The sequence below is a fragment of the Hydrogenophaga sp. genome, from assembly GCF_030158645.1.
Taxonomy (GTDB): Bacteria; Pseudomonadota; Gammaproteobacteria; order Burkholderiales; family Burkholderiaceae_C; genus Hydrogenophaga.
Genome location: NZ_JAOASO010000064.1, coordinates 1 through 52,651, shown reverse-complemented (window position 1 = coordinate 52,651; position 52,651 = coordinate 1). Strand labels below are relative to the sequence as shown.

The 52,651-nt window shown below is 64.8% G+C and carries 55 protein-coding genes and 2 tRNA genes; 23 read left to right on the top strand and 34 right to left on the bottom strand.

Annotated elements, in window-relative coordinates; genetic code table 11:
- The 19 genes from Q1W68_RS06785 to rpsB all read right to left on the bottom strand — a co-directional run.
- Positions 1–200, bottom strand: a 200-nt coding sequence (locus Q1W68_RS06785) for a hypothetical protein (RefSeq protein WP_300715939.1), incomplete at its 3' end; no start/stop codon positions are given.
- Positions 201–233: 33 nt separating this feature from the next.
- Positions 234–596 (bottom strand): hypothetical protein, encoded by a 363-nt coding sequence (locus Q1W68_RS06780; RefSeq protein ID WP_300715938.1) that lies wholly within the window; start codon positions 594–596, stop codon positions 234–236.
- A gap of 10 nt (positions 597–606) precedes the next feature.
- Positions 607–1,773: a glutamine-hydrolyzing carbamoyl-phosphate synthase small subunit gene (gene carA, locus Q1W68_RS06775; protein WP_300715937.1), complete on the bottom strand. Its 1,167-nt coding sequence runs from the start codon at positions 1,771–1,773 to the stop codon at positions 607–609.
- Between the two features lie 234 nt (positions 1,774–2,007).
- Entirely contained in the window at positions 2,008–2,778 is a 771-nt protein-coding gene (locus Q1W68_RS06770) for an RNA methyltransferase (RefSeq protein ID WP_300652163.1), read from the bottom strand.
- On the bottom strand, positions 2,775–3,422 hold the full coding sequence (rnhB, locus tag Q1W68_RS06765; RefSeq protein ID WP_300661232.1) for a ribonuclease HII: 648 nt from the start codon (positions 3,420–3,422) through the stop codon (positions 2,775–2,777). Before rnhB ends, Q1W68_RS06770 begins: the two co-directional genes overlap by 4 nt.
- Entirely contained in the window at positions 3,394–4,539 is a 1,146-nt protein-coding gene (gene lpxB, locus Q1W68_RS06760; RefSeq protein ID WP_300661229.1) for a lipid-A-disaccharide synthase, read from the bottom strand. Before lpxB ends, rnhB begins: the two co-directional genes overlap by 29 nt.
- 7 nt (positions 4,540–4,546) lie before the next feature.
- The gene (gene lpxA / locus Q1W68_RS06755; protein ID WP_300655549.1) at positions 4,547–5,341 is read right to left on the bottom strand and encodes an acyl-ACP--UDP-N-acetylglucosamine O-acyltransferase; all 795 of its coding nucleotides are present in this window, start codon (positions 5,339–5,341) and stop codon (positions 4,547–4,549) included.
- Positions 5,342–5,360: 19 nt separating this feature from the next.
- Entirely contained in the window at positions 5,361–5,801 is a 441-nt protein-coding gene (gene fabZ, locus Q1W68_RS06750; protein WP_300655551.1) for a 3-hydroxyacyl-ACP dehydratase FabZ, read from the bottom strand.
- Positions 5,798–6,850, bottom strand: a complete 1,053-nt coding sequence (lpxD, locus tag Q1W68_RS06745; protein ID WP_300655552.1) for a UDP-3-O-(3-hydroxymyristoyl)glucosamine N-acyltransferase — start codon at positions 6,848–6,850, stop codon at positions 5,798–5,800. Before lpxD ends, fabZ begins: the two co-directional genes overlap by 4 nt.
- A 16-nt stretch (positions 6,851–6,866) precedes the next feature.
- A complete protein-coding gene (locus Q1W68_RS06740; protein WP_300655554.1) occupies positions 6,867–7,385 on the bottom strand; it encodes an OmpH family outer membrane protein in 519 nt (172 codons plus the stop codon).
- Positions 7,385–9,706, bottom strand: coding sequence for an outer membrane protein assembly factor BamA (bamA, locus tag Q1W68_RS06735; RefSeq protein WP_300655556.1), 2,322 nt, complete (start codon positions 9,704–9,706; stop codon positions 7,385–7,387). The genes Q1W68_RS06740 and bamA overlap by 1 nt, the downstream gene beginning before the upstream one ends.
- A gap of 12 nt (positions 9,707–9,718) precedes the next feature.
- Positions 9,719–11,083 carry an RIP metalloprotease RseP gene (gene rseP, locus Q1W68_RS06730; RefSeq protein ID WP_300655557.1) on the bottom strand — a complete coding sequence of 455 codons (1,365 nt, stop codon included), beginning with the start codon at positions 11,081–11,083 and terminating at the stop codon, positions 9,719–9,721.
- Positions 11,084–11,139: 56 nt separating this feature from the next.
- Complete coding sequence (gene ispC, locus Q1W68_RS06725; RefSeq protein WP_300655559.1) at positions 11,140–12,324, bottom strand: 1-deoxy-D-xylulose-5-phosphate reductoisomerase; 1,185 nt, start codon at positions 12,322–12,324, stop codon at positions 11,140–11,142.
- Positions 12,325–12,329: 5 nt separating this feature from the next.
- Entirely contained in the window at positions 12,330–13,163 is an 834-nt protein-coding gene (locus Q1W68_RS06720) for a phosphatidate cytidylyltransferase (RefSeq protein ID WP_300655561.1), read from the bottom strand.
- Positions 13,156–13,926, bottom strand: a complete 771-nt coding sequence (gene uppS / locus Q1W68_RS06715; RefSeq protein ID WP_300655563.1) for a polyprenyl diphosphate synthase — start codon at positions 13,924–13,926, stop codon at positions 13,156–13,158. The genes Q1W68_RS06720 and uppS overlap by 8 nt, the downstream gene beginning before the upstream one ends.
- A 38-nt stretch (positions 13,927–13,964) precedes the next feature.
- The gene (gene frr, locus Q1W68_RS06710) at positions 13,965–14,525 is read right to left on the bottom strand and encodes a ribosome recycling factor (RefSeq protein ID WP_056277813.1); all 561 of its coding nucleotides are present in this window, start codon (positions 14,523–14,525) and stop codon (positions 13,965–13,967) included.
- Positions 14,526–14,566: 41 nt separating this feature from the next.
- Positions 14,567–15,277 carry a UMP kinase gene (gene pyrH, locus Q1W68_RS06705; protein WP_069046664.1) on the bottom strand — a complete coding sequence of 237 codons (711 nt, stop codon included), beginning with the start codon at positions 15,275–15,277 and terminating at the stop codon, positions 14,567–14,569.
- A 151-nt stretch (positions 15,278–15,428) separates the two neighbouring features.
- The gene (gene tsf / locus Q1W68_RS06700; protein ID WP_300655565.1) at positions 15,429–16,346 is read right to left on the bottom strand and encodes a translation elongation factor Ts; all 918 of its coding nucleotides are present in this window, start codon (positions 16,344–16,346) and stop codon (positions 15,429–15,431) included.
- A 114-nt stretch (positions 16,347–16,460) separates the two neighbouring features.
- A complete protein-coding gene (rpsB, locus tag Q1W68_RS06695) occupies positions 16,461–17,216 on the bottom strand; it encodes a 30S ribosomal protein S2 (RefSeq protein WP_300655567.1) in 756 nt (251 codons plus the stop codon).
- Between the two features lie 334 nt (positions 17,217–17,550).
- Here rpsB and Q1W68_RS06690 point away from each other — a divergent pair, with 334 nt between their 5' ends.
- Positions 17,551–18,840, top strand: a complete 1,290-nt coding sequence (locus Q1W68_RS06690; RefSeq protein WP_300655569.1) for an FAD-dependent oxidoreductase — start codon at positions 17,551–17,553, stop codon at positions 18,838–18,840.
- Between the two features lie 15 nt (positions 18,841–18,855).
- Positions 18,856–20,430 (top strand): NAD(P)H-hydrate dehydratase, encoded by a 1,575-nt coding sequence (locus Q1W68_RS06685; protein WP_300655571.1) that lies wholly within the window; start codon positions 18,856–18,858, stop codon positions 20,428–20,430.
- A gap of 13 nt (positions 20,431–20,443) precedes the next feature.
- On the opposite strand, the gene Q1W68_RS06680 is transcribed toward Q1W68_RS06685, so the two are convergent.
- The 3 genes from Q1W68_RS06680 to rnr are packed head-to-tail and all read right to left on the bottom strand — an operon-like array spanning position 20,444 to position 24,284.
- Positions 20,444–20,995: a YggT family protein gene (locus tag Q1W68_RS06680; protein ID WP_300655572.1), complete on the bottom strand. Its 552-nt coding sequence runs from the start codon at positions 20,993–20,995 to the stop codon at positions 20,444–20,446.
- 53 nt (positions 20,996–21,048) lie between these two features.
- Complete coding sequence (locus Q1W68_RS06675) at positions 21,049–21,987, bottom strand: type 1 glutamine amidotransferase (RefSeq protein ID WP_300655574.1); 939 nt, start codon at positions 21,985–21,987, stop codon at positions 21,049–21,051.
- On the bottom strand, positions 21,984–24,284 hold the full coding sequence (rnr, locus tag Q1W68_RS06670) for a ribonuclease R (protein WP_300655576.1): 2,301 nt from the start codon (positions 24,282–24,284) through the stop codon (positions 21,984–21,986). The genes Q1W68_RS06675 and rnr overlap by 4 nt, the downstream gene beginning before the upstream one ends.
- 34 nt (positions 24,285–24,318) lie before the next feature.
- On the opposite strand from rnr, the gene Q1W68_RS06665 reads away from it, so the two are divergent.
- Positions 24,319–24,403, top strand: a tRNA-Leu gene (locus tag Q1W68_RS06665).
- A 169-nt stretch (positions 24,404–24,572) separates the two neighbouring features.
- Here Q1W68_RS06665 and rimO read toward each other — a convergent pair.
- The 5 genes from rimO to Q1W68_RS06640 form a co-directional block, all read right to left on the bottom strand.
- Positions 24,573–25,958: a 30S ribosomal protein S12 methylthiotransferase RimO gene (rimO, locus tag Q1W68_RS06660; protein ID WP_300655578.1), complete on the bottom strand. Its 1,386-nt coding sequence runs from the start codon at positions 25,956–25,958 to the stop codon at positions 24,573–24,575.
- 44 nt (positions 25,959–26,002) lie between these two features.
- A complete protein-coding gene (phaR, locus tag Q1W68_RS06655) occupies positions 26,003–26,539 on the bottom strand; it encodes a polyhydroxyalkanoate synthesis repressor PhaR (RefSeq protein WP_300655580.1) in 537 nt (178 codons plus the stop codon).
- A 215-nt stretch (positions 26,540–26,754) separates the two neighbouring features.
- A tRNA-Val gene (locus Q1W68_RS06650) sits at positions 26,755–26,831 on the bottom strand.
- 48 nt (positions 26,832–26,879) lie between these two features.
- Positions 26,880–29,165 (bottom strand): bifunctional (p)ppGpp synthetase/guanosine-3',5'-bis(diphosphate) 3'-pyrophosphohydrolase, encoded by a 2,286-nt coding sequence (locus Q1W68_RS06645; RefSeq protein WP_300655582.1) that lies wholly within the window; start codon positions 29,163–29,165, stop codon positions 26,880–26,882.
- A gap of 13 nt (positions 29,166–29,178) precedes the next feature.
- Complete coding sequence (locus tag Q1W68_RS06640) at positions 29,179–30,099, bottom strand: alpha/beta hydrolase (protein ID WP_300655584.1); 921 nt, start codon at positions 30,097–30,099, stop codon at positions 29,179–29,181.
- An 86-nt stretch (positions 30,100–30,185) separates the two neighbouring features.
- Between Q1W68_RS06640 and Q1W68_RS06635 the strand changes: the two genes are divergently transcribed.
- The gene (locus Q1W68_RS06635) at positions 30,186–30,956 is read left to right on the top strand and encodes a 3-hydroxybutyrate dehydrogenase (protein ID WP_300655586.1); all 771 of its coding nucleotides are present in this window, start codon (positions 30,186–30,188) and stop codon (positions 30,954–30,956) included.
- A gap of 92 nt (positions 30,957–31,048) precedes the next feature.
- On the opposite strand, the gene Q1W68_RS06630 is transcribed toward Q1W68_RS06635, so the two are convergent.
- Both Q1W68_RS06630 and Q1W68_RS06625 read right to left on the bottom strand, forming a co-directional pair.
- Complete coding sequence (locus Q1W68_RS06630; RefSeq protein WP_300655588.1) at positions 31,049–31,786, bottom strand: SIMPL domain-containing protein; 738 nt, start codon at positions 31,784–31,786, stop codon at positions 31,049–31,051.
- A complete protein-coding gene (locus Q1W68_RS06625) occupies positions 31,783–32,079 on the bottom strand; it encodes a hypothetical protein (RefSeq protein ID WP_300655590.1) in 297 nt (98 codons plus the stop codon). The genes Q1W68_RS06630 and Q1W68_RS06625 overlap by 4 nt, the downstream gene beginning before the upstream one ends.
- Positions 32,080–32,247: 168 nt before the next feature.
- On the opposite strand from Q1W68_RS06625, the gene ompR reads away from it, so the two are divergent.
- Together ompR and Q1W68_RS06615 are read left to right on the top strand one after the other, a co-directional pair.
- The gene (ompR, locus tag Q1W68_RS06620) at positions 32,248–32,979 is read left to right on the top strand and encodes a two-component system response regulator OmpR (RefSeq protein ID WP_300655592.1); all 732 of its coding nucleotides are present in this window, start codon (positions 32,248–32,250) and stop codon (positions 32,977–32,979) included.
- Complete coding sequence (locus Q1W68_RS06615) at positions 32,979–34,382, top strand: ATP-binding protein (RefSeq protein WP_300655594.1); 1,404 nt, start codon at positions 32,979–32,981, stop codon at positions 34,380–34,382. The genes ompR and Q1W68_RS06615 overlap by 1 nt, the downstream gene beginning before the upstream one ends.
- Positions 34,383–34,391: 9 nt before the next feature.
- Here the strand turns inward: Q1W68_RS06615 and ispF are convergent, their stop codons facing one another.
- Complete coding sequence (gene ispF, locus Q1W68_RS06610; RefSeq protein WP_300655596.1) at positions 34,392–34,886, bottom strand: 2-C-methyl-D-erythritol 2,4-cyclodiphosphate synthase; 495 nt, start codon at positions 34,884–34,886, stop codon at positions 34,392–34,394.
- On the bottom strand, positions 34,883–35,617 hold the full coding sequence (gene ispD / locus Q1W68_RS06605) for a 2-C-methyl-D-erythritol 4-phosphate cytidylyltransferase (protein WP_300655598.1): 735 nt from the start codon (positions 35,615–35,617) through the stop codon (positions 34,883–34,885). The genes ispF and ispD overlap by 4 nt, the downstream gene beginning before the upstream one ends.
- Positions 35,618–35,700: 83 nt before the next feature.
- Here ispD and mfd point away from each other — a divergent pair, with 83 nt between their 5' ends.
- The gene (mfd, locus tag Q1W68_RS06600) at positions 35,701–39,183 is read left to right on the top strand and encodes a transcription-repair coupling factor (protein WP_300715928.1); all 3,483 of its coding nucleotides are present in this window, start codon (positions 35,701–35,703) and stop codon (positions 39,181–39,183) included.
- Positions 39,184–39,193: 10 nt separating this feature from the next.
- Entirely contained in the window at positions 39,194–39,919 is a 726-nt protein-coding gene (gene serB / locus Q1W68_RS06595) for a phosphoserine phosphatase SerB (RefSeq protein ID WP_300653392.1), read from the top strand.
- A gap of 21 nt (positions 39,920–39,940) precedes the next feature.
- Here serB and Q1W68_RS06590 read toward each other — a convergent pair whose 3' ends face one another.
- Positions 39,941–40,303 (bottom strand): hypothetical protein, encoded by a 363-nt coding sequence (locus tag Q1W68_RS06590; RefSeq protein WP_300653395.1) that lies wholly within the window; start codon positions 40,301–40,303, stop codon positions 39,941–39,943.
- Between the two features lie 202 nt (positions 40,304–40,505).
- Between Q1W68_RS06590 and Q1W68_RS06585 the strand changes: the two genes are divergently transcribed.
- The 9 genes from Q1W68_RS06585 to Q1W68_RS06545 all read left to right on the top strand — a co-directional run bounded on the left by Q1W68_RS06585 (position 40,506) and on the right by Q1W68_RS06545 (position 44,027).
- The gene (locus tag Q1W68_RS06585) at positions 40,506–40,958 is read left to right on the top strand and encodes a DUF3106 domain-containing protein (protein WP_300653397.1); all 453 of its coding nucleotides are present in this window, start codon (positions 40,506–40,508) and stop codon (positions 40,956–40,958) included.
- A 6-nt stretch (positions 40,959–40,964) separates the two neighbouring features.
- Positions 40,965–41,603: an RNA polymerase sigma factor gene (locus Q1W68_RS06580; protein ID WP_300653399.1), complete on the top strand. Its 639-nt coding sequence runs from the start codon at positions 40,965–40,967 to the stop codon at positions 41,601–41,603.
- Complete coding sequence (locus Q1W68_RS06575) at positions 41,600–41,926, top strand: hypothetical protein (RefSeq protein ID WP_300653400.1); 327 nt, start codon at positions 41,600–41,602, stop codon at positions 41,924–41,926. Before Q1W68_RS06580 ends, Q1W68_RS06575 begins: the two co-directional genes overlap by 4 nt.
- Before the next feature lie 154 nt (positions 41,927–42,080).
- Complete coding sequence (locus Q1W68_RS06570; RefSeq protein WP_300653401.1) at positions 42,081–42,398, top strand: BON domain-containing protein; 318 nt, start codon at positions 42,081–42,083, stop codon at positions 42,396–42,398.
- 45 nt (positions 42,399–42,443) lie between these two features.
- Positions 42,444–42,662, top strand: coding sequence for a glycine zipper 2TM domain-containing protein (locus tag Q1W68_RS06565; protein WP_300653403.1), 219 nt, complete (start codon positions 42,444–42,446; stop codon positions 42,660–42,662).
- A gap of 55 nt (positions 42,663–42,717) precedes the next feature.
- On the top strand, positions 42,718–43,095 hold the full coding sequence (locus Q1W68_RS06560; protein ID WP_300653406.1) for a hypothetical protein: 378 nt from the start codon (positions 42,718–42,720) through the stop codon (positions 43,093–43,095).
- Between the two features lie 16 nt (positions 43,096–43,111).
- The gene (locus Q1W68_RS06555; protein ID WP_300653408.1) at positions 43,112–43,495 is read left to right on the top strand and encodes a hypothetical protein; all 384 of its coding nucleotides are present in this window, start codon (positions 43,112–43,114) and stop codon (positions 43,493–43,495) included.
- Positions 43,492–43,869, top strand: a complete 378-nt coding sequence (locus Q1W68_RS06550; protein WP_300653411.1) for a hypothetical protein — start codon at positions 43,492–43,494, stop codon at positions 43,867–43,869. Before Q1W68_RS06555 ends, Q1W68_RS06550 begins: the two co-directional genes overlap by 4 nt.
- An 8-nt stretch (positions 43,870–43,877) precedes the next feature.
- A complete protein-coding gene (locus tag Q1W68_RS06545) occupies positions 43,878–44,027 on the top strand; it encodes a lmo0937 family membrane protein (protein WP_156406473.1) in 150 nt (49 codons plus the stop codon).
- Positions 44,028–44,040: 13 nt separating this feature from the next.
- Here Q1W68_RS06545 and Q1W68_RS06540 read toward each other — a convergent pair whose 3' ends face one another.
- Entirely contained in the window at positions 44,041–44,403 is a 363-nt protein-coding gene (locus Q1W68_RS06540) for a translation initiation factor Sui1 (protein WP_300653414.1), read from the bottom strand.
- Between the two features lie 73 nt (positions 44,404–44,476).
- On the opposite strand from Q1W68_RS06540, the gene Q1W68_RS06535 reads away from it, so the two are divergent.
- Positions 44,477–45,727 carry a DEAD/DEAH box helicase gene (locus Q1W68_RS06535; RefSeq protein WP_300653416.1) on the top strand — a complete coding sequence of 417 codons (1,251 nt, stop codon included), beginning with the start codon at positions 44,477–44,479 and terminating at the stop codon, positions 45,725–45,727.
- A gap of 24 nt (positions 45,728–45,751) precedes the next feature.
- Here Q1W68_RS06535 and Q1W68_RS06530 read toward each other — a convergent pair whose 3' ends face one another.
- On the bottom strand, positions 45,752–46,726 hold the full coding sequence (locus Q1W68_RS06530) for a helix-turn-helix domain-containing protein (RefSeq protein WP_300653418.1): 975 nt from the start codon (positions 46,724–46,726) through the stop codon (positions 45,752–45,754).
- 168 nt (positions 46,727–46,894) lie between these two features.
- Here Q1W68_RS06530 and Q1W68_RS06525 point away from each other — a divergent pair, with 168 nt between their 5' ends.
- The 5 genes from Q1W68_RS06525 (at position 46,895) to Q1W68_RS06505 (ending at position 52,621) form a co-directional block, all read left to right on the top strand.
- Positions 46,895–49,618: an aminotransferase class III-fold pyridoxal phosphate-dependent enzyme gene (locus Q1W68_RS06525; RefSeq protein ID WP_300653420.1), complete on the top strand. Its 2,724-nt coding sequence runs from the start codon at positions 46,895–46,897 to the stop codon at positions 49,616–49,618.
- A 7-nt stretch (positions 49,619–49,625) separates the two neighbouring features.
- The gene (locus tag Q1W68_RS06520; RefSeq protein WP_300653422.1) at positions 49,626–49,976 is read left to right on the top strand and encodes a hypothetical protein; all 351 of its coding nucleotides are present in this window, start codon (positions 49,626–49,628) and stop codon (positions 49,974–49,976) included.
- A gap of 2 nt (positions 49,977–49,978) precedes the next feature.
- Positions 49,979–51,292, top strand: coding sequence for an amino acid permease (locus Q1W68_RS06515; protein WP_300653425.1), 1,314 nt, complete (start codon positions 49,979–49,981; stop codon positions 51,290–51,292).
- 65 nt (positions 51,293–51,357) lie between these two features.
- The gene (locus tag Q1W68_RS06510; RefSeq protein ID WP_300715924.1) at positions 51,358–52,248 is read left to right on the top strand and encodes a ferritin-like domain-containing protein; all 891 of its coding nucleotides are present in this window, start codon (positions 51,358–51,360) and stop codon (positions 52,246–52,248) included.
- A 13-nt stretch (positions 52,249–52,261) separates the two neighbouring features.
- Positions 52,262–52,621 carry a hypothetical protein gene (locus Q1W68_RS06505; protein ID WP_300653429.1) on the top strand — a complete coding sequence of 120 codons (360 nt, stop codon included), beginning with the start codon at positions 52,262–52,264 and terminating at the stop codon, positions 52,619–52,621.
- Positions 52,622–52,651 lie beyond the last annotated feature (30 nt).

The following is a 52,651-nucleotide window of genomic DNA, read 5'->3' as shown; positions in this document are numbered from 1 at the left end:
TCGATGTAGGTGACGTCGGCCGTGGCCGGGTCGGTCATGATGGTCGCGGGGTTGCTGTTGATCAGCACGACCTTGTAGCCCTCTTCGCGCAAGGCCTTGCAGGCCTGCACGCCGGAGTAGTCGAACTCACAGGCCTGGCCAATGATGATCGGGCCGGCGCCGATGATGAGGACGGTTTGTATGTCGGTTCTTTTGGGCATGGGGTTCGCGTGGTGTTGCGCCGGCTCTGGCTCTCAGGCCTGGCGCTGGGTGTTCAGTGTGTTCAGCAAGGCTTGCAGTCGCTCGGCCGGCACGTTTTTCTGCATCAGCTGCAGCAGGCCGTCGCCTTCGATCAGGGGACGCAGCACCTCGACTTCAGCGTCGTAAAAGCGTGCGTCCCAGGCCGCCAGTTCGGTGTTGAAGGTCTCGTCGTCCCAGGTCTTGCCCTTGGCCAGCAGCGTCACCAGCGGCATGGCCTTGTTTTCCAGGAACGCCTTGCGGTAGGGCTTCTGCGCCCAGCGCTGGGCAAACCAGTCCTTGTGCGGCGCCTCCAGCGTCAACATGCGCTTGCCGATGGCTTTTTCGATGGCGAACACGGGGAAACTGAAGAGCTTCATGGCGGCGGCCTCAGGCGGTGGTGCTCACGCGGGCCTGCATGAGATCGATGAATCGGTCGAACAGGTACCCGATGTCGTGCGGGCCGGGCGAGGCTTCCGGGTGACCCTGGAAGCAGAAGGCCGGCTTGTCGGTGCGGGCCAGGCCCTGCAGCGTGCCGTCGAACAAGCTGACATGGGTGGCGCGCAGCGTGGCGGGCAGGTTCTTCTCGTCCACCGCAAAACCATGGTTCTGGCTGGTGATGGAGACGCGGCCGTTGTCCAGGTCTTTCACCGGGTGGTTGGCACCGTGGTGGCCGAACTTCATCTTGAAGGTCTTGGCACCGCTGGCCAGTGCCAGGATCTGGTGGCCCAGGCAGATACCGAAGGTGGGCACGCCGGCGTCGATGATCTCGCGCGTGGCCGCAATGGCGTAGTCGCAAGGCTCCGGGTCGCCCGGGCCGTTGGACAAGAACAGGCCACTGGGCTTGAGCTTGAACACGTCGGCAGCGGGCGTTTGCGCCGGCACCACCGTGATCTTGCAGCCGCGCTGCGCCAACATGCGCAGGATGTTGTTCTTCACGCCGAAGTCGTAGGCCACCACGTGGAAACGTGGCGCGATCTGTTCGCCGTAGCCAAAGCCGAGTTGCCACTCGGTCTGCGTCCACGAATAGGGCTCGGTGGCTGAAACCACCTTGGCCAGGTCTTGACCGGCCATGTTGGGTGCGGATTTCGCGGCGGCCACAGCGGCGGCCCGGTGCGCCTCGGTGATCGCTTCGCCCGCAGGCAGTGCGACGATGCAGCCGTTCTGCGCGCCGTGGGTGCGCAGGCGGCGTGTGAGCGCGCGGGTGTCGAGGTCGGCGATGGCCACGGTGCCCTCGCGCTGCAGGTAGTGCGAGAGGGTTTCGGTGCTGCGGAAGTTGGAGGCCAGCAGGGGCAGGTCTTTGATGATCAGGCCAGCAGCGTGGATGCGGCTGGCTTCGACGTCTTCGGCGTTGATGCCGGTGTTGCCGATGTGCGGATACGTGAGTGTCACGATCTGCTGGCAGTAACTCGGATCGGTGAGGATTTCCTGGTAGCCGGTGAGTGAGGTGTTGAACACCACCTCACCCGTGGTCTGACCGGTGGCGCCGATGGAGACGCCTGTAAAGACCGTGCCGTCGGCGAGCGCGAGAAGGGCTTTCGGGTGGACGGGAAGCACGGATGGGACTCCAGAAGTGGGGCGAAACGCTGGCCACCGGCGGTTGGTGCCGCGCAGGCTTCGCACCCGCCCTGCTCCTCATCGTGTGAGGGGCTGGAACGGAAAAAACCTGGGGTGAGGAACCGGGGTGAGCGCGCGTGTCGCTGATTGCGGGTAAACCCCGGAATTATATGCTGCCCCCGAGGGGGCTGGGCCTGCCTTGGGGCGGCCCGGCGGCTGGCACGCTGGCCCTTGCTACCGGGGTGACACCGCGCTCGCGTGAAGACAGATGGCCGCGGCAGCGGCCACGTTGAGCGACTCTTCACCGCCCGGCTGCGCGATGCGCACCGACTGCGTGGCCATGGCCTCCAGTGCCGAACTCACGCCCTGCCCCTCATGTCCCAGCACCCAGGCACAAGGCCAGGGCAAGGCAGCTTGGTGCAGCAGATCGCCCTGGTGCGAGCTGGTCACCAGCAAAGGCACGTCCAACGCGCCCAAATCGGCGACCGACAAGCCTTCAACGAGGCGCAAGGCAAAGTGCGCGCCCATGCCGGCGCGCAGCACCTTGGGCGACCACAGGGCGGCCGTGCCCTTGAGAGCCAGCACCTGGCCGAAGCCGAAGGCCGCAGCACTGCGCAGGATCGAACCCACGTTGCCGGCGTCCTGGAGACAGTCCAGCACCACGGCGGCTTGGCCAAGGTCCAGCCCGGCGGCCTTGGGCAGGTCCCACACGAAGCCCACACCAGCCGGCGACTCGAGCCCGCTGATGGAGGCCATGAGCGCGCGCGGAACGGTCACGTTGTGATCGGACGCATCGCGCAGATCGTGCGGCGCCTGCACCCAAAAATCATCGGTGAACACGGCCATGGCAGGGCGGTGACCTCGTGCCAGCAACGCGCGGCAGAGGTGATCGCCCTCCAGCCACACCTGGCCCTGCTTGCGGTAGGCGGTGTTGTCCTGCGCCAGCACCCGCAGGCGTTTGAGCAGCGGGTTGTCGCGCGAGGTGATGACGTTGGGTTCGCTCATGCGGGTGCGTTCTGTTCCTGGTTGGCGAGGGCCAGCGCCCGGGCGACGGGTGCAAACGAGCGCCGGTGCGCGGGCAAGGCCCCATGCGCCTGCAGCGCGCGCAAATGTTCCGCCGTGCCGTAACCCTTGTGACGGTCAAAGCCGTACTCGGGATGAAGTTGATGCAATTCGCACAGCATGCGGTCGCGCGTGACCTTGGCCAGGATGGAGGCGGCGGAAATGGACGGCACCAGTGCATCGCCCGAGACAATGGCCTCGGCCAGCACATCCAGCGCCGGCAGGCGGTTGCCGTCCACCAGCACCTTGGTCGGCTTCAGGCGCAGGCCCAGCACCGCGCGGCGCATGGCCAGCATGGTGGCCTGCAGGATGTTGAGCTGGTCGATCTCCTCCACCGAAGCCTGCGCGATGCTGCAGCACAGCGCCTTGGCGCGGATCTCGTCGTACAGGCGCTCGCGGCGCAGCGCGGTGAGCTGCTTCGAATCGGCCAGGCCTTTGATGGGCTTGAGATCGTCCAGGATCACGGCCGCGGCCACCACCGGCCCGGCCAGCGGACCACGCCCGGCTTCGTCCACGCCAGCCACCAGCCCGGGCACGTCCCAGATCAGTTGGGCCTGCTCAGCCTTCAAGAACTTTTTCGATCGCATCGGTGGCCAGTTGGGCAGTGTCGCGCCGCAAGGTGTGGTGCAGCACCGAAAAGCGCTGCTGCAAGGCCTCGATTCTCTCAGGCGCGTCCAGCCAGTCCAGCACGCTTTGAGCCAGTGCCTCGGAAGACGCGGCCTCTTGCAGGAACTCGGGCACCACGAACTCGCCGCACAGGATGTTGGGCAGGCCCACCCAGGGCTGCAACTGCTTGCGCCGCATGATCTGCCACGACAACCAGTTCATGTTGTAGGCGATCACCATCGGACGCTTGAACAGTGCAGCCTCCAGCGTGGCGGTGCCGCTCGCGATCAGGGTCACGTCGCAAGCGGCCAGCGCGGTGTGCGACTGGCCTGCGATCACCTGCAGCTCGGCACCCAGGCCCGCGCTGCGGGCGGCCGCCTCGATGCGCTCGCGCAGCGCCGGCACCGCCGGCACCACAAAGCGGATGCCAGGGCGCGCACTGCGCAAACGAACAGCGGCTTCAAAGAACACCTGCGCCAGGTACTGCACTTCGGAAGCACGGCTGCCGGGAAGGATGGCGATCACCGTGTCCTCTTCGCGCAGACCCAATGCGAGCCGGGCTGCGGTGCGATCCGGCGCCAGCGGAATCACGTTGGCCAGCGGATGGCCCACATAAGTGGCGGGAATGCCGTGCCGGGCGAGCAGCTCGGGCTCGAACGGGAAGATGCACAACACATGGTCGGCACTGCGCCGGATCTTCTCCACACGCTCAGCGCGCCAGGCCCAGATGGAGGGGCACACAAAATGCACCGTCCGCACCCCGCCCGCCTTCAGGTTGGCTTCCAGATCCAGGTTGAAATCGGGTGCGTCGACGCCGATGAACACGTCGGGTCGGTCGGTGGACAACAGGCGCTGCTGCAGTTGCGCGCGGATACCGACGATCTCGCGGTAGTGGCGCAGCACCTCCACGTAGCCGCGCACCGCCAGCTTCTCGCTGGGCCACCAGGCCTTGAAGCCTTGAGCGGCCATCTGTGGGCCACCGATGCCGAACGACTGCAGATCGGGCCAGCGCTGACGCACACCACCCAGCAACAAGCCCGCCAGCAGATCGCCCGACGTTTCGCCCGCCACCAGGGCAAAACGTTTTGAAGCGCTCATGTCGGGATCAACGCACGATGCCGCGCTGGGGCGACACTTGCCCGAGGAAGTCCAGCATCATGGCCACGTCGGGTGCAGCTTCAGGCGTCTTCTCGGTCAATGCGCGAATGCGCTCCACCGATTGCTCGAGCTTGAGGTCTTCGCGGTACAGCGCCTTGTGCATGCTCTTCACGGCCGCGATGCGCTCGGGCGAAAAGCCGCGCCGGCGCAGCCCTTCAAAGTTCATCGAACGCGCCTGGGCCGGCTGGCCTTGGCACATCACGAACGGCGGCAGATCAGCGAACAGGAGGGAACACATGGCGGTCATGGCGTGAGCGCCGACGCGCACAAACTGGTGCACAACAGTGAAGCCACCGAGGATCACCCAGTCGTCGACCACCACATGACCCGCCAGCTGCGAGTTGTTGGCAAAGATGGTGTGGTTGCCCACCACGCAGTCGTGCGCGAGGTGCACGTAAGCCATGATCCAGTTGTCGTCGCCGACCTGTGTCACGGCGCGGTCACCGGGTGAGCCGATGTTGAAGGTGCAGAACTCGCGCACGGTGTTGCGGTCACCAATCACCAACTCACACGGTTCGCCCGCGTACTTCTTGTCCTGCGGCACCGCGCCGAGCGAGTTGAACTGGAAAATGCGGTTGTCGCGACCGATCGTGGTGTGGCCTTCGATCACGCAGTGCGCACCGATGGTGGTGCCCGCACCGACCTTCACGTTCGGGCCGATCACGGTGTAGGGGCCGACCGAGACCGAGCTGTCGAGTTCGGCGGCCGGGTCCACCAGCGCGGTGGGGTGGATCAGAGACACAGAGCGCCCTTCCCCACCGTCAGGCGATGGTGCGCATGGTGCACATCAGCTCGGCTTCACACGCCACCTGCTCGCCCACGCGTGTGACGCCCTTGAACTTGAAGATACCGGCCTTCATGCGGTCCAGCGTCACGTCCATCACCAACTGATCACCCGGCTCCACAGGGCGCTTGAAACGCGCACCGTCGATGCCGGCGAAGTAATACACCGTCTTGTCGTCGGGCGTCACGCCCAGCGTGTCGAACGCCAGGAGGGCAGCAACCTGCGCCATGGCCTCCAACATGAGCACGCCCGGCATCACCGGGCGGTGCGGGAAATGGCCCACAAAAAACGGCTCGTTGATGGTCACGTTTTTCAGGGCCTTGATGCGCTTGCCTTTTTCGACCTCGAGCACGCGGTCCACCAGCAGGAACGGGTAGCGGTGGGGCAGCTGCTTGAGAATCTGGTGAATGTCCATCATGGCTTTGTGTTGTTCTGGAGGGCTTGTTCGATCGCATTTTCGGCGGCCTTGAGGCGTTCGCGGATGCGGTTGAGCTGCTTGAGGGAAGCGGCGTTTTTTTCCCAGGTCGCATTGTCGTCGATGGGAAACATGCCGGTGTAGTGGCCGGGCTTGAGCAGGGAGCGCGTGACCACCGAGGCCGCCGACACGTGCACGCCATCGGCGAGCTTCAAGTGCCCCAGCACCACGGCGCCACCGCCGATGGTGCAACCCGCGCCGATGGTGGCACTGCCCGCCACACCCACGCACCCGGCCATGGCCGTGTGGGCACCGACATGCACGTTGTGACCGATCTGGATCAGGTTGTCCAGCTTCACGCCGTCTTCGATCACGGTGTCGTCCAGCGCACCGCGGTCGATGCAGGTGTTGGCGCCGATGTCGACGTCGTTGCCGATGCGCACGGCACCCAGCTGTTCGATCTTGATCCAGGCCCCTTGGTGCGGTGCAAAGCCAAAACCGTCAGCACCAACGACCACACCGGAATGGAGCACACACCGTTCACCCACGGAGCAACGCTCTCCCACGGTCACACGGGGGTGCAACACGGTTTGCGTCCCCACCTGCACATGGTCCCCGAGCACGCAGTGCGCACCCACGCGCGCACCGGCACCGATGCGAACACCGGCACCGATCACCACGAATGCACCGATGTCGACATCTTGAGCCAGTTCAGCGGTGGGGTGCACCACCGCGGTCGGGTGTATGTCCTCTGGTGGCTCGGCGGTGTGTTCGCGCTTCCACCATTGGGTGAGACGGGCGAAATACAGGTAAGGATCGCTGGTGACAATGCACGCACCGCGCTCACTGGCCGCACCGCGCAACGAGGGCGGAACGATCAGACAGGCAGCGCGTGTGGTGGCGATCTGGGCCGCGTAACGAGGACTGGCGACGAAGGCCAGGGAGTCGAGCTCCGCGGTGGCCAGCGGGGCCAACCGTTGGATGGCGGTGTCGGGTGCGCCGACAAGCTCGCCACCGAGGGCTTCGACAATGGAGCCCAGCGGCCGCGACACACCCGGACCCTGCGGCTTACTTGCTGCCGTTCAAGCCGCTGAGCACCTTGTCGGTGATGTCGTGCTTGGGGTTGATGTAAACGGCCTCCTGGATGACCAGGTCGAACTTCTCGGCCTCGGCCACCTGGCGGATCACGCGGTTGGCGCGCTCCAGCACGCTTTGCAGCTCTTCGTTTTTGCGCATGTTCAGGTCTTCCTGAAACTCACGCTGCTTGCGCTGAAAGTCACGGTCCTGCTCGACGAGTTGGCGCTGGCGCGTGGTGCGCTGGCCTTCGGGCAAGGTCGGGGCCTCGCGCTCGAACTTCTCGGAAGCGGATTTCAGCTGGGCGGCGAGGCCCTGCACTTCTTTTTCGCGCCGGGAGAACTCCTGCTCCAGCTTGGTCTGGGCGGCCTTGGCCGAGTTGGAGTCGCGCAGGATGCGCTCCAGATTCACAAAACCGATGCGCAGGTCTTGCGCGGCGACGCCGAGCGTTGCGAGCCCCAAGGCCACGACAACGAGCGTCTTGCGGTTGAACAGGCTGGATAGTGTCTTCATCAAAAGGAGGTTCCGATCTGAAACTGGAATTTCTGGATTTTATCGCCGGTGAATTTCCGGATGGGATTGGCGATGGCGAATCTGAGCGGGCCAATGGGCGAGATCCAGCTCAAGCCCAAACCGACCGAAGCGCGCAGATCGGTGGCGTTCACACGCGTGTCGTTCTCACCGAAGACGTTGCCGATGTCCACGAAACCGAACATGCGCAAGCTGCGGTCGTTACCGGCACCGGGGAAAGGCGTGATGAACTCGGCGTTCAAGGCGATGCTGCGGTTGCCGCCGATGTTGACGGATTCCGGGGAACCGGTGACGGGCGACACCGGTCCGAGCGTTCCTTGCTCGAAACCACGCACCGAGCCGAGGCCGCCGCCGAAGAAGTTCTTGAACACAGGATATGGACGACCGCCCAACCCTTTGCCGAAGCCCAGTTCGCTGTTCAAGGCCAATGTGTACTGCTTGCTCAGCGGGAAATACTGCTGGAATTGGTAATTCGCTTTGACGTAGCGGGCATCGCCGGCCACACCCAGCTCGGTGTTGAAGCGTTGCAGGCGACCTCGCGTGGGCACAAGCGCGCTGTCGCGTGTGTCGCGAGCCCAACCCACCGTCAAGGGCACGGTGTTGCTGGTTTCGCCAAACTGATTTCTGTAGTCCTGGTAGGCGACCGGCAAGAAAATCCCCGGTTCGATCGTCGTCTGCTCGATACCCACGCCGAAGAACACCGTGTCGGCTTCGGTGAAAGGCACGCCAAAACGGATCGATGTGCCTTTCGTGATCAGGCGGTAGTCACCGGTTTCGGACTGGGTGTCGTAAGGGCGCGTCGTGCGGTAGTAGGCGTCGATGCTGCGCGAGATGCCGTCGGGCGTGAAGTACGGGTCGACGGTGCTGAGCACCAACTGGCGGTTGAACTTGCTGGTGTTGATGTCGATGCCGAGGTAGTTGCCAGAGCCGAAGACGTTTTCCTGGCGAATGCCCGCGATGATGGACAGCTGTTCAGCCTGCGAGTAGCCTGCACCCAGTGAAAGGTTGCCCGTGGGCTTCTCCGCCACCGAAATCGTCAGGTCGACCTGGTCGGGCGAGCCCGGCACCTGTTGGGTATCGACACCGACTTCGGTGAAAAAGCCCAAGCGGTCAACGCGATCGCGCGACAGGCGGATGCGATCGCTGTCGTACCACGCCGATTCGAGCTGGCGGAATTCGCGGCGCACAACTTCGTCGCGCGTGCGGTTGTTGCCTTCCACGTTGATGCGGCGCACGTAAACCCGACGGGCCGGCTGGCCGCGCACGATGAACGACACCCGTTTGTTGACACGATCAATCTCGGGCGTGGCTTCCACCTGAGCGAAGGCGTATCCAAAGGCGCCGAAATAGTCGGTGAAGGCCTTCACCGTGCTCGTGACGTCTTCGGCGTTGTAGGCCTCACCGGCACGCAAGGTGATGAGCGACTTGAACTCTTCTTCCTTGCCCAGGTACTCACCTTCCAGCGCCACCGACGACACCACGTAACGGTTGCCCTCGGTGATGTTCAGGGTGATGGACATGTCCTGCTTGTCGGGTGAAATCGCGACTTGCGTGGAATCGATGCGGAATTCAAGGTAGCCGCGTGTCAGGTAGTACGAACGCAGGGTTTCGATGTCGGCGTTGAGTTTGGCGCGCGAGTAGCGGTCCGACTTGGTGTACCAGCTCAGCCAGCCGCCGGTGTCCAGATCGAACAGATTGCGCAGCGTGGACTCGGAGAAGGCCTGGTTGCCCACGATCCGGATGTCCTTGATCTTTGCAATGTCGCCCTCGACCACGCTGAAGTTGAGGTTGACGCGGTTGCGCTCGCCAGGCGTGACGGTGGTCACCACCTGGGCGGCGTACATGCTCCTGCTGATGTACTGGCGCTTGAGCTCCTGCTCGGCTCGGTCGGCCAGTGCTTTGTCAAACGGCCGGCCTTCGGTCAGGCCGATGTCGCGCAGCGCCTTGGTGAGCACCTCGTTGTCGAATTCTTTAATGCCGGAAAAGCTCACGTCGGCCACCGTGGGGCGCTCTTCGACGATGACCACCAGCACGTCGCCGTTGATCTGCAGGCGGATGTCGCTGAACAAGCCCAGGCCAAAAAGCGAGCGGATCGCTGTCGAGCCTTTGTCGTCGCTGTACTGATCGCCGATCCGGAACGGCAACGATGCAAACACGGTGCCGGGCTCGACCCGTTGCAAGCCCTCGACCCGGATGTCGCGCAACGTGAAAGGGTCGACCGCCCAGGCGGGCAACGCGCTCAGCAAGGCGGCCGCGAGCGCTGAAAGGGTCAGGCCACGCAGACCGTTTTTGTTTTTTGTCATGAGGAAAAGTGTTCAGCCAGCCAAGCGGGCCACATCATTGAACAAGGCAACGGACATGAGCGCCATGAGGACCACGACACCACCGCGCTGCAGGCGCTCCATCCAGACGTCAGATACGCTGCGACCGGTGACACCCTCCCAAAGATAATACATCAGGTGCCCTCCGTCCAAGACCGGCAGCGGGAGCAGGTTCAGCACGCCCAGACTCACGCTGATGAGGGCCAGAAACAGGATGTAAGAGGTGATGCCCAGGCTGGCGGATTTGCCCGCGTAATCGGCAATCGTGAGCGGACCGCTCAGATTCTTGATGGAGGCTTCTCCAATCACCATGCGCCCCATCATCTTGAGCGTGAGCCACGAGACCTCCCAGGTGCGGACCACGCCCTTGAGCAGGCCGTCAACCGGACCATGGCGCACCGTCATCATGTCCGGCGCGGCACCGATGTAGGCGCCCACGCGGCCCACCCACGCGTCGCCTTGCCTCTCGGGAACAGGCTTCAGCGTCAGGGTGATTCGCTGACCGTTGCGGTCAACAGTCCATTGCTGCTCACGGGCTTCACCCGCGGGTCCGGTCGAAGCCCGGATGAGCGAACGCAGCCGCTGACCGTCAGGGACGGCAGCACCGTCGACACTGCGCACGGTGTCCCCGGCGCGCAGGCCGGCGGCCGCTGCAGCGCCGCCCTCCATCACCTCACCGACCACCGGTTGGGTCCATGGGCCGGTGATGCCGATCTTCTGAAACAGCGATGCATCGGCTTCGCGCACATCCAGGCCGGCCAGCGGCAAAACGATCGAGCGCGGTGCGCCGCCTTCTTCGTTGCTCACGCGCAGCGTCATGTCTTCGTTGGACAGCGCCGCCTGCGTCAGGCGCCAACGAAGATCTTCGAACGAGCCGACATCCGCCAGGTTTTCCTCGTCGGGCCCGGCCTGCGACACCCATTCACCGCCGCGCAGGCCCGCTGCGTCGGCCAGTGACCCGATGGCAGGACTGGCCAGCACGGGCTTGGGCTCTTCGACACCGCTCCAGTTGACCACGGCGTACAGCGCAACCGCCAGCAACAGATTGGCCGCCGGACCGGCCGCCACGATGGCGGCGCGCGAGCGCAAGGGCTGCGTATTGAAGGCCAGATGGCGCTCGGCCGCTTCAACCGGCGCCTCGCGTTCGTCGAGCATGCGCACATAGCCCCCGAGCGGCAGGGCGCACAACACAAACTCGGTGGGGCTGCCTTTCTTGCGCCAGGTCAGCAGCGGCTTGCCAAACCCGACAGAAAACCGCAACACCTTGACGCCGCATGCCACAGCCACGCGGTAGTGGCCGTATTCGTGCACAGCGATCAGAAGGCCAAGGGCGACCACAAAGGCAACTAAAGTGAGCATGGTGGGCGGGTCGTGAAGTGGGTGAACGTCGCTTCATCGCCTGCGGGCCGGGCGATTCAGAGGGAAAGCCGCTCGACCTGGGCTTGAGCCAGGCGACGGGCCTGCTGATCAATGGCCAACAAGTCGGACAAGTCGTTGGGCTTGGAGGGAATCAGGGCCTGCAAAGTTGCATCGTTGATGGCGTGGATCTGGTCAAAGCGCAGACGCTGATCGAGAAACGCCGCCACAGCCACCTCGTTCGCCGCATTGAGCACAGCGGTGGTGCCGATGGGGCCCACCAAGGCATCCCAGGCCAGCTGCAACCCGGGAAAACGCGCTCCGTCGGGCTTCTCAAACGTCAAGGCCCCCAGGGTGCCGAAGTCCAGCGGGGCAGCGCCGGAGGCGATGCGCTCGGGCCAGGCCAGTCCGTAGGCGATCGGCACGCGCATGTCGGGCGTGCCCAGCTGGGCCACCACCGAACCGTCGGTGTACTGCACCATCGAATGGATCACGCTTTGCGGGTGGATCACCACCTCGATCTGCGCCGGGGGCAGACCAAACAGATAACAGGCCTCGATCACTTCGAGCGCCTTGTTCATCATGGTGGCCGAGTCCACCGAAATCTTGCGCCCCATCACCCAGTTCGGGTGCGCGCAGGCTTCGTTGGGCGTGACCTGCGCCAGCGTTTGTGGATCGCGCGTGCGAAAAGGTCCACCCGACGCGGTCAACACGATTTTCTCGACCCGGCGCGACCACGACGCAGGGTCCTCCGGCAAGGACTGGAACACGGCCGAATGTTCGCTGTCGATGGGCAGCAAGGTGGCGCCCCCGTCGCGCACCGCCTGCATGAACAGGGCACCCCCGACCACCAAGGCTTCCTTGTTGGCCAGCAACAGTTTCTTGCCGGCCTGCGCAGCGGCGAGGCTGGGTGCGAGGCCCGCTGCCCCCACGATGGCGGCCATCACCGCATCCACCTCGGGGTCGGTGCACACATCGCACAACGCTTGTTCACCCGACAGCACCTGCACCGTCAGACCCAGCTCGCGCGCGCGCTCGGACAGCTGCTTCGCGTGCACCGGACTCACCATCACCGCATAGCGGGGGGCAAACTGGCGGCACTGCTCCAGCATCAGATCGACCTGTGTGGATGCCGTGAGCGCAAACACCCCGTAGCGATCGGGATGGCGCGCGAGCACGTCCAGCGTGCTTTTGCCGATGGAGCCGGTGGAGCCGAGGATGGTGATGGACTGCGTGGCGTTCATGGAAATCAAAAAGTGGTGAGCATCATCGCCAGAGGCAGGACGGGCAGCAGGGCGTCAACACGGTCAAGCACCCCACCATGACCAGGCAGCAGGCCGCTGGAGTCTTTCACGCCGGCGCTTCGCTTCACCAGCGACTCGACCAGATCGCCGACCACGCTCATGCACACCATGAAGGCCAGCGAGACGACGGCCAGCAGCGGGCCGAAACTCCAGAGCCGGGCGTACAGGCTGGTCGCATGGCCGACGCCTTGCGCGTCGGCCCACAGCCAGATGGCCGCCAGCACGAACACACCCATGAAACCACTCACGGCACCTTCCCACGATTTGCCTGGGCTGATCGAGGGCGCCAGTTTGCGCCGCCCGAACGTCTTGCCGCCGGCGTAGGCCGCAATGTCCGCCACCCACACCAGCAGCAGCACCGACAGCAGAAATTCCAGCCCGACGAGTCGGGCCTGCACCATGGCCAGCCACGCGCATCCGATCAGTCCCAGACCCAGCCACAGGCGCAGACCTGAAGGCCATGCACCCCAGCCCGACACACCGCGCGCGAGCATGACCACGGACAGCAACACCCACAACATCCCCACCACCATCCACAAACCGCGCCAGGAGTGTGTCAACCCACCCAACAACCAGATGGCGGCCATCAACGCACCCAGGCCCATGCCCAGCGCAAGCGACAGGCGCGCGCCCGCCCCATTGAGTCGGGCCCACTCCCAGCCGGCGGCCACGATGAGCAACAGCGTGAAGGCGGCAAAGGGTGCGATGGAGGGATAAAACAAGGCGGGCAACAACACCGCCAACAGCAGCACGGCGGTGATGACGCGTTGCCTAAGCATGTCGGTCGCCGCCCGCTGCGAGCATGGGCTCGACCTGACCGAGCTGCTCGGACGTCTGACCAAAGCGCCGCTCTCGGTTGGCGTACTCGAGCAGTGCACGGTCCAGCTCGGCGGCATCGAAGTCAGGCCACAGGCATTCGGTGAACACCAGTTCCGTGTAGGCGGCCTGCCACAGCAGAAAATTGCTGATGCGCAGCTCGCCCCCGGTTCGGATCAGGAGGTCGGGATCGGGGACATGGGCCAATGACAACGCCCCGTTGAGACTTTCTTCGGTGATCTCTCGCCCCTGCGCGACCAATCGCTGAGCCGCCTGGGCCATGTCCCAACGACCGCCGTAGTTGAAACAGACGTTGAGTACCAGCTTGTGGTTCTGGGCGGTCTCTCGCTCTGCCGCCACCAGGCCTTGCACCACGCGACTGGACAATCCGCGCCTGTCGCCCGGGAAATGCAGGCGCACGCCGTTTCCACTCAGCGAAGGCACCTCCCGCGACAGCGCCAGCACCAGCAAATCCATGAGGCTGGACACTTCCTCCACCGGCCGGTTCCAGTTCTCCGAAGAAAACGCAAACACAGTCAACACGGAAACGCCCCGCTCCAGGCACGCCTTGACGACGCGGCGCAGGGCCTCGACGCCTTGCTTGTGCCCTGCCACGCGCGGCAACCAGCGTTTCTGCGCCCAGCGACCATTGCCATCCATCACGATGGCCACGTGCCGGGGCAACGAGGCGGGCGCTGGGCTGGATGTGGAACTGGGCGGGGCCATGTATTGGGGTGTGGGGAATGTCGGAAACAGAGGGACGGTCACACCGCCATGATGTCCTGCTCCTTGCCGGCCACGAGACGGTCCACCTCGTTGATCACCCGGTCGGTGAGCTTCTGGATGTCTTCCTGCGAACGGCGGTCGTCGTCCTCCGACGCCAGCTTTTCCTTGACCAGCTTCTTGACCTGCTCGTTGGCGTCGCGGCGGAGGTTGCGAATCGCGATCTTGGCGGCTTCGCCATCGCCACGCACAACCTTGGTGAGTTCCTTGCGGCGCTCTTCGGTCATGGGTGGCATCGGCACGCGGATCAGATCGCCCTGACTCGAGGGGTTCAGGCCCAGGTCGGATTCCCGGATGGCCTTCTCGATCTTGGCGCCCATGCCCTTCTCCCAGGGCGCAACGCCGATCGTGCGCGAATCGAGCAGGGTGAGGTTGGCAACCTGCGACAGCGGCAACATGGAGCCATAGTAGTCCACGTGCACCGTGTCCAGCAGCGCCGGGTTCGGACGTCCGGTGCGGATTTTGGTCAGGCCGTTCTTGAATGCCTCCACCGACTGCATCATCTTGTGCTCGGCGGTTTTTCGAATGTCATCAACGCTCATGAAAACTCCTCAAATCAGCAAGTGGTGTGGGCCTCCGGCCATCACACGTGAACCAGCGTGCCTTCGTCCTTGCCCATCACCACGTCGCGCAGCGCACCGGGCTTGAAGATCGAAAACACCTTGACCGGCAGCTTCTGATCGCGGCACAGGGCGAATGCCGTGGCGTCCATCACCTGCAGGTTCTTCTGCATCGCCTCGTCAAACGTGATCGAGGCGTACCGCGTGGCGGTGGGATCCTTGTTCGGATCGGCGCTGTACACACCGTCCACCTTGGTCGCCTTGAGCACGATTTCGGCGCCGATTTCCGCGCCTCTCAACGCGGCAGCGGTGTCGGTGGTGAAGAAGGGATTGCCCGTACCGGCGGCAAACACCACGACCTTGCCTTCCTCGAGGTACTGCAAGGCCTTGGGGCGCACATAAGGCTCGACCACCTGCTCGATGGCGATGGCCGACATCACGCGGGCCACCAGGCCGGCTTTGTCCATGGTGTCGGCCAGCGCGAGCGAATTCATCACCGTGGCCAGCATGCCCATGTAATCGGCGGTGGCACGGTCCATGCCCACCGAGCCGCCCGCCACGCCGCGAAAAATGTTGCCACCCCCGATGACGATGGCCACTTGAACACCCAATCGGGTGACATCTGCAATTTCTTCCACCATGCGCACGATGGTGGCCCGGTTGATGCCGAAGGCGTCGTCGCCCATGAGGGCTTCACCCGACAACTTCAACAGAATCCGTTTGTAGGCAGGCATGTGACAACTTTCAGGTAGCAAAAACACAAGATCCAGCCGGCAAGTGTACCGAGGAGCGACGCTCGTTCGGTGCCGGCGACACACAAGACAACGGGCCTTGCGGCCCGTCGTCTTTTTTGAAGCAGCAGCCAAAGCCGCTGCGGCAGAACGTTCAGGCGCCTTTTGCGGCGGCGACCTGCGCGGCCACCTCGGCGGCGAAGTCGTCCACCTTCTTCTCGATGCCCTCGCCCACCACGTACAAGGTGAAACCCTTGACGGTGGTGCCTGCCGCCTTGAGCATGGCTTCGACGGTCTGCTTGTCGTTCTTCACAAAGGGCTGGTTGAACAGCGACACTTCCTTGAGGTACTTCTGCACAGCACCGTCGATGCGCTTGGCAACGATCTCGGCGCTCTGCGCCGGCTTGCCAGCGGCTTCGAGTTCCTTGTTGGCTTCATCGGCCTTGGCCGTGGCCACCGAGCGCTCACGCTCGATGAATTCGGCCGGCACATCGCTGCTGGTGAGGGCCACGGGCTTCATGGCCGCCACGTGCATGGCGACGTCCTTGGCTGCGACTTCTTCACCGTCGAACTCCACGACCACGCCGATGCGGGTGCCGTGCAGGTAGCCCGCCAGTTTGCTGGCGCCGCTGTAAGCCTTGAAGCGGCGGAACGACATGTTCTCGCCGATCTTGCCGATCAGGCCCTTGCGCACGTCTTCGAGCGTGGGGCCAAATCCGTCCTGGCTGTAAGACAGCGCACCCAAAGCGGCCACGTCGGCCGGCTGGTGCTTGGCCACGAGTTCGGCTGCGGCCTTGGCGAGTGCCAGGAAGCTGTCGTTCTTGGTGACAAAGTCGGTTTCGCAATTCACCTCGATCAGACCGCCGGTGGTGCCGTCGATGAAACTGGCGACCACGCCTTCGGCGGTCACGCGGCTGGCGGCCTTGCCGGCTTTGGTGCCGAGCTTCACGCGCAGCAGCTCTTCGGCCTTGGCCATGTCGCCCTCGGCTTCGGTCAGGGCTTTCTTGCACTCCATCATGGGAGCGTCGGTCTTGGCGCGCAGTTCGGCGACCATGCTTGCGGTAATTGCCATCTGTTTTCTCCTTGGCGCCGCTTCGCCCCTCGGGCTGAAGTCGGCCATGTTCAACAATCGGATTTCGGTGCGAAAAAGGGGCCCGCGAGCCCCTCTTTCATGGGAGCAGCGCCTTCAAGCAGCGGTGTTTTCCTTGACTTCGACGAACTCGTCGGCGCCCTCGGCGGCAACGGCTTTCACGACGTCGTTGACGGCGTTGCTGCGGCCTTCCAGGATCGCATCGGCGATGCCGCGTGCGTAGAGCGCCACGGCGCGAGCCGAGTCGTCGTTGCCGGGGATCACGTAGTCAATGCCCACGGGCGAGTGGTTGGTGTCCACCACGCCGACCAGCGGGATGCCCAGCTTCTGCGCTTCGAGGACGGCGATCTTGTGGAAGCCCACGTCGATCACGAAGATGGCATCGGGCAAGGAGGTCATGTCCTGAATGCCGCCGATGTCCTTTTCCAGCTTCTCCATTTCGCGGGAGAACGTCAGCTGCTCCTTCTTGGTCATGCTGTCCAGGCCGGCTTCTTTTTGAGCCTGCATGTCCTTCAGACGCTTGATCGAGGTCTTGACGGTCTTGAAGTTGGTCAGCATGCCGCCGAGCCAGCGCTGGTCGACGAAAGGCACGCCGGCACGGCGGGCTTCCTGGGCCACGATGTCGCGCGACTGGCGCTTGGTGCCCACCATCAGGATGGTGCCGCGGTTGGCGGAGAGTTGGCGCACGAACTTGGCAGCGTCTTCAAAAAGAGGCAGCGTCTTTTCGAGGTTGACGATGTGGATTTTGTTGCGGTGACCGAAGATGTACGGCGCCATCTTGGGGTTCCAGAAGCGGGTTTGGTGACCGAAATGGACACCGGCTTCCAGCATTTCGCGCATGGAGATTGACATGAGTTAACTTTCCAGAGGTTGAGTCTAAAATCCAGCCCCGATCCTCTGTTGGAGACCCCGTCTGTTCTGATGGAGTCGCCGCAGACGACACCCGGTTGGGCTGGTTTGCGATTGTCTTTGCAGGTTTGATGAAGACGGTTGTCTTGTTTGTCACCTGCAAAGCCTGTCGATTATAGCAGCCACCTCCCGTACACACCCTCCCTCGGGGCTTGCCTTCACCGCGGCTCCCGCTCTTTTTGCGTGCCCTCTCCATGTTCGACTCCGTTCCCCGCTTTGTGAGCGCCGCGCCGCGCGTGCCCAGGACCGACCACGCGCCGCTTTTCGGGAGCCGGATTTGAGAATCGCCATCGCCGGTGCGGGAGTCGTGGGCATCACCTGCGCGCATGAGCTGACGCGGGATGGCCACGAGGTCACGGTTTTCGAGCGGCGAAGCACGGTGGCCGAGGAGGCCAGTTTCGCCAACGGGGCACTCATCGCACCCGGCTGGACAGCGGCTTGGGCGCTCGATCATGGGCGCCTGGGTTGGCCCTGGTCCTCCGTTGGCGCCGGACTGAAACTGTCGCGACTGCCCAGGGTCGGCGAGTGGGGTTGGCTGCGGCAATGGCGCCGGTCTGGCCAGGGCGCGCAAGCCTTGTCGAAACACGCACAGCTTCACCAATGGGTGCGTTACAGCCAGGAGTGCCAACAGGCGATCACCACCCAATATCAGTTGGAGCACGACCGCAGCCACGGCATGTTGGTGCTGCTGCGCACCGAGCAAGAAGCCAGTGCTGCCAGCACACCCTTGCGGCAGATGCAGGACCTCGGCATACCGGCCAAGATGCTTTCGGGCGATGAGGCTCGCGCCTTGGAACCTGCTCTCAATGCCGAAACGCCGCTGCACGGCGCCGTGGAGCTGGGCGGCGATGCGGTGGCGAATTGCCGCGAATTCGCGGTGTTGATGCGCGCACAGGCCCAGCGACTGGGCTGCCGCTTCGAGTTCAACACGATCGTCAGTCGCATCGAGCCATTGAACGGTTCGGGGGTGAATCTGACGCTCACACACACCGCGTCCCACCCCGACGGCGCGTCCAGAGACTTCAGCGAGCGCTTCGATGCGGTGGTCGTCTGCGCCGGGATGGCGGCGGTCGGCACGCTGGCACCGCTCGGACTCAAACTGCCGTTGCAGGCCGTGGTCGGGCATTCACTGAGTGCGGCGGTTCGCGAGCCCATGGACGCACCGCAATCGGCGGTGCTCGATGCGCGGCACGGCGTCTCGATCGCCCGACTGGGCCAGCGCGTGCGCGTGGCCGGCGGCGCCGAGTGGGGACGCGAATCCGGTCCACCGTCCAAAGCCGCATTGCAACGCTTGTACGGCGCGCTCGCGGATTGGTTCCCGGGCGCCGTGCGCCTGGGCGGGCCGGCCGGGAGCGTGCAGGAATGGCGAGGCGTCCAGGCCACCGTGGCCGATGGCATGCCGCTGATCGGAGAGAGCCGGTTTCCGGGCCTCTGGCTCAACCTGGGTCATGGGCACGCGGGCTGGTCCGTGGCGTGTGGGGCAGCCCGGGCGCTGGCTGACCGGATGGGCGGTCACTCGCCCGACCTCGATCTGAGCGCCTGCTCACCCCAACGGTTCGGACTTTGAGCCAGACTGAGGCCCATGCGAATCATCCACAACGATCGACCTGAGCCTCTGTTTGACACAGCGGCCACGCGCGCCATCGAGCAAGCCGCCCAGGCCGCCCTCCCCCACCATGCCCTGATGGCGAGAGCGGGTCTGGCCGTGGCCCGACTGGCGCGAGCGCTGGCGCCGCACGCACGATGCATCTGGGTGGCTTGTGGCCCGGGCAACAACGGAGGCGACGGCCTGGTGGCGGCCACACACCTCCACGCCTGGGCCCAACGGTCGGGCAACGGTCTGCGGGTGGTGGTGACACACACGGCAGATGACCAGGCGTCCGTTGCAAAGCTGCCGCCCGACGCGCGCCAGGCACTGGCAGCGGCGCAGTCCGCGGGTGTCGTGTTTCAGACCACGCCGCCACCGGAGGCCGACTTCGCCATCGACGCGCTGCTGGGCATCGGTGCGCTTCGGCCACCCACGGGCGTGCTGGCTTCCTGGCTGGCAAGCCTGCGCTCCACCGCGGCGCCGGTGCTGTGTGTGGACCTGCCCAGTGGGTTGCACGCCGATACCGGTGCGATGGCGGCGGTCGCACCGGAGCGCGGCGACCCCGCCGCCAGCCCACAGCCGGGACCACGCCACACACTGTCCTTGCTGACCCTGAAGCCGGGGCTGTTCACCGGACACGGGCGCGATGCAGCGGGTCGGGTCTGGTTGGACGATCTGGGCGCCTCGGTCGTCGATGTGCCCGCCACAGCCTGGTTGGCGGGCCAGGCGACGCATGCGCAGGCCCGAAACACCCTGGCGCACGCCAGCCACAAAGGCAGTTTTGGCGACGTGGTGGTGATCGGTGGGCAGGGCGTGGACAAGACAGGTGCGGGCATGACGGGCGCGGCCGTGCTGGCGGGACGGGCGGCACTGCACGCGGGCGCAGGACGGGTGTTTGTGGGCCTGCTGGAAACCGGTTCAAGCCATCCGACCACTTGGGACCCGGTGTGCCCCGAGCTCATGTTCCGCCGGCCCGACACCCTGTTCGACGCACCCCTGCTGCAGCAGGCCAGCTTTGTCTGCGGCTGCGGTGGCGGTGCATCGGTGGCGGCGATCCTGCCCCAGCTGCTGGCAGAAGCCTGCACACTGGTGCTGGACGCCGATGCCCTCAACGCCATCGCTCGCGACGACGAACTGCAAGCAGGGCTGAGCCACCGCCGCACACGCGGCTGGACCACGGTGCTGACACCGCACCCACTGGAGGCAGCGCGGCTGCTCAACACCGGGACGACGCAGGTGATGGCCCATCGGGTGCAGGCAGCGCAAAGCATCGCCGAGCGTTTCGGCGCCATGTGTGTGCTCAAGGGCTCGGGCACGGTGATCGCCGCGCCGCATGAAATGGCGCGCATCAACCCCACCGGGAACGCCGCGCTGGCCACGGCGGGCACGGGGGATGTGCTGGCGGGCATGATCGGCAGCGCCCTGGCGAGGGGCGTCTCATCACCCGAGGAGGCCCTGGGTCGGGTCGGCAGCGCGGTTTTTCAGCACGGCCAACTCGCCGATCGATGGGACCCGAATGAGGCGCTGGTGGCGGGTCGCCTCGCACTGAACGCCCGACCCATCGCCTGACAGCGCAGAGGGGTCAGCCCAGGACCATCAAGCCGACCTGCAACAGGATGATGAGCACCAGCACCGACAGGTCGACCCCGCCCACGAGCGGAATCACGCGTCGAATGGGGCGCAGCAAAGGCGCCACGAGCCGGTCGAGCGTACCCATCACCGGAGACTGCGGCTGCACCCAGGACAGGATGGCATAGCCGATCAAGAGAATCATCAATCCTTGCAGCAGTGTGCGAACCAGGATGCGCAATGCCATGGTCAGGATGGTGAGCAACCAGGCCGCCGGGGAAGCGGAGAGCTCCGAGACGCCCGACGCCAGCATCAGCCAGATGCCGCCATACGCCAGGGACAGCAGGATGGCTGCGAGGATGCTGCCCCAATCGATGCGGCTCTGGGCCAGCGCACGCGGCAGGATGCGGCGCATGGGCTGCACCAGCCAGTCGGTCACCGCCATGGCGAACCGCCCGGGCTGGGCCGACATGTGCACACGGAGGTGGTTCATCCAGGCGCGCAACAGGGCCATCGCCATCAAAAAGAAGAACAGTGTTTCGAGCAGGAAAAAAACGATTCGCATGCGGTGCTGCCGGTGGGTTGGATTCTGATGGTGAGACGACGGGACGTCGAAACTCAGTCGCCCGACAACCTCAGGGGCGGACGGGGCACACGCGGATCGGGTTCGCGACCCGCACCGAGGCGCTCCATGGCCGCGGCCCTGGAAGCCTCGAGAAAGTCCAGCATGATCGGTGAGCTGTCGGCCAGCGCGTGGCGGCCATGGTGGAACTCCGGGTGCCACTGCACGCCGCGCGCGTACGCGTCGCCCGTCCAGCGAATCGCCTCCACCATGCCGTCCAGCGTGGACACCGCCTCCACCACCATGCCCTTGCCCAGCTCGGCCACCGCCTGGTGGTGGATGCTGGTCACGCGCAACTGCGAAGCGTGGGGGTAGAGCTTGGTCAGGGCTGTGCCCTGCAGGAAGGTCACGTCGTGTTCCAGCTGGTCGTACAGATCGGTGTCCACGTGAGCATGAGCCGCCGGACACTGGGTGGAAATGTCCTGGTACAGCGTGCCGCCAAAGGCCACGTTAAGCAGCTGCGCACCGCGGCACACGCCCAGCACCGGCTTTTTCTGCGCGAGAAACGTCCTGAGCAAGGCCAACTCGTACTTGTCACGGACCACATCGCCCTGCCAGCGCGGGTCGATCGGCGTCTGGCCGTACGTTTGTGGAGCCACATCGGCACCGCCCTGCAACACCAAGGCATCCAGCTCCTGCACCACGTGCTCGACCTGCAGGTGGCGCGCCGCGTGCTTGCTGTCGTGCGCCACAGCGGGCACCATGAAGGCGATGGCGCCATGCTCCATGATCCAGTGCGCCAACGACTGCTCGATGTACTGCAGGTTCTTGTTGCGAAAGCCCAGCTCCGATGGGACCTGGTACAGCAAGCGGGCCGACACCCCGATCCGAAGCGGGCGCTCGGTGGGCAAATGCGCTACTTTGCCAACCCGCTTTTTTGCTGGCGCCGAGGCCAGCTTTTTCAAGGTGGCGCTCACGAGGTGGCTGCCACTCAACGCCGGCTCTTGCGCGGCTGGTTGGCGGTGCTGCGGGCAGCGCCACGATCCGGCTTCTTGCTCGCGGCCTTTTTCCCGGCCGGCTTGGCGTCCATCACAGGGGCACGGGGGGCACGCTCCTGCCGACCTGCAGCGGCGCTGTCGGAGCCTCGCCCTCGTTGGGTTTTGCCCCCACGCGGTGCCCCCGCCGCGCCTTCCGGTGTGCCCGCCTGACCCGTCTTGTCGCGCATCGCGCGCAGCACCAGATCGTCGTCGCCACTGACCAGACGGAAGTCGATGCGCCGACCATCCAGATCCACACGGCTGACCTGCACCTGCACCCGGCTGCCCAGTGCGTAACGGATGCCGGTGCGCTCGCCGCGCAGTTCCTGGCGCGCTTCGTCAAACCGGAAGTACTCGCCGCCGAGTTCGGTGATGTGCACCAGGCCTTCCACGTACATGGCGTCCAGCGTGACGAACAAACCAAAGCTGGTGACCGAACTCACGACACCACTGAACTCCTCGCCCAGGTGCTCCCGCATGTACTTGCATTTGAGCCAGGCTTCCACATCGCGGCTGGCCTCATCCGCGCGGCGTTCGTTGGCACTGCAATGCAGGCCCGCCGCCTGCCATGCCAAGGTATCCAGAGAGGGCTTCTTCGCGACCTCGCCGACCGCCAGCGGTTTGGCTCGGCTGGCCAGGCGCTTGCTCAGCTTCGCATGGGCTTCGCCCGGCGTGGGCAAGGCCGGCAATTCGTAGCGTTTGCGCGCCAGGATCGCCTTGATGACGCGGTGGACCAGCAGGTCGGGATAGCGGCGGATCGGGCTGGTGAAGTGCGTGTAGGCCTCGAACGCCAGACCGAAGTGGCCGCTGTTGACCGGCGTGTAAATGGCTTGCTGCATGGAACGCAGCAGCATGGTGTGGATCTGTTGCGACTCGGGCCGGTCCTTGGTCGCCGCCGCGATTTTCTGAAAGTCGGCGGGCTTGGGGTTGTCCCCGATGGTCTGCGACACGCCCATGGCCTTGAGGTAATTGCGCAGGATTTCCTGCTTCTCAGGCGTGGGGCCTTCGTGCACGCGGAACAGGCCGGTGTGTTTCCCCTCGCTGATGAAATCGGCCGAACAGACATTGGCCGCCAGCATCGCCTCTTCAATCACCTTGTGAGCGTCGTTGCGCGTGCGCGGAATGATCTTCTCGATGCGGCCCGAGTCATCGCAGACGATCTGCGTTTCGGTGGTCTCGAAATCCACCGCACCGCGCTCGCCACGCGCCGCCAGCAGCGCTCGGTAAACATCGTGCAGGTTGAGCAGGTAAGGCACGAGCGCCTTGCGCTGGCTGGCTTCGGGACCGCGCGTGTTTTGCAGGATGGCAGCGACTTCGGTGTAGGTGAAGCGTGCGTGGCTGAACATCACCGCCGGGTAGAACTGGTACGCATGCACCTCGCCTTTGGCGTTGACCAGCATGTCGCACACCATGCACAGGCGCTCCACACCCGGGTTGAGCGAGCACAGACCATTGGAGAGCTTTTCCGGCAGCATGGGAATCACGCGGCGCGGGAAATACACGGACGTGGCGCGGTCGTAGGCGTCGATGTCGATCGCCGAGCCGGTCTGCACATAGTTGCTCACATCCGCAATCGCCACCAGCAAGCGCCAGCCCTTGCCTTTGCCCACCTTGGCTGGCTCGCAATACACGGCGTCGTCGAAGTCGCGCGCGTCTTCGCCATCGATGGTGACCAGGGGCACATCACGCAGGTCGACGCGTCCCTTGTGATCGGCGGCGCGCACATGGTCGGGCAGTGCGCGGGCCTGGGCCATCGCTGCGTCAGAAAACTCGTGTGGCACGCCGTACTTGCGCACGGCAATCTCGATCTCCATGCCGGGGTCGTCGATCTCGCCCAGCACTTCCTTCACACGTCCCACCGGCTGCCCATACAGCGCAGGCGGTTCGGTGAGTTGCACCACCACCACCTGTCCCGGCTTGGCCGAACCGGTGGCCCCCTTGGGAATCAGCACGTCCTGCCCATAGCGCTTGTCTTCCGGCGCCACCAGCCACACACCACTCTCTTGCAACAGGCGACCGATGATGGGGGAGTCGGAGCGTTCGACGATTTCTGTCACGCGTCCCTCGGGTCGGCCTTTGCGGTCCAGTCGCACGATGCGGGCCTTCACCCGGTCCTTGTGCAGCACCGCCCGCATCTCGTTGGAGGGCAGATAGATATCGGCCTGACCATCGTCGCGGATCACAAAACCATGGCCGTCCCGATGACCGGAGACGACACCTTCATATTCGGCCAACAGGCTGTTTTTTTCGTTCACTTTTTCTCTGCTATAATTGCGTTTTTCCTGAAATGCCCAGGTGGCGGAATTGGTAGACGCACTAGTTTCAGGTACTAGCGCTGAGAGGCGTGGAGGTTCGAGTCCTCTCCTGGGCACCAATCATAAGGGCTTGCAAACGTGATGTTTGCAAGCCCTTTTCTTTTGTCTCAGCGCAAACGAGCGGATGACCGCTTGATGACGCGCTGATCACATGCTGCGAAATTTGCAGCATGTGCGGCTGGGCGTTTGCCACGCTGCCTGGGGTCACCAAGAGGTGGACCTCCGACATCAAATCGGGACCGCCAGCAAATCGTGTCCCTGCGCTGCGACGATGCGCGCCTTGGTGAATTCACCGACCTTCAAGGTTTTGCTGATCTTCTCGGGCGGGAGCAAACGCACCACACCATCGATCTCGGGCGCATCTGCGTAACTGCGACCGATACCGCCCTTTTTCCCCAGGCCGGGTGCGGAATCCACCAGCACCTGCATGGTTGCGCCCACACGCTGCTGCAGCTTGTCGGCCGACACAGCTTCGGCCACCGCCATGAAACGGGCTCGTCGCTCTTCGCGCACGGCGTCGGGTACCGCGTCGGGCAAGTCGTTGGCCACAGCACCCGCCACGGGCGAGTAGGCAAAACAACCCGCGCGGTCGATACGCGCTTCGCGCAGGAATTCGAGCAGGTGATCGAACTCGGCTTCGGTCTCGCCAGGGAAACCGGCGATGAAGGTGCTGCGCACCACGATCTCCGGGCACAGCTCGCGCCAGCGCGCGATGCGCTCCAGATTCTTTTCGCCACTGGCCGGCCGCTTCATGCGACGCAGCACATCGGGATGGCTGTGCTGCAGCGGCACATCCAGGTACGGCAGACACAAACCTTCGGCCATGAGCGGAATGATCTCGTCCAAGTGCGGATATGGGTACACGTAATGCAAACGCACCCACGCGCCATAGCCCTTGGCCAGTTCACCCAGCGAGCGAACCAGATCCAGCATGCGGGTCTTGACCGGCTTGCCATCCCAGAAGCCGGTGCGGTACTTCACATCCACACCGTAGGCGGAGGTGTCCTGGCTGACCACGAGCAGCTCCTTGACGCCGGCTTCGAACAACTTGCGCGCTTCGGTCAGCACATCACCGATCGGTCGACTGACCAGATCGCCACGCATCGACGGAATGATGCAGAAGGTGCAGCGGTGGTTGCAACCCTCGCTGATTTTCAGATAAGCATAGTGACGGGGCGTGAGCTTGATGCCTTGCGGCGGCACAAGGTCCACGAACGGATCGTGCGGCTTGGGCAGGTGCAGGTGCACCGCGGTCATCACCTCGTGCGTGGCGTGTGGACCGGTCACGGCAAGCACACTGGGGTGCATCTGGCGCACCAGGTTGCCGCCGCCCTCGCCTTCGCGCGCACCCAGACAACCCGTGACGATGACCTTGCCGTTCTCGGCCAGGGCTTCGCCGATGGTGTCCAGGCTTTCGCGCACGGCATCGTCGATGAAGCCGCAGGTGTTGACGATTACCAGATCGGCACCGGCGAAGGTCTTGGAGGTTTGGTAGCCCTCAGCGCTGAGCTGCGTGAGGATGAGTTCGGAGTCGGTCAGCGCCTTGGGGCAACCCAGGCTGACAAATCCGACTTTGGGGGCCGCGTTGGCGACCGGGGCAAGCGTTTCAGACATCCCCCGATTGTCTCAGACCTGCTGCAAGGCCGCAGATCCCGGATTCAGCGCTTGAGCCCCAGCGCAGCGAGCATCTGCTCGCTGTTTTTCTGCATCTGCTCCTGCATCTGCGTGAACGCACTGCGCGATTGCTCCAGGTAGGTCCCCATCATCCCCTGCATCATGGGCGACTGCACGTTCATGAACTGCTTCCAGGCTTCAGGATTCGCGCCGCTGGACTGCTCGGTCATCTTGTGCTGCAGGTCCATGAAGATCTGCACGTTCTTCTCAAGATAGGCCCCCATGAAGTCCTGCATGGCGTGGCCATAAAAGCGAATGATGTTGGCCAGCACCTGCTCCGTGAAGATGGGCACACCGGCGGTCTCTTCTTCCAGAATGATCTGCAACAGGATGCTGCGCGTGAGGTCGTCATTGGTCTTGGCATCGCGCACCACGAAGCGCTCGTTGTCCATCACCAGCGTCTTGACCTCGGCGAGCGTGATGTACGACGAAGTGTCGGTGTCGTACAGACGCCGGTTCGGGTACTTCTTGATGACGCGCACCGCGGGCTGACTGCCACTCTCGGCCTTGTTTTTTTGCACTGATGGATCTTTCGGCGAAGGAGAAAACGAAACCCCGACGAAGGCCGGGATTTCATGAAGCATTCTAGAAACGCTTGAACCACCCCGCAGCATGGGTTTTCCCTGTGCATGCTAACGATCTGACGACATTTGACGAGGCTGTTTAAAAACGGCCACAAAAAAGCCCGACTCAGGGTCGGGCTTGATTGCGGGATGCCTGGCATCCGGAGAAAGTTTGGTAGGCGCGATTGGACTCGAACCAACGACCCCCACCATGTCAAGGTGGTGCTCTAACCAGCTGAGCTACGCGCCTACAAACGATTCGAAGCTGCAAAGTATAGCAGCACTGCGAGCCCGTTTTTCAGCGCCGACGAACTTCACGCACACCGGAGACGTCGCCCACCACCGCCATGGCCCTGGCGACCTGCCTCGCGTCGGCCACTTCGATGGTGAAGGTCATCCAGGCCACGCCTTTCACCGACTGTGTTTGCACCCCGATCACATTCATTTTTTCTCGCGCGAACACATCGGAGATATCGCGCAGCAGACCCTGGCGGTCTTGCGCCTCGATACCCACATCCACCGGATACACGGCAGCCTGTCCATCGCGCCCTGCCCCACCCTGACCACTCCACTGCACGTCGATCACGCGATCCGGGCTCTTGCGTTGGAGATGCGCGAAGTCGGTGCAATCCGCACGGTGGATGCTCACGCCCTTGCCGCGCGTCACGAAACCACCGATCTCGTCGGGTGGCGCCGGCTTGCAGCACTTGGCCAGCTGCGTCATGAGTGAATCGACGCCCACCACCAGCACGCCACCGGCCGAAGCGCCGGCATTCTTGCGCGGCTTCTTGAGCCAACCGGGCATCTCGTCCGGTGCAGCGACCTCGGGAGGGCGCAGGTGCGATTCGATCGCGCGCAGCGACAACTCGTCCTTGCCAACCTGCTCGAACAGCTCCTGCGCGGAGGTCATGCCCATGGCGACCGCGAGGTCGTCAAATTTCAGCGCGGTCTTGCCTTCACGCTGCAGCAGTTTCTCCACAGCCTCGCGCCCACGCGCCATGGTCTCTTCCATGGCTTGCGCGTTGAACCACGCCCGGACCTTGCTCTTGGCGCGGTGACTGACCAGGTAGCCCAACTCGCCATTGAGCCAGTCGCGGGATGGTCCACCTTCCTTGGCGGCCGTGATCTCCACGGTCTGACCGTTCTGCAGCGGCGTGTTGAGCGTGACCATGGCGCCGTCCACCCGTGCACCACGGCACCGATGACCCAGGCTGGTGTGGACGGTGTAGGCAAAATCCACCGCCGTGGCGCCTTGCGGCAGTTCAACAATCGCAGCGTCCGGCGTGAGCACATAAATGCGGTCATCAAACAGGCCTTGTGCGGCCCCGCTGAGGTCGCGCTCCCAGGCCAGCAGCTGTCGCAAAACGGCAATCTTCGCGTCGTAGTCGGAACTGGCCGACACACCGGCATAGCCTTTGGCCCCCGCCTCTTTGTAAGCCCAGTGTGCGGCCACGCCGTGCTCGGCGTGGTCGTGCATGGCCTGGGTGCGAATCTGGATTTCAAACGCCCTGCCTTGGTCGTCGCGCACCACCGTGTGCAGTGACTGGTAGCCGTTGGGCTTGGGCTTGGCGATGTAGTCATCGAACTCGTCGGTCACCGGCACGAACTGCGCGTGCACATGGGCCAACACGGCATAGCAGTCGTTCACCTGCGGGACGATGACGCGCAACGCACGGATGTCGAACACCTGATCGAAATCCAGTGACTTGCCGCGCATCTTTTTCACGATGCTGTAGATGTGCTTGGGCCGCCCTTGCACGGAGGCCGGCACGCCTTGCCGCTGCAGATCGGCCTCCAGCTGCTGACGCACCTGCTCCACATGGGCCTCGCGTTCGGCGCGCTTCTCGTCCAACAGACGTGCGACGTCCTTGTATGTTTGCGGCTCCAGAAAGCGGAACGCAAGGTCTTCCATCTCCCACTTGATCTGCCAGATGCCCAGGCGGTTGGCCAACGGCGCGAACACATGGAGCGACTCGCTGGCCAACGCGTGTCCGGGATCACCCTTACTGGCGGCAAAGTAACGCAGGGTCTGCAAGCGCGAGGCCAGGCGCAGCATGACCACTCGCAAGTCCCGAGAAAACGCCAGCAGCATCTTGCGCACGTTTTCGGTCTGGCTGGCAGCCAGCTCAGACACCGGGCCCTTGTTGGTGGACGCCGCCGGGTCCAGCGCCGCCAGCCTTTCCTCTTCTTTTTTGGCCTGCACTTCAGCGGTCTTGATGCGCGCCTGTCGCTGCAGTTGCACCAGCTTGGTGGTCTCCAGCGCGAGCGCTGCAAAGTTCTCGCCGAAGGCCTTGGTGATCACCTCCTGGGGCCGGTTCAGGTGTTGGCAGGCATAGACCAGATAGGCCGCGGCCTGCATGGCCTCGGAGCCGCCGATATCGGCCAGAACGTCGGCCACTGCATTGGCGTGTGCCAGGATGTTCTCGCCCGTGTCGAGCTCCTCATGGGCCAGCAGCGGCTCTGCAAAGGCGCGCGCGCGCACCAGCGCCTGCGCCTGGTGCGGCAGGCTGTCTGCTGTGGCCGCGACGATGGCCGAGGACACCTGGACTGCGTCGGCCGTACCCGGAGGTGATGAACGTTTCATGCCGATCGCGAGCTCAGTTCGACCGCAGGAAATCCCGCACCGCCGCCACCTGGTCGTCGGCCACCAGCGTGGGCGCGTGCCCCACACCTTCAAACGAGACCAACCGCGCTTTCGGGCCGCGTTGCGTCATCTGCAAGGCCGTCTCGGGGGTGAGCAGATCGGATTGCGCACCACGCACCAGCAAGGTGGGTGTCTGGATGGCGTCGTAGAGACCCCAGAGCGCGGCCTCGCCCGCCTGCACCATCTGACGCGCGGCCTGCTCGTCGGCCGCAGCGGTCATGGCCTTGAAAGGTGCACCGATCGCGGGGTCGTAATGCAACCACCAACGGCCTTCACGTTCGCGCAACAGAGGCAGCGAAAGCGCGCGCCACTGCTCGGGCGTGTGCGGACCAAAACCGGCGGATATGGACGCCAGGTACGCCACCGCGGCCGTCGCGCTGTCGAACGAGGGGTTCAGACCGATGTAGGAGCCGATGCGCTGCAGCGCCTCCCATTGGATCACCGGCCCCACATCGTTGAGCACGAGCCGGCGCAGTGCGGTCTGTGGGTGTGCGGCCAATGCCATGCCGATGAGCCCCCCCATGCTGGTGCCGACCCAGTCGATCGGAACACCGGGCGACTGTGCGCGCAGGTGCGCCACCATCGCGGCCAGATCGGCAGCGTAGGTCGCAATCTGGTACTGCATGGGGTCGGCCAGCCAGTCGCTGTGACCGCGCCCCGCCACGTCCACCGCAACCACACGCGCGTGTTGGCGCAGGCTTTGCGCGAGGGTCTCAAAGTCCATGCCTTGACGCGACAGGCCGTGCACACACACCACCACACGGTGTTGATCGGCAGTCTGGCAGGACCATTCCCAGTAAGCCAGCCGACGCGGCAAGCCGGTCGTTGCGGTCGCGCCGCCCACGGTGAGGAAGTGGAGTTGGGGAGCTTGCATGGTGCGCAGTGTTAGAGGTGCGGAAAGTGTCCGTGATAATGACCCGCACACCGTTCAATCAATCGTAATGGAAGTGGAGATTTCACATGCTTGCCAACAAAACCGCCCTTGTCACCGGCTCCACCAGCGGCATCGGCCTGGGCATCGCCAAGGCCCTGGCGCGCCAGGGCGCGAACATCGTGCTCAACGGATTTGGTGATGCCGACGGCCCCCAGGCCGAGATCGCCGCGCTGGGTGTGAAGGTGACCTACCACGGCGCCGACATGAGCAAGCCCGCCGAGATCGAAGCCATGATGGCGTTTGCCGCCAAGACCTTCGGACAGGTCGACATCCTGGTGAACAACGCCGGCATCCAGCACGTGGCGCGCATTGAAGACTTTCCGGTCGAGCGGTGGGACGCCATCATCGCCATCAACCTCACCAGCGCCTTCCACGCCAGCCGACTCGCGCTGCCCGCGATGCAGAAGGCCAACTGGGGCCGCATCATCAACGTGGCTTCGGTGCACGGCCTGGTCGGCTCGGCCGAGAAGTCCGCCTACGTGGCGGCCAAACACGGCATCGTGGGCCTGACCAAGGTGACAGCGCTGGAGAACGCCACCACCGGTGTGACCTGCAACGCCATCTGCCCGGGCTGGGTGCTCACGCCCCTGGTGCAGAAACAGGTGGACGCCAAGGCCGCTGCGCTGGGGATCTCCAACGAGGACGCCAAGAAACAGCTGCTGGGTGAGAAAGAGCCGTCGATGCAGTTCACCACGCCCGACGAGCTGGGCCAACTGGCGGTGTTCTTCTGCTCTTCGGCGGCCAACAACGTGCGCGGTGTCGCATGGAACATGGACGGCGGCTGGGCGGCGCAGTAGTCAGCTCCTTCGCGCTTCGCGCGCCCCCCTCCGGCGGGTGGCGCACGAAGCCCGGCGCCGTGGGGCTGGGTTGCGTCAGGCGAGACGGTTCTTCACTTCAACTGAACCGACCCGGAAACCGAGACGTTGACGGTGGACTTGCCCGGCTCCACCGGCACCGCCGCGTCCGACATGGCGGCCTTGGCTTCCATGGCCATGGCGCGCGGCTGGAAAGGACGGCCCTCCTGATCGGCCGAACTCACCGAGACCTCGCGCAAGCTGTAGCCGGCAAAACCAAATCCCTTGGCCACTTCGCCGGCCTTGACCTTGAAGCGCTCAATGGCCATGGCCTGCACATCGGACTCCAGCTTCTGGCGCGCTTCGCGCGACAGTGAGAAACCCACGTTGCTCATGGTCAGTGTCTGGATCTTGCCCGCGGTGGTGCTGATCCGGGCGAAATCGCGCCCTTCGAGAACCAGCTCGGTGCTGCCTTGCCAGCCGCTGATCTTGCCCTTGTCCGAATAACGCGGATACAGGCTGAACTGGCCCGTGCGCACCTCGAGTTGCTGGGGCTGGGCACTGGCACGTGCCACGGCCAGCGCGGCTTCAAGGGCGGTCTTGAGCTGGTTTTGCACCGTGACCGCATCAGGCCCTTCGCGGGTGGTGCTCAAACTCATGCTCAACCAGTCTTGCGGAGCTTCGAGAAAGCCACTGGCCGACAGATTCACAACATTGAGGGGGTGTGGCTGCACGCTCTGGGCCTGGGCCAGGGTGCCGATGGCGAGGAGAGAAGAGAGAAGGAGGGTGCGCAATCTGGACGGGTGAACGGTGCGGTGTGCTGACAAGGTCATGGTTTGAATTTGTTTTCGTGATGTGACTGACCGCGAAGTTGTTCGCGCAGTCGCTGACGCTCTTCAACGGACAAGCGGTAAGGCTTGGCGTTGTCTTCCATGTCGTCAAAGGGTTGCCTGAGCACTTCGCGCAAGCGCATGCCGCCACCCCGAGGCTCGCTCTCATCCACCGAGATGGGCATGACCATCACCGAACCGTTGGACGGCAGCGGCTGGGTTCGCCGATCACCCGGGCCGGCGTGTGCCGAGCCGAGCGTCAACAGGATCAAGCCCACAGGCAAATACGTTTTCATGGTCGCTCGAGTATCAACAATTCGTTCATTGTGGGATGTGCGTGCTATGAAGGGACCGCCGTCGCGGGCAACATCTGTAACAGCATGTCAGAAAAATAAAAATCCAGTGCTGACAAGCACTTGGCGCTGCCACAATCGCGTTTGTTACATATTCAGGAAGTTGCCTACATGCCACAAAACAACGCTCGCCCCAACAAGATACTGGTGGTGGATGACGATGTCCGCATTCGCGACCTGCTGCGCCGCTACCTCATGCAGGAAGGGTTTGAAGTGATGTTGGCCGAAGATGGCAAGTCGCTCAACCGGGTTCTGCAGCGAGATTCGGTGGATTTGATCGTCCTCGACCTCATGATGCCGGGCGAAGACGGCCTGTCCATCTGCCGCCGCCTGCGCGCCAATGGCGACCGCACGCCGATCATCATGCTCACCGCCAAGAGCGAAGACGTCGACCGCATCGTGGGCCTGGAAGTCGGTGCTGACGACTACCTGGGCAAGCCCTTCAACCCGCGCGAATTGCTGGCCCGCATCCACGCGGTGCTGCGCCGCCGCCCGCCCACCGAAGTGCCCGGCGCGCCGTCCCAGGACCAGGAGGTGGTGAACTTCGGTCCCTTCGAGTTCGATCTGAGCTTGCGCACGCTGCGCAAGGAAGGCGCCGACCTGCCTCTGACCACGGGCGAGTTCGCCATGCTCAAGGCACTCGTGCGCCATCCGCGCCAGCCGCTCTCGCGTGAAAAGCTGGCTCAGCTCGCGCGCGGCCGCGAGTTCGAGCCGTTTGACCGCAGCCTGGATGTGCAGGTGTCCCGGCTGCGCAAGCTGATCGAGGAAGATGCCGCATCGCCGCGCTACCTGCAGACCGTGTGGGGCGTGGGCTATGTGTTCGTGCCGGACGGCAACGCCTGATGTCGGAAGAATCGCGGCTTCCCTTCGAAACCCAGCCCACGTCGCTGGAGACCGCACCGGCCCCGCTGGAGCTGAGGCCCAACCGGGGCTTCAGTCTGTTCTGGCGAACCTTTTTCTTCCTGGCGCTTCTGCTGGTGGGCTGCATCGTGGCGTGGCTGCAAACCTTTCGAGCGCTCGAGTACGAACCGCGGGCCCTTCAAAGCGCCAACCAGCTCGCCTCGCTGGTCAACCTGAGCCGGGCGGCTCTGGTTCATTCGGATTCGATCGCCCGGGTCTCGCTGATCAAGACCCTGGCCGACGAAGAGGGCCTGCGGATTGCACCGCGGGAGCCCAACGACACCTACCGCCTCTACAACACCGACGTGCTCAGCCGCAACGTGGCCGAGCGACTGAGTGGGCGCCTGGGGCCCGACACCCTGGTGGCACGCGAGGTGAATGGCACGCCAGGCCTGTGGATCGGCTTCACCATCGACGGCGACCCCTATTGGTTGCTCACCGACCCTTCTCGCATTGGTCCGGTGGCCGGCACCACCTGGTTGATCTGGCTGGGCACAGCCGCCCTGCTTTCGCTCACCGGGGCTGCGCTGATTGCCCGCCTGATCAACCGCCCGCTGAAAAAACTCTCGTTCGCCGCCAGCCGCGTGCGCGAAGGCGACTTCAATGCCAGCCAGCTCAATGAGACCGTGGCGACCAGCGAGATCCGCGAAGTCAACATCGGCTTCAACCGCATGGCGCAGCGGCTGTCCAAGATCGAGCAGGACCGTGCGCTGATGCTGGCCGGTATCTCGCACGACCTGCGCACGCCGCTGTCGCGCCTGAGACTGGAAACCGAGATGAGCGTGGCCGACCCACAGGCGCGCGAACACATGGCCGCCGACATCGAGCAGGTCAATTCGATCATCGACAAGTTCCTCGACTACGCGCGGCCCGACCACATCACACCCGAACGCGTGAGCTTGAACCAGGTGGTGGACGCGGCGGTGTTTGCGCTGGGCGACGACGAACGCAACGTGTTCACCACCAGCATCCCGCCCGATACCGTGGTGATGGGCGACGCGGTGGAATTGCAGCGCGTGTTCGCCAACCTGCTGGAGAACGCCTGCCGGTACGGACGCGATCCCGCCACGGGCGTGGCGCGGGTGGAGATCGCCGCCAAGCCCAAGGACGACTGGGTGTTGATCAAACTGCGCGACCACGGGCAGGGCGTGGACCCCGAGATCCTGGAGCAGCTGACCCAGCCGTTTTTTCGGGGGGATGTCTCCCGGACATCGGCCACCGGCACGGGTTTGGGACTGGCCATCGTTGACCGGGCGGTTGCCCGCATGGGTGGCCGCTTTGCGCTGGCCAACAGCAGCACGGGCGGCTTGTCGGCCCACCTGAAGCTGCAACGCGCTCCCGGCTGACGCCGGGGTTCAGGCCGGCTTGAACAGCAAGGCCGCCGCGCGCGCTTCGATCGACAGGCCCTGCCCGACCGGCCCGATTTTCTCGGCGGTCTTGGCTTTCACATTCACCTGACCCACCGCGACACCCAGCGTGCGGGCGATGCCCTCCACCATGGCCGGGATGTGTGGTGCGAGTTTGGGGGCTTGCGCGATCACGGTGCTGTCGACGTTGCCGATCTCGAAACCCGCCTCGCGCACCCGCCGGGCCGCCTCCTGGAGCAGCACGCTCGAATCGGCGCCCTTGAAACGCTCGTCGGTGTCGGGGAAATGGCGCCCGATGTCACCCAGCGCGGCGGCACCGAGCAAGGCGTCGGTGATGGCGTGCAACAGCACGTCGGCATCGGAATGACCCAGCAGGCCTTGGGTGTGCGGAATGTGCACACCACCGATGATGAGTTGGCGGCCCGGCACGAGCGCGTGCACGTCCCAGCCCTCGCCGATGCGAAACATGGGGGCGGTGTTCATGCGCGGCTCCTGAAGATGGCTTCGGCCAGCGCGAAGTCATCGGGGTAGGTGATCTTGAAATTGCGCGCACTGCCTTGCACGAGCAGCGGGCGGTGACCGGCCATTTCCATGGCGCTGGCCTCGTCGGTGACGCCGGCAAAGCGCTCTGGCACCGTCGCTTTCAGTGCGGCGTGCAAGGCACCGAGACGAAACATCTGCGGCGTCTGCGCCAGCCACTTGCCCGCGCGGTCCACCGTGGCGCTCACACGGCCATCGGTCTCGGCCTTGAGCGTGTCGGGCAAAGGGATGGCCAGCAGGCCGCCCACGGCGTCGTGTTGGCAGGCGTCGATCAGCGCATCGACCATGGGCGCGGTCACCAGGCAGCGCGCAGCGTCGTGCACCAGCACCCAGTCGGCCGGATCGGTCCCCTCGTCCAGCAAGGCCTGCAAGCCGTTGAAGACGCTTTCAGCGCGGGTGCTGCCGCCGCAGCGCAGCGCCTTGACCCCGGGATAGCCGGTGTTCCAGAAATCGTCACCGGGCGCCGCGACCACCACCAGGCGGTCCAGCCGCGTGACCGCGCGCAGGGCCACCAGGGTGTGCAACACCATGGGCAGGCCGAGGATGGGTTGGTACTGCTTGGGGACTTCGGTGCCGGCTCGCGAGCCGGTGCCGGCGCAGGGCAACAAGGCGTGGCAACGGATGCCGGCCTCTGGAGTGGTGTGGGGGGTCAATTCGTGGGCGGCATCGGGCATGGGTGGCTGCATTCTAAAATCAGGCCTCACACACCCCCTGTCCGCTCGGACCGGGGGTGTTCGTCATGGAAACACCGCCCGTCATGGACCTCCCCAAACTCACCCCCGGCAAACGCTTCACCCTGCCCCACCCTGGCGGCTCGGCCGACGCGCTGCTGCTGGCCAAACTCGCGGCGCGCGACAAGGCCGCGGGCCGACTCACGGCCATCATCACGTCGGACGCCAACGACGCGCAGCGCCTCATCGACGAGATGGCGTTCTTCGCGCCGGAGCTGCGCTGCGCGTTGTTTCCCGACTGGGAAACCCTGCCCTACGACACCTTCTCGCCGCACCAGGACCTGATCAGCGAACGCCTGGCCACCCTTTGGAGAATCTCGCAGCGCGACAAGGACACCGGCGCCGACGTGGTGCTGGTGCCCGCCACCACCGCGCTGTACCGCGTGGCGCCACCGGCGTTCCTGGCTGGCTACACCTTCCAGTTCAAGGTCAAACAAAAGCTCGATGAAGCGCGCCTGAAGAGCCAGCTCACGCTCGCGGGCTACCAGCACGTGACCCAGGTGGTGAGCCCGGGCGAATACGCGGTGCGCGGCGGCTTGATCGACCTCTTCCCCATGGGCAGCCTCGTGCCTTACCGCGTGGACCTGTTCGACGACGAGATCGACAGCATCCGCACCTTCGACCCCGACAGCCAGCGCAGCCTCTACCCGGTGCCCGAGGTGCGGCTGCTGCCCGGGCGTGAGTTCCCCATGGACGACGGCGCCCGCGCGAAATTCCGCAGCCGCTGGCGCGAGCTGCTCGACGGCGACCCGACCAAGAGCCGCATCTACAAGGACATGGGCAACGGCGTGGCCACCGCCGGCATCGAGTACTACCTGCCGCTGTTCTTCGACGACACCGCCACCGTGTTCGACTACCTCGGCGCGGACGCGACTGTCGTTTTGCATGGCGATCTGGAACCGGCGTTTCAGCGCTTCTGGCAGGACACCAAAGACCGCTACCGCCTGGTGCACGGTGACCCGGAGCGCCCGGTGTTGCCACCCGATTCGCTGTTCCTGAGCGTGGAGCAGTTTTACGCGCGGGCCAACGCGCATGCGCAGCTCTCGGTGCGGCCGGTGCAGGCCGATCAGGAGCACAGCGCGTTCGCGCAGAAACTGGGCGACCTCTCGGTGGTGCGCGGCGCCGAAGACCCGCTCTCGCGCCTGCAAGGCCACATCCGCAACACCGCCCAGCGCGTGCTGCTGCTGGCCGAGAGCGACGGTCGGCGCGAAAGCCTGCTCGACTTTCTGCGCGCCAGCGGCGTCAACCCGCCGGCCTTTGATTCGCTGCTGGAGTTCCAGACCAGCAGCGAAAAGCTCGGCATCGCCACCGCCGCCCTCTCCACCGGTTTTTCGTGGCTCGAAGACGGCATCGACTTCGTCACCGAAACCGAACTCTTCGCCGCCAGCCCCACCACGCGCCGGCGCAAGAAGCAGGAACAGGTCAGCGATGTCGACGCGCTGATCAAGGACCTCTCCGAGCTCAACCTGGGGGACCCAGTGGTGCACATCACCCACGGCATCGGGCGCTACCGCGGCTTGGTCAACATGGACATGGGCGAGAAGAACGCCGACGGCACGCCCGCTTTGATGGAGTTCCTGCACCTCGAGTACGCCGACAAGGCCGTGCTGTACGTGCCGGTGAGCCAACTGCAGCTGATCGGGCGATACACCGGCGTGGGTGCCGACGAAGCACCGCTGCACCGCCTGGGCAGTGGCCAGTGGGAAAAGGCCAAGCGCAAGGCCGCCGAGCAGGTGCGCGATGCCGCCGCCGAGTTGCTCAACATCTACGCCCGCCGCGCCGCGCGGCAAGGCCACGCCTTCCGCTACTCGGCACAAGACTACGAGGTGTTCGCCAACGACTTCGGTTTCGAGGAAACCGCCGACCAGCGCGCCGCCATCCACGCCGTCATCCAGGACATGATCAGCCCGCGCCCCATGGACCGGCTGGTCTGTGGCGACGTGGGTTTCGGCAAGACCGAAGTGGCCTTGCGCGCCGCCTTCGTGGCCGTGACCGGCGGGCGCCAGGTGGCCCTGCTCGCGCCCACCACACTGCTGGCCGAGCAGCACTACCAGACGCTGGTGGACCGCTTTGCCAAGTGGCCGGTGAAGATCGCCGAGATGAGCCGCTTTCGCTCTGCCAAAGAAATCACCGCCGCCGCCAAGGGTCTGGCCGACGGGTCGGTGGACATCGTGGTCGGCACGCACAAGCTGCTGAGCGAGAGCGTGAAGTTCAAAGACCTCGGCCTGCTCATCATCGACGAGGAACATCGCTTCGGCGTGCGCCACAAAGAGCAGATGAAGGCGCTGCGCGCCGAGGTGGACGTGCTCACGCTCACGGCCACCCCGATCCCGCGCACCCTGGGCATGGCGCTTGAAGGCCTGCGTGATCTCAGTGTGATCGCCACCGCGCCACAGCGCCGCCTGGCCATCAAGACCTTTGTGCGCAACGAGGGCAATGGCGTGATCCGCGAAGCCGTGCTGCGCGAGCTCAAGCGTGGCGGGCAGGTTTACTTCTTGCACAACGAGGTCGACACCATCGAGAACCGCCGGCAGAAGCTCGAAGAAATCTTGCCCGAGGCGCGCATTGCCATCGCGCACGGCCAGATGCCCGAACGCGAACTGGAACGCGTGATGCGCGACTTCGTGGCGCAGCGCTTCAACGTGCTGCTGTGCTCCACCATCATCGAAACCGGCATCGACGTGCCCACCGCCAACACCATCGTGATGGCGCGCGCCGACAAGTTCGGCCTGGCGCAGCTGCACCAGCTGCGCGGGCGCGTGGGCCGCAGCCACCACCAGGCCTACGCCTACCTCATGGTCCCGGACATCGAAGGCCTCACCAAACAGGCCGCGCAGCGGCTGGACGCCATTCAACAGATGGAGGAGCTCGGCAGCGGCTTTTACCTCGCCATGCACGACCTGGAGATCCGCGGTGCGGGCGAGGTGCTGGGCGAGAACCAGAGCGGCAACATGCTGGAGGTGGGCTTTCAGCTCTACAACGAGATGCTGAGTGAAGCCGTGCGCTCGCTCAAAGCCGGGCGTGAACCCGACCTGCTCTCACCGCTCTCGGTCACGACCGACATCAACCTGCACGCCCCCGCCCTGCTGCCCAGCGACTATTGCGGCGACGTGCACCTGCGCCTGTCGTTCTACAAGAAGCTGGCCACCGCGCAGACCACCGACCAGGTGGACAGCCTGCTCGAAGAGATCGTGGACCGCTTCGGCAAACTGCCGCCGCAGGCCCAGACGCTGGTGGACGTGCACCGCCTGCGCGTGCTCAGCGCGCCCTACGGCGTGGTCAAGGTGGACGCGGCACCCGGTGTGATCCAGATCACCTTCCGCCCCAACCCGCCGTTCGACTCGATGCGCATCATCGAGCTGATCCAGAAGAACCGCCACATCAAGCTGGCCGGCAACGAGAAGCTTCGCATCGAGCGCGCCCTGCCCGAGGTGAAAGACCGCGTGCAGCTGGTGCGTGACGTGCTCCGATCGCTCGGCCAACCGACAAAACAACCCGCCACTGTTTGATCCCCATCTCATGATCACCCCCACCGAATTCGCCCCCGGCCTCACCGTCCAAGGCTTCACGCCTCCGCTCCAGCTCACCGACTTCAAGCTGATCGCCTTCGACATGGACTCCACGCTCATCAGCATCGAGTGCGTGGACGAGATCGCCGACGCGGTGGGCAAGAAGGCCGAGGTGGCCGCGATCACCGAAGCCGCGATGCGGGGCGAGATCGCCGACTACAAGGACAGCCTGCGCCAGCGCGTGGCCCTGTTGCGCGGCGTGACCATCGCCGACATGGAGCAGGTCTACACCGAGCGCCTGCGCATCAATCCCGGTGCGGCCGAACTCATCGCCGCCTGCAAGGCCGCTGGCCTCAAGGTGCTGCTGGTCTCGGGTGGGTTCACCTTCTTCAGCGAGCGCGTGCGGGAACGCCTGGGCATCGACTTCACGCGCGCCAACGTGCTCGAAGTGGAGAGCGGCCCCCACTGCGGCCAACTCACCGGCCGCATGGTCGACCAACCCTGGGGCGACATCTGCGACGGCGCCGAAAAGCGCCGCACCCTGCTCGAAGTGGCGTCGCTGCTGGGCATCGAGCCGTCCCAGTGCATCGCCATGGGTGACGGCGCCAACGACCTGCCCATGATGGGCGTGGCCGGTCTCTCGGTGGCCTACCACGCCAAGCCCGCGGTGCGGGCACAGGCCATGGTGGCCATCAACGAAGGCGGCCTGGACCGCCTGCTCGACGTCCTTCGCTGAGCCGGAACCACCCGGCCAGCCTCAATGACCGGGGCGCTGACGGTCGTGGCGTTGGCGTGCGATCGACCGGCTGGCGTGGTCTTGAGCGCGTTCCACCCGCGCGGCTTCGCGGTAGGTGACCTGACCATCGGCTTCGGTGCGCCGCTCCAGCCGCCCGATCTTGCGTTGCTGGTGCTCCAGCCGGGCCTGCTCGCGCGCGGTGAGCTGACCAGACGTCGCGCCCTGCGTGATGCGGTCCGACTGCAGATCCTGGCGCTGGTCCACACGCGCCGCCTGGCGCTCGGCCAAACCGTCGGGCAGGGGTGTGGCTGCGTGACTGGAGAAGGCCACGAGGCCACACGCCAAGGCAGCCGAAGCGAACAGGGATTTCTGGAGGTGGGTCATGACGGGTTCCTTGTGGATGAAACTGCACGCACCGACGTGGTCCATGCCCCCCTTGAACCAGCGTCCACCTGCCCCGCTTACGCGGGCCTGTGGTGACCCCACACAATGACGGGGTGATGTGGGCGGTCGCGTAAGAAACCCGCGCGAGCCGGGTTCAAGGAAAAAATCGCCTTCGCACGACACCCTGCCCGACGTTTCACACATGCCTTCACTCCTTCGCCCCGCTTGGCTTCGCTGGACACTGGCCGTGCTGCTGGCGTGCTCGACGCAGCTGGCCGTGGCCGACCTGGCCGTGCCGGGCGCAGACGAATGGGCGCGCATGACGCCCCAGCAGCAGGCCGAGCGGCGCGAGGCACTGCAACGGCAGTTGCAGCAGGCCAGTCCACCAGAGCGCCAACGCTTTCGGGAGACGTTGCGCGAGCGCCTGGAATCGCTCACACCCGATCAACGGCAGGGGCTGATCAACAACGCCCGCGAACGCTGGCAAGCCATGACGCCCGAGGAGCGGCGCGAGATCACCGAGGAGCGCCGGCGGCGGGTCGAAGGCATGTCTCCCCGGGAGCGCCGCGCCTTGTTGCGCGAACGCCGCGCGCTGCTGGACCGCATGACACCGCCGGAACGCCGTGCGCTGCGCGAAAAACTCCAGGCCGACTGAGCGACCATGCCACCACCCCGATCCGGCACCACCTGGGCAGGCGCGTTGGGCGCCGCCGCGCGCTGGGTCGGCGGCACCAGGACGCTGGCCAGCGACCCACTGGACGACTGGGCCTTGTGGCGAGCGGCCTGCAAGGGCAACCCCGACAGCGCCACGCTGCTGGTGCGCCGGCTCACGCCCCAGGCGCACGGCCTGGCGATGCAACTGGTGGGACGCCGGGAGGACGCGGAAGATCTCGTGCAGGAATCGTTTCTCCGCTTGTGGGGCAGCCAGCCCAGCGACACCCGCGGGGCCGGTCTCGCCACCTACTTCAACACCATCGTGATCAACCGCTGCAAGAGCTGGCTGGCCAGGCACCACGAGTTGAGCACCGAGCACGAGCAGTTGATCGAACTCGCCGACGCGGTGCAGGTGGCACAGCGTGCGCACGACAGCGACGGCGCTTCGCTGCAGCCCCACCAACTTCAATCGGCCATGGCGCGACTGCTGCCACGCCAGCGCATGGCGCTGGCCATGTGGGCCTATGCGGACGCCGATGTGGCCACGATCGCCCGCTCGCTGCAGATCGACAGCAATGCGGCGCACCAGCTGCTTCACCGCGCCAAGGTGGCACTGCGACAACAGCTTCAGGAGAACCTGCCATGAAAACGCCCGACGAGACCCCGGACACCGCCGCCGACCTTGCGCTGCGCACGGCCATGCGGCGATCGTTGGCCGATTCACCCGCACAAGGACTGGACGACCTGCAGGCGAAAGCCATGGCGCAGTGGCGCCAGCACGCTCAGGTGGACCCGGTGGTGGCCCTCGGCTCATCGGCCGGCTGGCACGCGCTGCCCCGGACCTGGGCGCTCGCTGCCCTGGCCTTGGCAGCGGCAGCGCTGCTGCTCCTGAACACCGCGCCGGATCCCGCGATGGACGAACTGATGCAGCCGGATGTGCTGTCCCTGATCAGCCTCGGCGAACTCTGAAGCGGCTCTCGCGCGAAGGTGCGTCAGCGCACAGACGGTCGCCAAATCTCCTTTTAGAGTCAACACATTGGCGCCGGGGCTTCATGCCCTGCACCATGCGGTGACCTTGCAAATGTGTTGGGCCACGCGACTCAACCACTCCAAGGAACACTCCATGAAAACACGCCAATTCTTCCCCATCGCCATGCTCGCCGTTGCCGCATCCGTCATGACCCTGGCGGGCTGCTCGTCCGGTCCCAAGCAGGCCAGCGCCGGCCAGTACATCGACGACACCGCCATCACCGGCAAGGTGAAGGCCGCCATCTTCAACGAGGCTTCGCTGAAGTCCGCTGAAATCAACGTCGAGACCTTCAAGGGCGCCGTTCAACTCAGCGGTTTTGTGAATTCTGCTGCCGACATCCAGCGCGCTGTGGCCGTGGCCCAAGGCGTGGCCGGTGTGAAGTCGGTCAAGAACGACATGCGCCTGAAGTAAGCCACCGGCTTGCCTCACACCTTCCATCACTTCAAGGACATCACCATGAAATCCATTCAAACCCGTTCGATCACCGTCGCCGCTTCCATCGCACTGCTGGTGGGCCTGACGGCTTGCAGCGGCATGTCACGCCAGGACCAGAACACGGCCGTCGGCGCCGGCGCTGGTGCCGTCGGTGGTGCGGTCCTGACCGGTGGCAGCACCATCGGCACGCTCGGTGGCGCAGCCATCGGCGGCCTGATCGGCAACCAGGTCGGCAAGTGATCGAGACCGGCTTCGGCCGGTCTTTTTTCTCCCGACAGCACCACGAAAGACGCTCATGATCACATCCGACAAATCCGTCCGAGACGAATTCTCAACCCTGGCACACACCGCCGAACGCGCCGCCAACACGGCCCGTGACGGCATCGGCCAAGGCTTGCACGACATGTCCAGCGGCCTGGAGCACGCTCGCTCGGAAACCGGCAATGCACTGCGCCAGCTCGCATCCGAATCGGATGCGCTGCTGCACCGCGGCCTGGACAAGGTGCGCGACGCCTCCGGTCAGCTGCGCGAGAAATCGCTGCACGCCAAGGACGCGGCCACCACCTACATCCAGCACGAGCCCATGAAGTCGGTGCTCCTGGCCGCTGCCGTGGGTGCCGGTCTGATGGCGCTGGTGGCGCTGTTCAGCCGCAACGGCCACAACGGCCGCTGAGCGCGGCCCCAGCACCATGCTGCACCCCGTGTTCCGCCTGGCGGCGTCACAACCGCAACTGCTGGCGGAGCACGCAGCTGGTTACGCCGGCTTGCTGGCCGAAGAAGTCACCAGCAGCGGTGCGCACATCAAACGGCGCATCGCACTGCAGATCGTCGGGCTGTTGAGCCTGATGGTGGCGGCCATCCTGTGCGGGGTGGCCGTTCTGTTGTGGGCGTCGCTGCCGGCAACCTCGCTGCAGCAACCCTGGCTGCTGTGGTTCACCCCATTGGTGCCCGCATTGGCCGGTGTGCTTGCCTTGCTGATCGCTGGCAGCCACAGCGCCCCACCCGCCTTTGCAACGCTTCGTGCGCAGTTCGCGCAGGACGCTGCCTTGCTCCGCCGGACCTCTGCGCCATGAATCCACCCGAATCGGCCCAACAGCGCCTGGAGCGCAGCCGCGCCCAGGTGGTGATGTGGCTTGAGCGAGATCAAACGCGTCGTGATGCGTTTGCGAACAGCGGCCTCGGCCAGCTCACCGCCTTGCCGTTGATCCGGCGGATCAGTGCGCATCCGCTGGCCAGCCTGGCGCTCGGTGCCATCACCAAATGGTGGATGAGGCCTCGTGAGAAACGCTCATCAGGCACCGCCGTGTTGGCGCTGGGCACCGGTCTGGGTCTGCTCAGGCGCAGGCCGATGTTGACGCTGGCTACGTTGGCGACCGTCGGTGCGGTGACGTGGTGGACGCAGTTCCGCAAGCGCCCGACCGCTTCATCCACCCACCATTTGAAATAAGGAAACCCATGCTTTACACCATCGCCGTCGTTCTGCTCGTCCTCTGGCTGCTCGGCCTGGTCACCTCCACCACGCTGGGCGGCTTCGTCCATGTGTTGCTGGTGATCGCTGTGGTCATGGTGCTGTTGCGCCTGATCAGCGGACGCAAGCCTTTCTGACTCGACCGCGGGCTCAGCCGCCCGCGCGTTTGACGGTGTGGCCCTGCGCCTGGAGCGCAGCCAGCACTTTGTCCACGTGATCGCCCTGGATCTCGATCACGCCGTCTTTGACGGTGCCCCCCGATCCACAAGCCGCCTTCAGCCGCTTGCCCAGCTCGGCCAGTTCAGGCCCTGCCAACGCCACGCCCTTCACCAGCGTCACCGCCTTGCCGCCCCGGCCTTTGGTCTCGCGCGACACCCGCACCACCCCATCACCCGACGGCGCGGCCGCAGTCTGCTTGCAGACGCACTGCCCGACCGGTCGTCGACATGCCGGGCACATGCGGCCCGCTTCGGTGGAATACACCAGACCCCCGGTGGAAAGCTTGTTCTTCATGGGTCTGGATCGTAGCGCGACCCCACGGGGGCGCACGCGCCACCGGTACACTGGGCCGAACCCACCCAAGACCATGCCATTCCACGCCCTGGGCCTCGCGCCCGCCCTCGCCCAAGCCGCTGCCGAACTCGGCTTCACCACCCCCACGCCCATTCAGGCAGCGGCCGTGCCCGCCGTGCTTGGCGGGGGTGACGTGCTCGCCACCGCCCAGACCGGCTCGGGCAAGACCGCTGCCTACGTGCTGCCGCTGCTGCAGCGCCTGATCGCCAGCCCCGGCCACACCCCACGCCGCGTGCGCGTGTTGGTGCTCGTGCCCACGCGCGAGTTGGCCGCGCAGGTCGGTGAAGTCGTGCGCAGCCTGGCGCAACACCTGCCCACGAAAACCAAGACCGCCGTGGTGTTCGGTGGCGTCTCCATCAACCCGCAAATGCTGGCGCTGCGCGGCGGTGCCGATGTGGTGGTGGCCACGCCCGGGCGGCTGCTCGATCTGGTGGAGCACAACGCCCTGAAACTCAACAGCGTGGACGTGCTGGTGCTCGACGAAGCCGACCGCCTGCTCGACCTCGGCTTTGCCGACGAACTGTCCCGCGTGCTCGCGTTGTTGCCCGAGGCTCGCCAAAACCTTTTTTTCTCGGCCACCTTCCCGAGCGCTGTGCAAGAGCTGGCCAACCGCTTGTTGCGCGAACCCCGACGCATCGACGTGCCCGGCATTCAAGTGGAAGAAGCGGTGGTCGTGCAGCAGGCCTACCTGGTGGACACCAACCGCCGCACGCAGCTGCTGCGCCAACTCATCAAGACACAGGGCTGGCAACGCGTGCTGGTGTTCGTGGCCACGCAATACCTGGCCGAGCGAGTGGCCGCCAAGTTGCACCAGGGTGACCTCTACGCCACCTCGTTCCACGGTGGCCTCAGCCAGGGCGCGCGCAAACAGGCGCTCGACGAATTCAAGGAAAAACGCTGGGACGTGGTGGTGACCACCGACCTGGCCGCGCGCGGCATCGACATCAGCCAGCTGCCGGTGGTGGTGAACTACGACCTGCCCCGCTCGGCGGTGGACTACGTGCACCGCATCGGCCGCACAGGGCGTGCTGGCGCCAGCGGCCTGGCCGTGAGCTTCGTGACACCAGCCTCCGAGGCGCATTGGCACCTCATTGAAAAACGCCAGGGCCTGAGCCTGCCACTGGAAGTCGTGCCGGGCCTGGAGCCCACGGAAGTGGTGCCGGTCGTCGAAGCGGGCGGCGGCGTGAAGGGAAAGCGCCCGAGCAAAAAAGACAAGCTGCGTGCCGCTGCGCTGCACGCCGGCGGCGACCCGCTCAAACCCTGACGAGCACCGCTTGGCGTTGGAGAGTCAGCGCCTGACAGCGCGCCGCAACGCGGCCGGGTTGGGAAAGTCGAAGCGCTTGAACGCGCGGGTGAGCGTGCTGGCGTTCTGGTAGCCCACAGCCTCCGCGATGTGCTGGAGCGGCTCGGCCGTCGTCTGCAACAGTTGGTGGGCGCGCTCAAGTCGGATCCGTTGAACGAAGTGGTAGGGCGGCGTCCCAATGGCCTCCACAAAACGCCGGGCCAGCGTGCGCGGTGTGAGGTGCAGGGCATCGGCGAGCTCGTCGATCGAAAACGCGCGCCCCAGGTTCTGGTGAATCCACCGCTCAGCGCGCGTGACATCGGGGTGGGGCTGCGCCATCACACTGCTTACGGCGAAATGCGCCTGCGTCTGTCGCTCGTCAGCGAGCATGAAAGACGCCGACCGTCGCGCGATTTCATCGCCAAACAGACGCCGCACGACACTGAGCGTCAGGTCGATCTGGGCCAGCGCAGCACCCGCCGTCAGGTACTTTCCCTCGTCCACCACGATCCGCTTCATGTCCAGCTTCACATCGGGGTAGAGACGCTGAAACTCCCGCGCCAGCCACCACGTTGTCGTGGCTGAACGGCCATTGAGCAGGCCCGCCGCGGCCATCACAAAGGTGCCCACGCATCCGGAAGCCATCAACCGCGTGGTGGGCACGATACCGACCAGCCAGTCTCGAACCGAGTGCACCTCCGGCTGGTTCAACCAGGCGGCCAGTTGTTCGGGTCGGCTCACGTTGCAGCCCGGCAGCAGAACCACGTCGGGTTGTCGCGCCCAAGCCTGCGGAGTCAGACCCGAGAGATGCAATCCAGAGCCCGTTCGTACGTGGGTTGCACGACCCGAACTGACCGGCTGGATCGAGAGCGTACCGCCCTGGGCAGACACCAGGTTGGCCGCTGCCCCCAGGGTGTCCAGCGTGATGCCCAGACTGGAATCCAGGACCCCCTCCATCACCACGACGGCGATGTGCGTCATCGTTGTTCTCGCTTATCAGATCGGCAGTGCATTGGCTCGACCCTCCCCTCATGAAATGTCGAATATTGTCCATTAATTGTCATTTTTGACTACTTTATTCGATACAAGGATCCATATCATTGACCGAATAGGAACCAAAGTGTTCCAACGGGATGGCAGGAGAGTGTCATGGGCTTCAAGTCCGCTGGGCGGGGGGAATGTGGTGTGCCGATCAATCCAGAGCGGCGCTTTCTGCTTCAACACATCCGCTTTGACAAGCCGATCGTTCGCGCCGCGGGCCACTACCTGTACGACGAGGCAGGCGTGGCTTACCTCGATGCGCTGGCACAGTACGGCGCCCTGCCGTTCGGCCACAACCCCTCAGTCATCTGGGACCCGGTGTTCAGGGCGCACCGCGCGTTGGAGCCTTCGTTTGTTCAACCCCTGCTAAGCCCCCGAGCTGACGAGCTCGGACACAAACTGTTGAGCCTCATGCCGGCGACGATGAAGTACGTCACGTACGTCAACAGCGGTGCAGAAGCCACCGAGGCGGCCATCAAGATGGTTCGCGCCAAGACGCTGAAACCGCTCATCCTGTCCTTCGCCGGCGGCTTTCATGGCAAAACAACCGGTGCGCTCATGTGCACGGGCAATCCGAAGTACCGCGAAGCGTTTTTGATCGACTACCCGGGCCACGAGGTGCTGCCCTTCGGCGATCTGGACGCCCTGCGCACCCGCTTGCAAACCGGTCAGGTGGCGGGCGTCTTCATCGAAGTCATCCAGGGTGAAGGTGGCATGCGCCGTCAACCCACCGGATTCCTTGGCGAAGTGTCGGCACTGTGTCATCGGCACGGCGCCTTGCTGGTCATCGATGAGGTCCAGAGCGGGCTCGGTCGGAGTGGAAGCCTGTTTGCTTTTGAGCAGGAACCCGGTCTCGAGCCCGACATCGTGTTGCTCGCCAAAGCGCTGGGGGGTGGCCTGCTTCCGCTGGGCGCCTTGATCTGCAACGCAGAGAGCTGGACGCCCGCCTTCGGTGCGTTGCACAGCTCCACCTTCGCCAACAGCAATCTGAGCTGCGCGGTGGGCTGCGCGGTCCTTGATGAGTTGACGCGTGACCAGGGAGCTGTGATTCGCCACGCCAAAGACATGGGGGAACGCTTGTCTTCAGGGCTGGCAGCGTTGGTGGAACGCCACCCCGAGGCGGTCGAGGTCACGAACGGACGCGGGCTGATGCAAGGCTTGCGCATCCTGCCCTGGGAGGGCGCTCGGAGCTACTTCGCTGCCCATGCGTCGCAACTGGGGTATGCCGTGCCCATCGTTGCGGGTCACCTCCTGAACGAGCACCACCTGCTGACAGCGCCCGTGTTCAACCACAACAATGTGTTGCGGATCCAACCCCCGCTCACGGTCACGGCCGGCGAAATCGACCGGATCCTCTGCGCACTGGAAGGCGTGGTCGGGCTGATCGCGCGCCGCCGTTATGCAGAACTGTTTGCGTACATGGCCGGTGCGGGACCCTCGCCACGGGCACCCGTCACCACGGCTTCGTCATCCACCATCACCGAGACGCCGTTTCCTGCAAGCGACACCGCTGGGCGACGCCGAGGCAGTTTCGCTTTTCTGATTCATCCAACAGATGAATCGGGTCTGATGAACACCTTGCCGGAAGAGCTTGCGCAGCTCGATGCACCGGGTCAAAAAGCCTGGCAAGGCTGGATGGCCAGCTGGTTCAGCAAGGTCCATGAGCCTGCAGTCGTGTTCCACCAGAAGAAGATCCTGTCGAGACAGGGCGGGCATGTTGAAGGGTGGCTGATCGCGTGTCCGCTGACCCCCGCTCAGATGCTGCGCCTTGCCCGCGACAAACGCGAAGAATTGCTGACGCAATTCACCGATCAAGCCCGGGCGCTGGGCGTGGACATCGTCGGCCTGGGCGCATTCACATCGGTCATCAGCCGTGGCGGCACGGACATCGCCGATTGCCGGCTGAACCTGACCACGGGCAACAGCCTCACGGCGCTCGCCAGCACGGACACCTTGCGCACGGCTGTCAAACACCGGGGCCTGGATCCGTTGGAAGTGCGTGCGGTCGTCATTGGCGCAGCCGGCTCGGTCGGACGTCTGGCGGCGATCGACTTGGCAGAGCACTTTGGCAGGGTCGATCTGATCGGCAACGCTCACAACCCGCAGGCACTGGGCGTGCTCGAAGAGATCGCAGGCGAAATCTATGCCCACGCCATCCGCAACGCTGCGAACGGCACCGGTCGCGGCATCGTGGTGGCGATCGGTGGCACCTTGTTGAAACGCCTGCGCTCTTTGGCAGAGGAGGCGGCCCGGGTGCCCATGGCGCAGCGGACCTTCCTGCACCGGCTGCTGTGTCAACAGATCGACGAAGCGCTTGGCGCCAAGGCGCCGCTTCGTGCAGATGTCGATGTGAAGACCGCCCTGGGTCATGCCGATGTCGTGCTGTCAGCGACCAGCGCGACCCGAGCGTTCACAGAACCCGGATGGCTGCGTCCGGGGGCGGTGGTGTGCGATGTGTCCCGCCCGCTCGACATGCTGCACCAGCTTCGCGAGCACCGCAGCGATGTCTGGGCATACGAGGGTGGCGTCATGCGGTTGCCCGAAGAGATCGCCTTCGGCCGCCAGAACGTTCTGGGCTACCCGAAGGGATTGAACCTGGCGTGCCTGTCCGAGACGATCACGCTGGCCATGGAGGGAGCACGGCACCACCACAGCCTGGGGTCGCGCATCGATATCAACGAAGCCCGTCGCATTGCAGTGGCCGCGCACGCCCATGGCTTCATGCCTCACATCGAGCTGCCCGACGCATGGCGTGACGTGCCCACATCCAGAATCCCAAACGGCACAACAGAGCACCTGAGTCGGGCGCCTTTTGTGGTCTCGCAGCTGTGAGGACCCGATGATCGAACTGGAACGCGCCCTCCATGCCTTTTCTGCCCGTGCGAATGGCCACGCACACGTGCGGGACCTGGTTCGCCACTGGAAGACCGAGTTCTACGTCCAGAGCTCCGATTCGCTGAGTTGCTTTCGCCTGGTGCTGCGCGACGGCGAGATCATCGGCGTGGAAACCACCACGCCACCCATTCACGAAGTGCTGCTGCTGCGGGGCGAAACAGACGTTTTGCGGGCGGTTTTCTCCGGCAGCGAGCACCCATTGACCGCCTACAACGAGGGCCATCTCCAGATCTACGGGCCTCAGGCAGACCAGAACAAGCTGGACGCGATCAGTCTGCTGATATGGGGCGCTTGAGCATGTCCCGCTTCGTCCACAGGCTGGCCTACGGCGTTGGCATGGCCTTTTCCGCCAGCTGCTTCACCGCGCTGGGCATGTTGGTCCAACACGGCGGGCGACATGCGCTCGTGGCCTTGTGCGCGAGCTTCCTGCTGATGCTCGTGGTGATCGCGGCGGTGAGTGAACTGGCATCTTTGTTCCCGTCTGCTGTCGGCCTGCGCACCTACACCAAAGTCGGCATCGGAGAGTTCGCGTCTCTGATGGCGGTGGTTCTGTACCTGTGCCTGGTGATCCTGGTCGCAGGCATCGAGATGCGCATGTTCCTCGCGGTCGCGACGCACGTCTGGCCCCAGCTTCCGCCTTGGGAAACGACCGTTGGTGTCTTTGCCGTGGTCGTGGTGGCTCACCTCTGCGGGTGGCGAACCGCGGCTTGGGTGCAGACCGGTCTTGTGCTGCTTCTGGTTGTGTCGGTGGTCTTTCTCGCGGGAGCCAACCTTTCCACTGTGCCCATGGAGATCCAGTCTCTGCCGGCGCTGGACTTGGCCAGTGCGATCGTCGTCGGTCTGTTCCTTTTCGCCAGCGTGGAGTGGATCACCACGCTGCAGGTGCGCAACCTCCAGGATGCCCAAGGCGTCCCTCGGGTGCTCCTCGCCGCATGTGCACTGCTGGCGCTGCTGTTCATGTGTCTCGTCGCCGCACTGGTGCAGATGCGGGAGCGTGGTCAGGCGGTTGACCTTTTCATCCCGCAGCGTGCCATGACCAACGTGTGGAGCGAGCCCTGGGCCAGCGCCGCGCTGGTGTCGATCACGGCCCTGGCCATGCTCAGCACGTTCCATGCCGGCCTCGCCTGTGGGTCGCGCTTGATCCACATGCTGTCACGTGAAGGTTTCCTGCCCAGTGGCCTGGGTCGCACCAATGCGGCAGGTACCCCGGTCGCAGCCATCGCGGCTGTTGCCCTGACTTGCCTGCTCGGTGTCGGCCTCGTGCAGCGGTTGCCATCGCTTGAGGGGCTCGCGGAAGCCGGGGCCCTGGCCATCTCGAGCGTGTATGTGATGTACCTCGTCAGCGCTGCACGCTTGCGAGCGACCACGCGCAAGCACGCATGGAAAACCACGCTGTTGCCGCGTTGGCTGCTCTGGTTCGTCGCCACGCTGTTGACGGGCGTCATGGCGGTGACTTGCTGGGAAGCGCATCGCCAAAGCCGACTCGGGCTCGCCCTGACGCCCTGGATGGTGGCCGCCGTCGCCGTCGGCCTGATGCGCATTCGACAGCTGCGAACACGGGCACAAGCCCTCACAGCAAAGCCTCTCTTCGCTTCGGAGCAGAACACCTGATGCCAACAGAACACACCGCCCAGATGGCGTCCCATTCCGCCGCGACAGCTGACCGCCGTGCACTGATGCACGACGCACCGAGCGTCACCGCAGGCGACTGGTACGCGCCAGGGTTCTCGATCCAGACCTGGCTCGAACGCACCCCATGGCGCACCCTCAGGGGCACGCACTTCGGCATGGGCGGAGAAGAGCCCCACCCGGTCTTCTGGGACGACCCACTGATCCGGGAGATCTACAAAATCGATGTGGCCACCTTCCTGACCGCAGAACAAATCTCGGTTGAGGGCATTTCGAAGCTGGTGTCGATGGCACCCGATGAAGCGAGCCGGCTGTTTCTGGCCACCCAGACGATCGACGAAGCGCGTCACTACGAAGTGTTCTGCCGTCGCATGGCCGATGTCGGTGTCACGCCTGCTGAGCGCCAGGCCATGGTCAGCCGCGTGACCACGCGCGAGTTGCAAACCTTCTACGACCTGATCCGTGAGCAGGTCGATCGAGGCGACTTGGTGTCCGCCATGGTGGCTCACAACATCGTGCTCGAGGGCATGGCTTACCCGATCTACCGCTACGAGATCAAGTACTGGTCGAAGCTGGATCCGGGGCTCTCCCGAATGATCCAGGGGGCCTTTGCCGACGAGGTTCACCACGTGGGATTCGGTGAAGCGTTTGTGGCAGACGCCGTGCGTCTCTCGCCTGCGGTTCGCGCACGCGTCACGAAACTGTGTCGTGAAGCCTCTGGCCTCATGAACAACGTGTTCGACAGCGTGGTGCGCAAGTACATCGGTCTCTACCAGACCGTGGCGGATCGGCACTGCGACCTGATGGGCGACATCCAGATCTTCCCCGGCAAGCTCATGGCCGACATCACCGAGGAAGAACAGGTTCGAACCTTGAACACGGAAATCCAGCGCGAGCTCTCCAGAAGGCTCGCCGCCATCAACATCAACATCGACTGACGGAGCCCACCCCATGACGGCCCACCACCTCCCCAAACGAATGAGAAGTCTGCAGGAACGTGTGCGCGGCGAGGTCGAGCGCTTCCTCGCTGTGCACCGGCCAGAAGATTCGGTCCTGGTGTTGGACAGCACCGGCCCCATCGCCACCCGTCACTACCTGGTCTTGAGCGCGATCGGCCGTGAACGCCTCTTGCGCTTCCGCGAGATCCACGCCTTCTCGGGAGGGGCCTTTGCGGTCTTTGGTTTTCTCGGTCTCACCGCCAACCGCGCCAAACTGAAGTTGCACGAGCTTCGGTCCTCCGAGACGGAGCGGGCTTGCCGCAGCTTTCACCACCAGCGAGTGTTGTCGGTGTTGACGCCGACCGAAAACTGACCATCTAGAAGTCGAAGTGCCGACTGAAAA

What these genes read in the sequence shown, in the direction of transcription:
- fabZ (WP_300655551.1), bottom strand. Translation starts at nt 5,801, where the DNA reads ATGATGGACATTCACCAGATTCTCAAGCAGCTGCCCCACCGCTACCCG.
- frr (WP_056277813.1), bottom strand. Translation starts at nt 14,525, where the DNA reads ATGAGCGTTGATGACATTCGAAAAACCGCCGAGCACAAGATGATGCAG.
- Q1W68_RS06770 (WP_300652163.1), bottom strand. Translation starts at nt 2,778, where the DNA reads ATGAGCGAACCCAACGTCATCACCTCGCGCGACAACCCGCTGCTCAAA.
- ompR (WP_300655592.1), top strand. Translation starts at nt 32,248, where the DNA reads ATGCCACAAAACAACGCTCGCCCCAACAAGATACTGGTGGTGGATGAC.
- Q1W68_RS06550 (WP_300653411.1), top strand. Translation starts at nt 43,492, where the DNA reads ATGAATCCACCCGAATCGGCCCAACAGCGCCTGGAGCGCAGCCGCGCC.
- tsf (WP_300655565.1), bottom strand. Translation starts at nt 16,346, where the DNA reads ATGGCAATTACCGCAAGCATGGTCGCCGAACTGCGCGCCAAGACCGAC.
- Q1W68_RS06585 (WP_300653397.1), top strand. Translation starts at nt 40,506, where the DNA reads ATGCCTTCACTCCTTCGCCCCGCTTGGCTTCGCTGGACACTGGCCGTG.
- Q1W68_RS06685 (WP_300655571.1), top strand. Translation starts at nt 18,856, where the DNA reads ATGCGAATCATCCACAACGATCGACCTGAGCCTCTGTTTGACACAGCG.
- ispC (WP_300655559.1), bottom strand. Translation starts at nt 12,324, where the DNA reads ATGAACGCCACGCAGTCCATCACCATCCTCGGCTCCACCGGCTCCATC.
- Q1W68_RS06525 (WP_300653420.1), top strand. Translation starts at nt 46,895, where the DNA reads ATGGGCTTCAAGTCCGCTGGGCGGGGGGAATGTGGTGTGCCGATCAAT.
- serB (WP_300653392.1), top strand. Translation starts at nt 39,194, where the DNA reads ATGATCACCCCCACCGAATTCGCCCCCGGCCTCACCGTCCAAGGCTTC.
- Q1W68_RS06560 (WP_300653406.1), top strand. Translation starts at nt 42,718, where the DNA reads ATGATCACATCCGACAAATCCGTCCGAGACGAATTCTCAACCCTGGCA.
- Q1W68_RS06625 (WP_300655590.1), bottom strand. Translation starts at nt 32,079, where the DNA reads ATGAAAACGTATTTGCCTGTGGGCTTGATCCTGTTGACGCTCGGCTCG.
- rimO (WP_300655578.1), bottom strand. Translation starts at nt 25,958, where the DNA reads ATGTCTGAAACGCTTGCCCCGGTCGCCAACGCGGCCCCCAAAGTCGGA.
- Q1W68_RS06575 (WP_300653400.1), top strand. Translation starts at nt 41,600, where the DNA reads ATGAAAACGCCCGACGAGACCCCGGACACCGCCGCCGACCTTGCGCTG.
- Q1W68_RS06640 (WP_300655584.1), bottom strand. Translation starts at nt 30,099, where the DNA reads ATGCAAGCTCCCCAACTCCACTTCCTCACCGTGGGCGGCGCGACCGCA.
- Q1W68_RS06740 (WP_300655554.1), bottom strand. Translation starts at nt 7,385, where the DNA reads ATGAAGACACTATCCAGCCTGTTCAACCGCAAGACGCTCGTTGTCGTG.
- pyrH (WP_069046664.1), bottom strand. Translation starts at nt 15,277, where the DNA reads ATGCCTGCCTACAAACGGATTCTGTTGAAGTTGTCGGGTGAAGCCCTC.
- Q1W68_RS06510 (WP_300715924.1), top strand. Translation starts at nt 51,358, where the DNA reads ATGCACGACGCACCGAGCGTCACCGCAGGCGACTGGTACGCGCCAGGG.
- Q1W68_RS06580 (WP_300653399.1), top strand. Translation starts at nt 40,965, where the DNA reads ATGCCACCACCCCGATCCGGCACCACCTGGGCAGGCGCGTTGGGCGCC.
- Q1W68_RS06570 (WP_300653401.1), top strand. Translation starts at nt 42,081, where the DNA reads ATGAAAACACGCCAATTCTTCCCCATCGCCATGCTCGCCGTTGCCGCA.
- bamA (WP_300655556.1), bottom strand. Translation starts at nt 9,706, where the DNA reads ATGACAAAAAACAAAAACGGTCTGCGTGGCCTGACCCTTTCAGCGCTC.
- rnhB (WP_300661232.1), bottom strand. Translation starts at nt 3,422, where the DNA reads ATGCGATCGAAAAAGTTCTTGAAGGCTGAGCAGGCCCAACTGATCTGG.
- Q1W68_RS06545 (WP_156406473.1), top strand. Translation starts at nt 43,878, where the DNA reads ATGCTTTACACCATCGCCGTCGTTCTGCTCGTCCTCTGGCTGCTCGGC.
- Q1W68_RS06520 (WP_300653422.1), top strand. Translation starts at nt 49,626, where the DNA reads ATGATCGAACTGGAACGCGCCCTCCATGCCTTTTCTGCCCGTGCGAAT.
- Q1W68_RS06515 (WP_300653425.1), top strand. Translation starts at nt 49,979, where the DNA reads ATGTCCCGCTTCGTCCACAGGCTGGCCTACGGCGTTGGCATGGCCTTT.
- Q1W68_RS06535 (WP_300653416.1), top strand. Translation starts at nt 44,477, where the DNA reads ATGCCATTCCACGCCCTGGGCCTCGCGCCCGCCCTCGCCCAAGCCGCT.
- lpxB (WP_300661229.1), bottom strand. Translation starts at nt 4,539, where the DNA reads ATGAGCGCTTCAAAACGTTTTGCCCTGGTGGCGGGCGAAACGTCGGGC.
- Q1W68_RS06635 (WP_300655586.1), top strand. Translation starts at nt 30,186, where the DNA reads ATGCTTGCCAACAAAACCGCCCTTGTCACCGGCTCCACCAGCGGCATC.
- rseP (WP_300655557.1), bottom strand. Translation starts at nt 11,083, where the DNA reads ATGCTCACTTTAGTTGCCTTTGTGGTCGCCCTTGGCCTTCTGATCGCT.
- Q1W68_RS06645 (WP_300655582.1), bottom strand. Translation starts at nt 29,165, where the DNA reads ATGAAACGTTCATCACCTCCGGGTACGGCCGACGCAGTCCAGGTGTCC.
- rpsB (WP_300655567.1), bottom strand. Translation starts at nt 17,216, where the DNA reads ATGTCAATCTCCATGCGCGAAATGCTGGAAGCCGGTGTCCATTTCGGT.
- ispD (WP_300655598.1), bottom strand. Translation starts at nt 35,617, where the DNA reads ATGCCCGATGCCGCCCACGAATTGACCCCCCACACCACTCCAGAGGCC.
- Q1W68_RS06505 (WP_300653429.1), top strand. Translation starts at nt 52,262, where the DNA reads ATGACGGCCCACCACCTCCCCAAACGAATGAGAAGTCTGCAGGAACGT.
- Q1W68_RS06780 (WP_300715938.1), bottom strand. Translation starts at nt 596, where the DNA reads ATGAAGCTCTTCAGTTTCCCCGTGTTCGCCATCGAAAAAGCCATCGGC.
- Q1W68_RS06615 (WP_300655594.1), top strand. Translation starts at nt 32,979, where the DNA reads ATGTCGGAAGAATCGCGGCTTCCCTTCGAAACCCAGCCCACGTCGCTG.
- Q1W68_RS06565 (WP_300653403.1), top strand. Translation starts at nt 42,444, where the DNA reads ATGAAATCCATTCAAACCCGTTCGATCACCGTCGCCGCTTCCATCGCA.
- mfd (WP_300715928.1), top strand. Translation starts at nt 35,701, where the DNA reads ATGGACCTCCCCAAACTCACCCCCGGCAAACGCTTCACCCTGCCCCAC.
- Q1W68_RS06630 (WP_300655588.1), bottom strand. Translation starts at nt 31,786, where the DNA reads ATGACCTTGTCAGCACACCGCACCGTTCACCCGTCCAGATTGCGCACC.
- Q1W68_RS06720 (WP_300655561.1), bottom strand. Translation starts at nt 13,163, where the DNA reads ATGCTTAGGCAACGCGTCATCACCGCCGTGCTGCTGTTGGCGGTGTTG.
- Q1W68_RS06530 (WP_300653418.1), bottom strand. Translation starts at nt 46,726, where the DNA reads ATGACGCACATCGCCGTCGTGGTGATGGAGGGGGTCCTGGATTCCAGT.
- Q1W68_RS06680 (WP_300655572.1), bottom strand. Translation starts at nt 20,995, where the DNA reads ATGCGAATCGTTTTTTTCCTGCTCGAAACACTGTTCTTCTTTTTGATG.
- uppS (WP_300655563.1), bottom strand. Translation starts at nt 13,926, where the DNA reads ATGGCCCCGCCCAGTTCCACATCCAGCCCAGCGCCCGCCTCGTTGCCC.
- Q1W68_RS06540 (WP_300653414.1), bottom strand. Translation starts at nt 44,403, where the DNA reads ATGAAGAACAAGCTTTCCACCGGGGGTCTGGTGTATTCCACCGAAGCG.
- ispF (WP_300655596.1), bottom strand. Translation starts at nt 34,886, where the DNA reads ATGAACACCGCCCCCATGTTTCGCATCGGCGAGGGCTGGGACGTGCAC.
- Q1W68_RS06590 (WP_300653395.1), bottom strand. Translation starts at nt 40,303, where the DNA reads ATGACCCACCTCCAGAAATCCCTGTTCGCTTCGGCTGCCTTGGCGTGT.
- Q1W68_RS06555 (WP_300653408.1), top strand. Translation starts at nt 43,112, where the DNA reads ATGCTGCACCCCGTGTTCCGCCTGGCGGCGTCACAACCGCAACTGCTG.